Genomic DNA, 47152 nt, shown 5'->3' on the forward strand with positions numbered 1-47152 from the left:
GATCTCCTGTTGGTATAGAGGATAAAATGGAAAGTTCGTAAATAAATGTTAATTTAACGGTTAATAACTTAAAAACTTTCCTTAATAACCAAATATCACCATCAAAATGAAACACAATTTCCTCTTCCTGATTTTACTTTTATGCACAGCGTTTTCACAGGCTCAAAGCTTGTCAAGTCCTGACCAGAAAATTAGAGTTGATGTAGCGATATCTTCCGGCCAACCGGTTTACAGTATCTATTTTAACAAGTTTCTGGTACTTCAAAAATCTGCTCTTGGCCTAGACATCAATGGCATTTCTTTTCACGATCAGCTAAAGACAAGTAGCGTCTCCCCTGTTCAAGCCACAGAGGCTCATTACACTATACTAAATGCAAAGAAAAGCGAAATTACCTATAAAGCCAACAAGCGTACATATATATGGAGTAATGTGCAAGGACAGAAGATCAGCGTCACTTTCCAGGTGTCCAACGATGGCGTTGCCTTTCGTTATGAGTTTACGGGTAAACAAGACCTGCTTAGCACTGTCAATAAGGAATACACCAATTATCATTTCCCGGAAACAGCTAAAGCCTGGCTGCAGCACAAAGCAGAAGCCCAAACAGGTTGGGAACATACCAACCCATCCTACGAAGAAAACTATCAACAAGATATTGCCATTGGCACGTCATCGAAAACCGGTTGGGTTTATCCCGCTCTTTTTAAATCAAATGATATCTGGATGGCCATTACAGAGGCTGGAATGGATGGCAAGTATTGCGGCACTTTTATAAAAAATGAGCCCGGCAGCCCGGTATATCAGATTACTTTTCCAGATACCAGAGAAGTTTTCACTGGCAAAGGATCCTTTCCGGAATCTAAGGGTTCATGGACTTCTCCCTGGAGGGTTATTGCTATTGGTTCTTTAAAGACCATCATGGAGTCTACCCTGGGAACTGATCTCGCCCAGCCTGCGATCCCCTTAAAAGATGCGTCTTTCATCAAACCCGGCCAGGCTTCCTGGAGCTGGATTATGAGCAAAGACGAATTTATTACCTATGAGGAGCAAAAAAAATATATTGATTATGCTGCAGATATGAAATGGGCTTACATTTTAATAGATGTAGATTGGGACACTAAAATAGGTTATGAAAAAATAACTGAACTTGCAGCTTATGCTGCAAAAAAGAATGTGGGTTTATTATTGTGGTACAATTCTGCCGGAAGCTGGAATACGGTACCTTACCATCCCAAAAATAAATTACTGACCCATGAAAGCCGTGTGGAAGAATTTAGCCGCTTGCAAAAAATAGGTATCAAAGGAGTCAAGATCGATTTCTTTAATGGCGATGGCCGCTCTATGATTGCTTATTACACCGAGATACTAAAGGATGCTGCAGATTACCAGTTATTGGTTAATTTCCATGGTGCAACTTTACCAAGGGGTTGGGCAAGAACTTATCCTCACTTAATGACCACCGAAGCAGTAAAAGGTTTTGAAATGATCACTTTTATGCAGGAGGCAGCAGATCTGGAAGCGACGCATGCAGCGATGCTCCCTTTTACGAGAAATCTGTTTGATCCTATGGATTTTACACCTATGAATCTGTACAAAATCCCTACAAATGTGATCCGCAAAACCACAAGTGCTTTCGAATTGGCAACCAGCGTATTATTTCTTTCCGGTATCCAGCATTATGCAGAATCGCCAGAAGGAATGGCCAAGGTTCCTGCAGATGTAAAAACATTTTTGAGTTCATTGCCCACACACTGGGATGAGGTGAAATTTATAGATGGATTGCCTGGGAAACTCGTAATTATCGCTAGAAGAAGTGGTTCTAAATGGTATGTGGCTGGTATAAATGGAGAGGATAAACCAAAGAAAGTTTTGCTCGATTTGTCTGCATTGAAAATGGCTAAAGCTAAGCTATTTAATGATGGTAAAGAGCCACTTAGCTTTGATATTACCGATGTGAATACCGTACAAAAATACGAAGTGGAATTGAAGGCAAATGGTGGCTTTGTGTTGACACAGGAATAGTTTTGTTATTTAATTAAAAAAAAGGGTAAGCTCGAGGGCTTACTCTTTTTTTTGTTTAACGCCTATTGAACAAACCCCCTGATTGCTCTATACTAAACTTCTTATCCACCAGTCATATCTGCACTTACATAGACCCAGGCATTTTTACCCGATTTTAAAGTAACAGCGATTCTTTTATAATCGTCTACCTCATAACCATCAGCCTGAATAAGTTCTTCCACAGTGATAGCAAAAACTGTCCCCTCAATACTGTCGCATTCGTTATTTGTTCTGGTAATGATAGGATGTTCGCTCAGCCCGCTTGCGGCAATAACAGCCTCATCCTCTATCTTCACCATAGAAAGTTTAAAACCAACAAGATCGTCGGCTTCTCCTTCCAGTTTTCTGCCAAAGGTATCTAGCTGAACAGGTTCTAGTTGTAATGTTCCATAAGAGAATAAATTTTCCATTGTTCTTTTTTGAGACAAAAGTAAACATCTGTTTAAATTGTTAGAGATTCAATTTCACCATAGTGGTAGTTGCAATGGTCTGCTCCCTCCCTCTGCAATTTGCCACGAAAAACTAAATAACAACAACCAGACGTTTTCCGTCTGAAACATCCAGATCCCATAGCGTTGATATATCATCTAGCCTATGGGCAACCGTTTGTACTTTCAACTTTCCTTCCGAGGACAATTGAAACATTTCCGGTAAAACCTCAGAAAAAAGTTTTCTTACCTGTTCTTTGGGCCAGCTTCCTAACCCTGAGCCCGTCAGTTGCAAATCTACACTTCTAAGAGTCGCTGCAGATAGCTGGATCAAATCTCCCGCCATGCTACCAACGGAGACGAACCTTGTTTTATGTGTAAACGACCCATTCCCCATTAAACTTGTTAATATCATCTCGGCCGTATGTCCCCACAAATAGTCGATAACCACATCAATGGAGTAAGCCGCATGGATTTCCTTTAAACGTGTAATAAAAGCTTCCTCATCTAGTTTAATGGAAATGACTTCATCTGCCCCTAGTGACAGCAAGTCCTGTAAAGATTGCTCATTCCTTCCAGTTGCAATGACTTTCTTAGCACCATAATATTTTGCAATCTGTACCGCTACACGCCCGGTAAAACCTGTAGCACCATTAATGAGCACCACATCCCCTGGCTGAATTTTTGCTTTAAACTTTAAACCCATCGCTGCGCCGATGACTGCATTTGGCAATGCAGCTGCATCCGCATCACTCAATGCTTCTGGCAGTTTAACTATTCTGTCTTTATGTATAGTGGCCTTTTCTGCCAGCATACCACTCACCCCCATTCCATATACTCTGGTTCCATCTTCGAGTAGGCAAACACCGTCACCACCAATCACCCGGCCATTTTCTTTTAGCACCTCGCTGGAATAGTGTTTGCCAGAGGCGGTACCCTTATCAAAGTGTTTAATGGCGACAGCTTTGACTCTAACTAAAACCTCATCTTCATTATGTACTGTTGGTTCCGGAAAATCTACATATTGAGGCAACTCGCCTCTCTGATACATTACTGCTGCTTTCATATCTTAATTATTTAGAATTCAATATCTGATCTATAACGAAAAGACATCACAAAAGTAAGCAGGGGTAATTTTCAGATCGATAACATATGTTATCAAGTTTAAAAATGGTCTTTGCCCTTAGCCAGTTTACTTTTTATCCGGCTTAAATGAACTGTGCTGACACCAAGATAAGCAGCAATGTAGTGTTGTGGCACCCTCTGTACAATATGCGGCCTGTCTTTTAGCAATTTCTCATAGCGTTGTTCAGGGGTATCCCGGATAAAAGAAACAAATTCATTGATATAATGGGTTTGACGCTGCGCAGCAATTTGCAGGATCATTTTGAGAAAATCGGGCTCAGCACTTAATTCTTCCATCAGTTGCGTAACATATTTCTTAGGCAGTAAATAAACTATGGATGGCTCAATTGTTTCAATGGTAAACTGACTCGGTACATCATTAACAAAACTATCAAAAGAAGCCAACCCTTCGTTTTCAAAAAAGAACTGCACTGTTTTATCCTCACCATTATTATTGAAAAAGCTTCTTACACAACCCCGTTCTATAAATATATAGTTCAGCGATTTTTTCCCTTCTTCGAGCAGTGTTGTTTTTGCCGGAATGTCCAATCGTTTCTGGAATTCCAGATAGCGTTCCCAATAGGCATTTAACTGTGGAAATTTTGTTCTAAAATGAAAAAGCATATTTGAGCAGTTGACCTGCAAGCTAAGTTAAGGATAATTTAGCTCCATTGTTAAGACCGAATTGCCCCTCCATAAGAGAAACCATCATTCGATAAAAAAATAAAAAATAATTCTTTGTATTTCATAAACTTTATGTAAATTTACGTTGAGAGCGTTAATTTAATGAAAAGGGCCCAATCGTAAGATTCGGTCCTTTTTTTATGTGAGTTCATTGGAGAGATCAAGACTTCGTGTAAAGTTGTTTCGTATGTGCCAGTGAATGATCCATGAGCTGTATTAAGACACCTATATTGATATCCTCAAGTTTTTTAATATAGATACAGCTTTTACCTGTTTTATGTTTCCCCAATTGTTGTAGCAGCTTTTCTTTAGTCTCAAAATCTGAAGCCATGTATAAGGATATGGCATTACTCCTGGGTGAAAAGGCAATTAAAGGTGCATCTCCCGCATGTCCACTTTCGTATCTATAATGATAGCTACCAAAGCCAATAATCGCCGTTCCCCACATTTTTGGTTCAAATCCACTCTGTTTCTCCATAAGTGCAGCAATCATATAGCTATCTTTTCGTTTTACCGGGTCATTAATCTTTTCGAGGAAATCCCGAATGCTCTCTGTTGTCTCACTGGTTTTGTTCTTTGCCATGTGTATATTTGGTTTGAACAATCAATTCAAAATTAAATGTTCTTAAAAAATTAAAGAATTTTGTCCCCATATCAAAATTAAGATCGTTATCAGGGCGGACAATAAATATAAAAAAAATGAAAGAATTCGCATTAATTTTCAGATTAAATGACACCTCAGACTTCAAACCATCACCTGAACAAATGCAGGAAAGGATGAACTGGCTTGGCAGTATTGCTGCTCAAAACAAATTGGCAGATAAGGGAAACACGCTTTTACCAATTCCGGGAAGTGCAAAAACCGTAAGGCCAGACAATGTAGTAACAGATGGCCCTTATACTGAAATCAAAGAATTTATAAGTGGTTACATTATAATTAGAGTAGAGAATATTGAAGAGGCCGTTGAATTGGCAAAAAGTAACCCTATTTTTAAGATTGGGGGTAATATTGAAGTGAGAGAGATTTTAAAGCGTGACTAATGCAGCAAAACGCAATTTCGCCTGAAGTAATTCTACCGCACTTGTTTAGACAGGAGTATGCCAAAATAACGGCTGTATTGTGCCGTTATTTTGGCTTGCAACATATTGAAATTGCCGAAGACATTGCCAGTGATACATTTTTGAGAGCATCTGAAAACTGGGCAGTAAATGGCGTACCTATAAACCCCACTGCCTGGCTTTATACAGTAGCAAAAAATAAAGCCAAAGATTATTTCAAGCACTTGGCCATTTTTGAGACCCAGGTCAAAAAAGAACTCCCAACAGAGACCATACAAGATGGTCAAGCTTTTGAATTTGACATTAAAATCATAGCAGACAGCCAACTCGAAATGATATTTGCTGTATGTAACCCAACAAATTCAACAGAGGCACAAATCTGTCTTGCTCTCCAGATTCTCTGTGGTTTTAGCGTAGAAGAGATAGCTAATGCCTTTTTAACAAAAACGGAAACCATAAAAAAGCGCCTGCAAAGAGCAAGGAATAATCTTCGAAATGAAAATTTTCAAATCGGTGACTTAGGTGCAATGGATATCCAGCAACGGCTTGACATCGTTTTAAAAACCTTATACCTGCTATTTAACGAAGGTTATTTTTCAAAAACCAACAACCAATTGATTAGAAAGGAATTGTGTTCAGAAGCTGTCCGGTTAACATTGATTCTTGTAGAAAATCAATTGACCAATACACCTCAAACAAATGCACTGCTAGCCTTAATGTGTTTTCAGAGTTCCCGCCTGGAAGCACGGATAAATGACAACGGGGAAGCCATTCTATTTGAACAGCAGGATAAAAGATTGTGGGACCAAACATTGATTGAAAAGGGCAATTATTATTTGGTAAATGCTTGTGATGGTCAGGAAATCTCCAAGTATCATTTAGAGGCCGGTATTGCCTATTGGCACACAACATTGACAACTGAAAATAAATGGCCACATATTTTGCAATTGTACAATCAACTTATCCTGATGGAGTATTCGCCTGTAACCGCACTGAACAGAACTTTCGCTTTTGCACGCGTATATGGAAATGAAAAAGCAATTCATGAAGCTGAGCAACTAAAACTCACCGAAAACAGTTATTATCATGAATTACTGGGTCACTTATACTCAGATATTGATTTTGAAGCGGCTATTAACCATTACCAAAAAGCAATCGAACTAACAAAATCCAAAACAGAAAGGCAAACCTTAACAAAGGAAATTGAACGGATCAAACAAAAGCAAATAGGGTAAAGCAAAATCACACCCCATTTGCTCTTTTAAGGTTTGATTAATTATGCAGTACTTTATTCAACAGCAAACTCCCGCTGGCTGAATCCGTAAAGTAAAGGGTATAAATTTTACCTACCTGGAGATTTGTGATCTCAAAGTTCCCAATCGTATTTCTGGATGCTGTACCAGAGAACTGAAGTGAAAGTGTACCCGGATCTACATATTTATAACCGCTCGAAATGTCTCTTGACAGGGTTGTCACCAGATCATCTCCAGCTGAATTCTTTATTTTGATCACAGAAGGGGCTCCATCACTTAAATGGATAAATTTAATCTTCACTTTACCATTATTTGGAGCAGCAAGATCATCTTCATAAGCTTTAACCCTTGCAGATGACCCCTTACCTGCGAGATAGACTGTAAAACTCACTCCGTTCGTTGTGTATAGAGAGCCGGTAGCCCATATCGAATTTGTTCCTGCATCTTTAAATTCCATAACCATATTTTTTCCTGATGGTGCATTAATATAGTCAGATGCATCTGAAAAATTTAATCCTCCATTTACCAATACCGAACCTGCAAGTGAAAAACTCTGCGCTCCGGACGTTGATGCGGCATTGACAACTTTAATATTAAATTGCCCCGAAGGATCGATGGTGTTTTTTTTACATGAAGAGAAACCTAAGGCTGTTGCCACAACGGCCAGGCCTGTAAATAATTTGGTATAAGTTTTTATTGTTTTCATAATGGTATTTTGTTTTAACATTGTTTTGCCGAAGGTACTGGCCTCAAACTCAGCCTGTGTATGAAAACGTCGTAAAGCAGGCATATTAATTGCCGAATATTGTAAATTTGACCATGAAGTCCCCGAAGCGCGCCTACCCTTACCTATACTTCCTGTTTTTTATATTTTTCTTATTTCCTGATGAATGCTATAGCCAGACCAAAGAATATCAACAGTTAAAAAGTCAGCTATCAACAGAAAAAGACAGTTTAAAATATGTCGACATTCTAAATCAAATCAGCTTCCTGGCACAAATTAAAAGTCCTGACAGTTGCTTGTTTTACAGTTTAAAAGCAAAAACTATATCCAACAGATTGGAATATGAGAAGGGAAAAGCCGATGCGCTGAATAATATAGCCATTGCTTTTACGCTCAAAAATGTACATAAACAAGCGCTCTTTTTTTACAGCAGAGCATTTATACATTATCAAAAAACAGGGAACATAGAGGCTCAGGCCCAAATGCTACTCAACAGTGCTGCGGCTTGCTCAGCTCTACATGATACTGTACAGAAAAGTAGATATATCCACCAGGCCTTTATGATCAGCCAAAAGGCATCAACAGATGCTCTTCTTGGCAATTTCTTTGCGGATTATGTTGCGATCAATACTGAACTGACTACCGATTCTATAAATTATTTCTTAAACCGGGCAGAGAAGATTGGTATAAAATATAACAACCAGTATTTACTACTGCATCTGAGGGCGATCAGAGCCCAGGAGTTTCTATACTCAGGTAAACCCAATGAGGCTTTGCCATATATTCAGAATTATCTGGATAGAGCCAGGAAAAACCAGTGGGAGTACCATTATCTTGAAGGCTTGAAACTTATGGGACAGTATCAAACTGACGCCCGTAAATTAGATCTGGCCATCCAGACTTATACTCAGGTCCTGAAAACTTCAAAAATGAACGGTTACAAAAGGTTGGAAACAGATGCACTGAGATCCCTACTTACGCTATACCAGGAAAAAAGATCCATTGAAAAAATCATATCTACCCAGAATGAACTGACAATAAGTCTGGAGCAAACGGCCCTAAGAAACAATACTATACTGGGCGATTTTTCTGCTTTTATGATCAGTAGCCAACAGATCAAAAACCGTAAAAACCAGGAGGCCTTATTTCAGCAAAAGATTAATGCCTTGCTTTTAGTCATCACTTTAATCACCTTATCTCTGGTACTTATCATTGTGCTGTATAAAAAAACAAGAAAAAAAGGAAAACGCCTGGCTGAGCTTAACCAGACTGTACACGCACAAAACCTGGCCCTGCTCTCTGCAGATAAATTTAAAGGAAAACTGATTTCCATGCTTGCACATGACTATAGATCTCCAATTGGCTCTATCCTGTCTATTATTGCTATGCTTAAAGAGGGGCAAGAAATCCCGAAGGCACAACTTGAGAAATTTTACACCCGTATTGAACAGGACCTAAGTAATGTATTAACTGCATTTGATCATACCCTGGAATGGATAAAGGCACAATTACCTGGCTATATCTTTAGTCCACAGCCACTCCAGACACAACTTGTTATGGAGCAAACCGTAGCTCTGGTAGCCCCTGCTGCAGATCTGAAAGAACTCCGGATCAACAACCTGATTGCGCCAGACTCTATCATCGGCTCTGATCCCGAGATCCTTCATTTCATTAACCGCAACCTATTGAACAATGCCATCAAATATTCTCCCCAGAAAGGCATAATTACCATTACTTTAGAAAGCACAACAAAAGAAACCATCATTAGTATTCAAGACCAGGGACCTGGTATTGATGCGGATGATCTGGAACGAATATTCACTTTTGATCCCGATAGGAAGTCAATAAATAATGGCGCTGGTCTTGCTTTGAGTATCTGCAATGAAATGATCCAAAAAATAAATGGAAGGATTTGGGCGGAGCATCTAGAAACCCAGGGAACGGTATTTAGATATGCATTACCCATATCTGCGTAGTACAAACACATCATCAACTCGCCTCCATCTCCATCCAATTTGCTAAGGAAAATATTTGTATAAAGCTGGGGCAGATTTATACAAATATTTTCCTCTATCTTCATCCCATTTTAATTTGCTTAAGGTGTATAGGGTCCGCTTGTTGATGTAGGTAAGCCATCTTTTCTCATGGCTTCTATTAAAATACAATTGTAAACATAATCCCAGCTGGAACTTACTTCAGAATTTTGATTTAATCCATAAGGCCACCAATGCTGTGAATCGCCATTTAACTGCACAGATGCTGTATTCTGTATTTTTCCCAAAAGCTCATTTGTATAGATTCCCTGAAATTTACCAGCAACAATTTTACCAGACCACCAGCTTGTGGTCCCTGTACCGAGCGTATGATCCATTTCATGCAGCATTGTTCTTAAATTCTGAAAACCAGAGTTTGCACCAAAGCGCATCCAGCCTTCATTATTGGCATCGGCAGTTGGAACTGCTGGGTCATAATTGAGCCAGACATGTTTACTCGCCGAGGTATAGTTTTCTATATACCAAATCGCGCTGTCTACGGCAATTTGCATACGTCCATAAGCTGCCAGTTGTTCGGCAGTTGGATTGGTGGCCTTATTAAAAGTGTAGGTGATATGCCCTTTTCCAATTGTTTTAAAAGTAATGTCGTTACTGTAACTTACACCACTTGCATGAATAGCATATGCGCGCAAATGGTAAATCGTTCGTTCTGTAAGCCCATTCATTCTGCCCCGGAACTTGCCTATGCCAGCACCATTCTGGGTCTTGGAATCATTAATTGTTGGATTTGCAGCCAATCCCCAGCAAATACCACGTTGAGTAATTGTCTCTCCCCATCCGAATTGACCTCGACATCGCAGCTGGCCAATGTCGATCCTATGATGTACATAGGTGTAACTGTAAAAGCAGCGACAGGCAATAAAGACGTAATACTCGATGGTCCAGATGAAACTAATGAGTCATCTTGATGCAGTACGGAGTTATTCTTTTTACAACTTAATAAAAAGAATGTAAGTAACAAGGAAAGGCTAATTTGAAAAGTCTTTTTCATGAGTGCTTAATTTGATTAAATATTTTATGAATTGTTTAAAGCAAATGGAGCATTAAATCCCATGATTATAAAGGGGTATTTTAATAAAAAACAGGGGACAAATTTGCATTGAACCCTGCAATTTACCAGGGAGATTAAGATTTACAACCCAATTGAACATCACCACTTTTCAAACCTTTTCCTTTTACTTTTAAAACAATAGGTCCGGCACGCTCCGCAGACTGAACGGTGACCACAAGTTTACCTTTAAAAGCTTTCATATGTGTTTTCTGGAATGATTCCAGACTTGTGGGATCTCCGTTGGCTACCGCTTTATACATGCCCGAACCACTAACTTCAAAACTCAGTTCCAGATCCGAATCCGGGCATAAATTTCCTTTTGCATCCACCACACTAACCACGATATAAGCAAGGTCTTTACCATTCGCTTCCAAAACGGAGCGGTCTGTTTCCAGTTTAAGATGATGCGGTTTACCTGCTGTTTCTACAGTTTCTTCTGCAGCTACCTTACCATTTGCATCGTAAGCTACAATCTTTATTGTTCCGGGCACATACTTTACCTCTGTCCACATCAACCTATAACGGCTGGTATTTGAAGAATTATCTTTTCGCTGAACGCCCTGGCTTTTTCCATTTACAAACAGCTCTGCAGAAGGATAACTTGTATAGCAGAATACTGGCGTAACCTGACCTTCCCGACCAGGAAAACTCCAATGGGGTACAATATGCAATGTTGGTTTTTCTGTATTCCATTTGCTTCTATACAAATAGTAACGATCTTTTGGAATACCAGCGAGATCGACAATACCGAAATAAGAACTGTGAGAAGGCCATTTTTCATCATAAGGGGTGGGTTCTCCAAGGTAATCAAAACCAGTCCACACAAATTCGCCGATCACATAAGGCAAATCATCCTGCTTTACAAATTCATCATCTGGGATTTGAGACCAGTTGCAATATTCCAAATCATAGGATGAACTCTGAAGATCAGGATACATTTTCATTTTATAAGGTTCGGCCGGAAATTTATATACTCCTCTTGAACTCACTGTAGATGCCGTTTCAGTTCCTAAGATAAACCCTTGTGGTAAACGTTCATTTGCACGCTCATACCAGGCTGGTTTATAGTTGAATCCAGGAACATCAAGAATCGCAGCGAAATTATTATCGAGGGCATCTTTGATCCGGTCCATACCTACAGTAACCGGACGGGTGGGGTCTTCCCGATGACAAATGTCTTGCAAGAACTTCGCGATCTTATTTCCATTTTTGGTAGACTGATCCGGCACTTCATTTCCAATACTCCACATCACCACACAAGGGCTGTTCCTATTGGCATGGATCATATTCACAATATCTTTTTCTGCCCATGCATCAAACAAATGGCTATATCCGTTACGAACCTTTGGAGCCTTCCATTCGTCAAAGGATTCTACCATCATCATAAAACCCATTTCATCACATAGCTGAACCAATTCTGGAGCAGGCATGTTATGAGAAGTACGTATGGCATCGCAGCCCATATCTTTTAATAAGGTTAGCTGTCTTTTTAATGCCGCAACATTTATGGCAGCCCCAAGAGGGCCAAGATCATGGTGGTTGCATACGCCTTTGAATTTTCTATATTTTCCATTTAAAGAGAAACCTTTTTCAGACTCATATTTTATTGTCCGAATGCCAAAACGGGTGTCATATTCATCTTTCAGTATCTTACCTGCATATAACCTGGAAACAGCATGGTATAGATTAGGTGCTTCTGGCGACCATAAAGCCGGTTTTTTAACCAATAACTCCTGTTCTATTTCCAGCCCATCCGTAGCATTAAATTCATTTACCGCGCTGGCGACGATTTCTCCAGATGTATTCTTTATCTGGGTTTCCAATTTTAAGATTTCTGCATTTCCGATAGGGATTTCTAATTTGGTCCTGATTTTAACTTTCGCAAAATCATTATTCACATCGGGAGTAGTTATATAAGTACCCCAGACAGGTATATTAAAATCTTCAGTGATAAGCACATGGATATTCCTGTACAAACCTGCTCCGGGGTACCAACGGGAAGATTCCGGTTTATTTTCTAAACGTATAGCCAGTGTATTTTGTCCTTCCTGCATGAATGGAGTAATGTCTAAATAAAAGGAGTTGTACCCGTAAGCCCAGTGTCCTGCTGCTTTGCCATTTAAGAAAACCTTAGGATTACTCATGGCACCATCTATAACTAAAATGGCTTTTTTGCCTTTTTTAAAGGCCGATGCAGTAAAAACATTTCTATACCAACCTATGCCAACAAAAGGAAGTCCACCGGTACGGCCGGTTTTCACACTGGCCTCCTTTTCTCCATTCTGCACAATTTGTACCTCTTGCTGGTCATTTTGCCCGTTAAAGGGGCCACTTATTGCCCAATCGTGCGGGATGCGTACTCGCTCCCATTGAGTATCATTAAAATCTGGTGACTGGGCTTCAGTATGTTCACCCCTATTAAATTTCCAGCCCTTTTCTAAAAGATATTCGGTTCGGGGTTGTGCAAGACTAGCCTGGATAAAGAATAGAAGGAAACTAATGGTTAAAGAAATTTTATTGCCATTTCCGGGAAATATAAATCTGATCATATTCTAAATATATTGTTTTATTGATTTGATTTTTGGTAAACCCTTACATAGTCCACTTCAAAACGTTTGGGAAAAACAGTCTGTTCAGGCGAGCCTCCATTGATGCCACCAATGGCCAAATTCAGGATCATATAGTGTGGCTGCTTAAATGGCAAAATCCCGGTATCGTTCCTATTGTATAATTCGGTAAGCGATACCCGATTGATTAACTGATCATCTACATACAATGCAATTTCGCTGTCATCCCAATCCATACGCCAGATGTGTAATTTTGAGGCCCAGTTCTTGCCTCCTAACTGTTCCACAGATTTTGTTTTACTATACCAGAGTGCTTTATATTGCTCCTGTGTACCGACAGCAATATTGGCCAGAATTTTTCCCCGATAATATTCCATAATGTCAATTTCTCCATTAGAGGGCCACTTTCCAGATGTACCAAGTGTCCACCAGGCAGGCCAGAGACCTTCGCTGATGTCAATTTTTGCCCGCATTACGAAACGGCCATATTGCCAGCTGTGCTTTCCCAAAGTATGAATACTGGAAGAAGTGTAATTTGTTTTCTCCCTTCTCGCTTCAATAATTAAGCACCCATTTTCGCAGAAAGCGTTACCCTCCTGATAGTCCTGCAGCTCTTTATTTCGTACATAACCATGCTCATAGCCCCAATTTGCGCTATCCGGACGACCAGGTGTATTGAATTCATCTGCCCAAACCAATTTGTAGCCATCTTGTCCATTTACGTCGGCCGGCTTATTCTCTTTATTCTGTGCATAAGTGCTGGTCAAAAGGAAACAGGACATCAAGAATCCATTGAACAGGTTTAAGATTTTCTTTCTCATATGGAAATGGCTTTTAGGTTAACTACCCAATAAACTAATTCTATAACTGTAACTGTATTTTTTATCCAGTAGCCGGTACTGGCTATGAGGATAAGCGCCCCAACTGTCGTCACCACCTACACCGCGCTGCTTCAAGTCTATGTTCAAAAAGACCCTGTTTCTTAGGGGTAAATCTGTTGGATGTTGCTGCTTCTTTGTCAAACCCGGGTCAAGGTCTTCTGTTGCGTGGTTAATAGCGGTAAAGGCCAGAGGTTGTAACCCTTCAATCTGTAATCCGGTACCTTTTTCGTCTGTTAGGCTCAGCCATCTCACATCGGTCTTGTTTCCACTTTCCTGTGGTCTGATGTAACCGCGATAAAATTGGTTTTCTACCTGATCTACATAGGATCCGATAAATGAGGCACTATTTCTATCTGTATAGTTTTCAAATGGTCCACGGCCATAGTAGCGTAATTGATTAAATTTTAACGGAAGTTCTGTACGCATACCGAATCGGGGCATCTCTGGCAAATCTCTTCCATTAAAGTCTATAGTGGCAGTAACAGCAATAGATCCATCATTACAGATCAGATATTGAATCGTATAAGGAACGGCAATATTACTGAGCTCATAGTTTACACGGATCATTAAGCCCTCCTGAGTTTGTTCCGATACATCCACACTTTTCAGAACTTTATTTTCATGTGCTGAACGCCATACTCCCAATCGTTCTGGCATATGGTTACCAAAATCATTATCTGTAGGCGCGCGCCAGAAGTATGGCTCAGGAAAATTCCTAAGGTTGAAAGATTCGTCTTTGCTATAGCGATTAAACTTACCGGATTTTAAGTCAAATTCCCCTTTTACATCTCCTGAACTAAAACTAATCCTGTCATTAGATTGATTAACTTCAAGTTTTCCGGCAGTTTGAACTGGCCTTTCAAAATAGTCTCCGGCATATTTAAATTGTTCTTTTGCTACTTCAAAATCAGAAGGCAGCATTTCACTTTCCCGGCTTGTATAAGCATAGACATTTAGCAAATACTCCGTACCCACTGTTGGCTTAATCTGAGGTAAATTTAAAACCACCAATTTGCTTTGATGCGGTGCCAGCTGAACGTTAAAATCGCCGGTCTTAATTTTCTCTCCATTCCGAAGGAGCTCCCATTTAAAACGATACTGGTCAAGATTACTGAAATCAAATGTATTTTCAATAGTTAAACGGCCCTTTGAGATTTCTTTTGAACTGAAAAGGATGTTCTGATATACTTTTTTCACCTCCCATGCTCCTGGATCAGGCGTCCGGTCGGCACTAATGATTCCATCGGCCACACCATTTTCATCATTTTGCCAGTAGAAACCACCCAAGTCCCCACCGTAAGCCCAAAAATCTTTACCATTGGCATCTTTGGTTTTAATCCCCTGATCTACCCAGTCCCATATAAATCCACCCTGCATATGCGGGCTACTGCGTATGATATCGAAATATTCCTGAAAATTACCATTGCTGTTTCCCATGGCGTGGGCATATTCACACATGATATATGGTCGTTTTTTAGTGGAGTCGACAGCGTATTTTTTCATATTTCCAATGCTTGGGTACATTGGACAAACAATATCTGTATTCCAGTCTTCGCCAGCTTGTTCAAACTGGACCGGTCTTGTATTATCGCGTTTTTTTATCCAGGTATAATTATCATGGAAAACAGGCCCGTTTCCACATTCATTACCCAAAGACCAAATGATGATTGAAGGATGGTTTTTATCTCTTTCTACCATACGCACTGTACGGTCTGTATGTGCAGCAGCCCATTCCGGTAAATAAGCAGGATGCTTACTTTTATCAAACCAGCTTTGAAACTCGGCCCCCATACCGTGAGACTCTATATTTGCTTCATCTACCAGATACAACCCATACTGATCGCATAGTTTATACCAAAGAGGATCATTTGGATAGTGAGAAAGCCGTACAGCATTAATGTTCAATTCTTTCATCAACCGGATATCTCTTAACATCAGGTCTTTGGTGGTCGTATGTCCGTTTACATCGTCATGCTCATGGCGGTTTACGCCATGTACGTGTGCGGCAACTCCATTAACCAGCAACTGCGCATCTTTGATCTCTATTTTTCTAAAACCAAATTTGGCCGCAGTTGTACCCAAACCCCTTCCTTGCCTGTCTTTAAGAGAAATGATACAGCTATATAGATTTGGATGTTCAGCACTCCATTTCTTCGGGTTTTTAACAACACCGTTAAAGCTTAGTGTCTTAATGGTATCTGAGTTCAGTATAAAATTTTGCTGCTGTTGAAACAGACTATGTCCTGATTCATCCAGGAGCTGAATCGTTAAACTACCCTCATGGCTTAGATTACCTTTAAATTTTCTAAGATCTATATCCGCTGAGAAAAGTCCATTCCTATAATACTGATCCAGATCTCCTTTGAGGAAGAAATCCCAAATGGTCAGTTTAGGCAATGCATACAAATAAACATCTCGTTCAATCCCACTCAAACGCCAAAAATCCTGATCTTCCAAATAACTACCATCATGCCAGCGAAATACCTGCACAGCCAATTGATTCTCTCCTTTTTTAAGGTATTTAGTAATATTGAATTCTGCAGGTGTTTTGGATGCTTTTGTCATCCCTACTTTATTTCCGTTAACATATAGAAAAGCACAGCCGGAAATAGAACCGAAATGCAACAAAACTTCGTGCTCGGTCCAGTTTGATGGAATTGTAAAGTTTTTCCGATAAGTGCCCACAGGATTATTTTCGCCTATAAAGGGCGGTGTTTTAGGATGCGGATAGGTAATATTACTATAAATAGGAATTCCAAAACCTTTAAGCTCCCAATTGGAGGGCACTGTTAGATTGGCCCATTGCGAATCATCAAAATCAGTTTTGTAAAAATCTTTGGTCCGGTTGGCATACTGATCTGCGTACTTGAATTTCCAGCTGCCATTAAGGGATTTGTAATAAGTCGATTGATCCGGACGATCTTGCAGGGCATCAGTCTTTGCGTCGAACAGCATAAAATTGACATGGGCATTTTCTTTGCCCCGATCTACCAGTACTGGATTTTCCCAATCGTTATTTTGCGCTTTTGTAACCAAGAACTGTACAAAGCAGAGCATAGATATAAAAACTTTTTTCATAATTTTATTTGTGTGTAGGTTTATTTTTAAAGATTCAGGCCACCTTTATAGAGATGGCCTGAAAAAGCTCATCTGAGCCTAAAATTAATTTCTAATTTCCAGTTGGACCACTTCCCCCCGTTAGAGGCCAGCCTGGATTTTGATAGATAGGTGAAGTATCAAGACCACCCTGGGCAGTAATCACAAAATGCTGAACTGCTATAGGACTTAAATAATGAGCCATCACCCATCTTGCTCCATTATAGGAATCGGCATTGCTCCTGATTTCTTGTGGACGTAAATACACACTCAGAGCAGGATCTGATACAACGGCTTTTGCATTACCGGCTCCATAAACAATCTGATTATCGTTATACCACTGTTTCATTGAACCCCACAATTTAAATCCCTCAAAATGGTAAGGTATACTGATCATCTGATCCATCGCTCTCCATCTTTTAAGATCCATAAATCGCAATCCTTCGGCCATCAATTCATTTCTACGTTCCCTGCGGATGTTATATAAAGTTGGAGACACCAGAACATTTGCTGAATAAGCTCCCCAGTCTAAAGTCTCTTTTGACATAATAGTTGCTGCAATAGTTTGCTGAAAATCAGGATTCACTTTTGCCCTGGTTCTTAATTGCTGCCAGTATTTGGTAGCCAAAGCATCTACTGATCCAGTTTTTTCATAGCAAGCCTCCATGTAATTGAGATACGCCTCCGAAGCCCTGAAAGTAATACTACCAGTATAGCCCGCTCCATTGCCGCATTGAGCAGCATCATAATTAAGTCCTTTTCTAATGGCATAACCTGATGAATATTTTTTATCATATCCTGACTCCCATACTTGAGGTACGGGTTCTATCTCTGTTGCGTGATCTCCCTGTCCAAAATTCAGCAACACGTTCTTTTGACCAGGTTCTTTCAAAAAGAGGACTAAACGTCCGTCCCGACCATTGCGAACATCTGATAACTGGTCATCACCTTTATAATTACTACCCGCAGCATATATCGGTAAGCCATTACTCATTAGAAAACTTTCTACCATACTTCTGGTCAATCCAACCGCATAATTATTAGCTTGTGCATATACAGGAACGTTATGTGTTACTATCCCCTGTGCATACTGCCTCCATAAAAGAACTTCACTGTAGCTCGCCATATTCACTGCACTGAACATATTAAAGTAAGGATTTTGATTTACCGGAGATTCAATGACCCCTGTATTTTCGACTAGAGGTACCGATTCCGCTACTTCCTTGGCTGCAGCCATGGCTTCGCCCAATAGATAATCAATCTCTGCATCTATACTACCTGAACGAAATTGATAATTTGCGTTATAACTTTTCGATTTTCCAGGCCAGCCTGATCCGTTCGGAACAAAAGCGGTACCTTTGAAATATTTCAGCCAGGTACCTTCAAACAATGCCACTCTGGACTTTAGTAACTGTGCACAGGCTTTGGAAATTCTGTTTTTAGATCCATCTGGACTAATCTTCAATAGCATTGCCGCGGAGTCAAGATCTGACAGTATAAACCGGGCTACTTCCGAGCTTGGTTGTCTTTTACTGGCTTCTATTAGAACTTCCTTGTTATCAGTCAGCACATTGGTCACTATCGGGAAATCTCCCAGAGCCTGGAGCTTTTTGAAATACTCATAGGCGCGCAGAAAATAAATCTCCCCAATGTATTGCTTAATATTGTCACTGTTTCCTACAATGCCTCCACTTTTCCATCTCGGAATAACGGTATTCAGAAAGTAATTAACCTGGAAAATATTACCAAAATCCCAATCTCCACCGGTAGTCCCTACCTTCCAAAGGCCAGGGAGAAACTTGTTGTCCAGGTCTGGGAGTACCATGTTATCAGTATTACCATCAATACCAAAGGTACCAAAGGACCAGTTGCCGTGAGAAGGTAATATGCTAGTATATCTGGCTACCGCATAAGCACCAAGTTGAGATTCTTCCTGCAGATACTTGTCAGGAGTGATATTAGATAGAGGTTCTTGATCCAATGCCTTTTTACAAGACATTAGAAAAACAAGCGCACTGAAGACTGTTAGTACGCCTATATTCATTATATATTTGAAATTCATTTGCTGAGATTAAAAAGTTACACTTAAACCTAGAGATATTACTTTTGAAAGCGGATAAACACTTCCATTGGAACCGCCATCTATTGTTTCCGGATCAAACATTTTTGCCATTTTGGTCCAGGTGATGAGATTTTCTCCAGAAGCATAGAATCTGAATTTTTGTCCACCAAGTTTCCTGGTGAGCATTGGAGGAAGTGTATAACCAATTTGCAGGTTTTTTAACCTGATATAGGACGCATCCTGTAAATAAGCAGTTTGTGTTTGTTGATTCTTTCCACTCCCAAATATTGGTCTCGGATAATAGGCATCCAGATTTAAACCTAGCGGACTGTTTGGGTCATTTCTAAAATAATCTGCATGCTCCACCAAACCTGCAGACCACCATTTGTTGCTGGTGGCCCCCCAGAAAAAATAACTACCCTGCCAGAAATCACGCTTCAATACACCTTGAAAAAAGGCACGGAAGTCAAATCCTTTGTAGTCAAAGCTAAGATCAAGTCCAACCCGGTACCTCGGCGTATTGTTACCGATGATATGAGCATCGCCTGAATTTCCTTCCGTCCAATTGCCCCAATCCAGTTTACCATCGCCATTGTAATCTGCATACATAATATCTCCGGCGGACCATTGCGAGCCAAAAGCTGACTGTCCATTACTTAAAGTTGCCAGGTGGGCATTCATCTCGGCTTGGTTTTTTGCAATACCAATAGTCGTATAGCCCCAAATCTCTCCCAGCTTTTGTCCTGTTCTGTACGTGTCTAGTGATCCCGTTGAATTAGGATATCTGGTTACCGTGGTCTGAAAGTCGGACATCAGGAATTTCACATTATAGCCAAGCCCATTTTTAAGTCGGTCGTTCCAGGCAATTTCAAATTCAAATCCCGTAGATTTCAAATCCGTATTATTTGTTTGCGGAACGGCCGTACCTAAAATTACGGGCAACTCCGGTGCTGGCCCAACCATATTGAGTGTCTTACGGTTGTACCAGTCCAGAGAGCCTGAGAGCTTATTTTTAAAGAATGCAAAATCCAGTCCAATGTTATTACTTTTCACTGTTTCCCATGTCAGTGTTGAGCTTACCAGTCCGGGGGCACTCGCAGTATTTGGACGTGCGCCATTGAGGAGCCAGTCGCCGTTGGCGGTACCAACTGGCATCGTTACATAAGTAGGATACCAAACATTGGTATTCTGATTTCCTAAATTTCCGTACGCATACCTAACCTTCAATGAATTAACAATATCCAAGTTGTTTTTCCAAAAGTCTTCTCTGGCAATATTCCATCCTGCGGATATTGAGGGAAACAAGGACCATCTTTTATCTGACCGAAACCGGGAGGACCCGTCATATCTCAGGTTTCCTTCAATCAGATATTTTCCATCATAATCATAATTTAAACGACCAAAAACGCCTGCTATGGCCCAATTCTGATATTGCCCGGAAACTACGGGCGCAAGCACTTTTCCATCCGCATCCATTCCCGAAGTCGTATTTAAAGTGGCAATATCAGGAACAATTATTCCGTCACGCTGGGCACTCATATCGCGGTACTTGGTGCTTTCGAATTGGTAACCACTCATGATCTTAAAATTGTGCTTGCCGAAGCTTTTACTGTATTCGGAATAGATATTGGTATTGAAATAATTCTCTTTGAATGCATATTCATAGACATTTGAATTGCGTTTGTAGAGATAAGGTGTTCCACTTACATCGTGATTATAGGTCTGCTGAGAGTCCCAATGCCGGAACTGAGTTTGTGTACGATAGTTAAATTCTGCAAATGTTTTCCAGCCTTTTACAGGTTCAAATACCACCTGCATCTGCTGGTACATCCAATCCTTTACTTGTCTATCATTCCCTCCGTCCTGCATTTCCAGTGCGGGTGAAGGCGAACTAAACAAGTACCCGTTGGGATCATACAAAGGCAGTGTAGGCCAGCCTTGTCTTCCAAGTGATTCATAAAAACCATTTCCTAAAGCAGAAGGCCTATGATACCCTTCCCTTAAGAAGCGGTTACTGTAATTTACACCGATCTGATCGCTAATTTTCGTATTGATCTTGGCCGTAATCCCATAACGCTGATACCCATCCTGGTTAAACTTCATCATTCCGTTTTGGTCCATAAAGTTACCCGACAAATAGTAAGAGGTGTTTTCTGTTCCTCCTGTAAGACTCAAATTATGTTCCTGAGAAAAGGCATGATCCATATACATAGCTTTATACCAGTCAATATTATCGTTCCCTTCTGCATATCCGTCTGCCCAAAATTGTTTATTGTTAGGATTAGGTATAATGCTGGCTGTAATTTTTCCAGACTGATAGTCTTTTATCCGTTGCAACTGCGCAGCACCAAAATGGGCACTACTTCCACCGTTGGTGCTGGCATCGTTAAAATAAAGGGCAAAGGTATAAGAGTCCATCATTTTGGGTAACAAAACAGGCTTGGTTTGCCTAAAGCTATTGTTGTAATTGATTTGCACCTTACCCGATTTACCTCTTTTTGTAGTAACCAGTATAACTCCAAATGCCGCACGAGACCCATAAATGGAAGAAGCAGAGGCATCTTTAAGTACCGATATACTCTCCACATCTTGTGGATTTAATGCATTTAAGGAACCCTCCATACCATCTATCAGGATTAAAGGATTAGATGATGATGTTCCTATAGTTCCGGTACCCCTGATATTGATACTAGGCGTGCTTTCCAGTGAACCGTTATTCTGAGAGATGTTAAGACCGGGTACAAGTCCCTGAAGTGCCTGTGATACATTTTGTACAGGTCGGTTTTCTAATGCTTTTGCATCCACCACACTTACAGCACCGGTTAAGTTTACCTTTTTTTGCTTTCCGAAACCAACGACAACCACCTCGTTAAGATCGTTATCATCTGCAGTAAGGGTGATATTTACCGTATAATTTCCATTCGCATTTACTTTCATATCCTTCAAACTAACCTCCTTGGTTTTGTAACCCACGGAAGTAAAGACCAGTACGGAAGAAGGTTGTACAGCAAGCCTAAATGCACCACTACTATTGGTCATTACCCCGTTGGAACCTCCCTTCACTTTGACACTTACGCCAGGTAGTACTCCTGTCTCTTCTTTTACTATGCCCTCGGCCATGGAAGTCTGAGCATAACTTTTGCCAAAACAAAATAGCAGAACCAATATAGTCAGGAAACTTCCCAACTTCTTATTGTATAAAAAGGGTATTTTTCTTTTCATAATTGGAATGGGTTAAAGGGTAAACAAACAGGCCAATAGCCCTCCTTGAATAGGATGTTCTCGGTTTTCTTCATAATTTATAATAGTTTAATTTGGTTGCTGATTAGAAAATTTTGACAATAGAAGACCCTACATTCCCGTTAGGGAAAGTTTTGATGGTCAGTAATTCTGATTTTAACTATTTATATCGGTTAGAGCATTTTCATATCTTTCAGATTCCACGTATCCTTCCAGGAGATCTCGATATCTTCTCCTTTAAACTGAATGGGCAGCCACAAATAACGCCCGTCAATGGCATCTTTAGGTGCCCACTTATCTGCCATAAAGATGAAGCTATCCTTTTTCCCCTGTACCTGAAGAACATGAGTACTTTGCCCACCATAAGTAAGCTTACTTCCTTCGCCTATACATGGATTACCTTTGTATTTCCATTTCCCCATTATAGCATCTGAAATAAACCAACGGGCAGCGTTAGGCGCCCATCCAGTGCAACCGGAGCCGATCATATAGTATTTTCCTTTCCTTTTAAATAAAGCCGGTGCTTCGGTTTGAAAACCTACATATACACGTATAAATTTTCCGGTATGCCCAGTGTAATCCGCATTAAGTTCTGCAATATCAAGTGTATAATTCTCTTCGGAAGAAAAGACATGATAAGCCTTTCCATCGTCATCTACAAAGACGGTCATATCTCTTGCCATCTGGCCTCCGGGAAGATCCCGACAGAAAAATTCATCGCTGAAATTTCCTGGATGCTCACAGTTGACTTTCAAGCTGTCCGGAGTGCCGGATGCATAGTATGGCATCGAGCCGGGATTGGGCCTATAGCTTTTGATAAATGTATAAGGTCCGGTAATATGGTCTGCTACGGCTACACCAGCGCGTGCAGCGGCATATCCTTTATCTTTTAATTCCAGGTGAAACCACATTACAAATTTCTTAGTCTTCTTATTATAGACCACCTTAGGTCTTTCCAGCACACAGCCTTTTGTAATATCGCTTTGCAGATCGTCAGAAACGGCCAAAGCGATGCCCTCATCTTTCCAGTTGTATAAATCTTTTGAGGCGTAACAGTGCACCCCAACTTGGGCTGTATTACCAAGTTCGCCCGCCACTTTATGTTCACCAAACCAATAATAGGTTCCTTTATGAAACAGAATGCCGCCACCATGGGCATTAATATGTATTCCTCTATCATCTTTCCATATCTTTCCAGGATGGAATTCATTATAAAGTGTCTGTGAGAATGCATTATAATTACTGATCATAAGGAATAAAATCAAGAACATCTTGGATAGACAACTCCCGGTCGTAAATAATTCTCTTTTCATATCAATTAAATTATTTGGTTTTGATTTGGTTTAGTTTGGTTCTTAAGAGTGAGCTAATTTAGTAAGCCTGACCAAAGGCTTCCGGGGGTAAATTCGTATTTTATAAGGGGGTAAATTCTATTTAAACACTTACTGAAGTACTGTAATTGAGGTTATGGTGCTTTTGAAATGTTTTCCTGTGTTGTTTCATAAATTCTGATGGTGTAAGTTTAAATTGCTTTTGAAATTGTTCTCTAAAATATTTGAGATCATTGAGTCCTACCCGTATCGATACTTCATTAATATTCAAACTTGTATTAATCAGCAATTCCGCTGCTTTACGCAAGCGTATAAAACGAACAAACCCACTAATCGACATACCGGAAGCCTGTTTTATTTTTTTATACAGGCTGGGATGGCTCATGCTTAGACCATGTGCAAGTATCTTTACGTTAAATTCAGTTCCGGTTAAATTATCTTCAATAATGGTGATACATTTTTGAAGGAATAAACTGTCTTGTTCAGAGATCTTAAGCGAATCAGCCTTTAAGGTAATTTCTTTATAGAAGTAATTTTGCAAGTCTTTTCTATCTTTAATGACTCCATTTACTTTTGCAATAAAAACCTCTTTATCAAACGGCTTACTCACATAGTCGTAGGCTCCCACCTCTATTCCTGCCAATTCACCCGCAAGTTCTGGATTTGCAGTAAGCAGGATTACAGGAATATGATTCAACGTACTGTTGCTCTTGATGCTCCTGCAAAGTTCTATTCCATTTAATCCGTCCATATTCACATCAGAGATAATGATGTCGGGCATGAATTTTTGTGCAATGCAAAGTCCATCATCTCCATTGTTGGCTTCATAAATTTTAAACTTATTTTTAAAAATATGCTTAATGTAATCGATAATCTCCTGGTTATCATCTACAATAAGCATTGTATGAAGATCTGAGATGAGCAAGCCCAGGTCTTCCTTTTTTTCTTTTCGGAAATCCCCTACAGCTACGGAAATTTCTGCGTCTTCCATTAACTCACCGATCAGCGAGGTTTCTGACTTATATTCATCTGTTAAGTCAATGAGTCTCGAGGTGACCTGCGGTATATGTACAACAAACCGAACACCTTTATTGGGTTCACTTTCGTAGCTAATATTACCTTGATGCAATTCAATAAAATTTCGGGAAAGATATAAGCCTATTCCAAATCCTATCTTTGAGGAGTTGACCTGCTGTATCTTGTAGAATTTATCAAATAATTTCTCTCCGGTCGTAGGAGAAATACCAGGGCCATTGTCCCAGCACTCCATAGTGATGGTTCCATTCTTGCAACTAATACTTAATCCTACTTCACCACCCTCAGGCGTAAATTTCAAAGCGTTGGACAGTAAATTAAACAATACAATTTCAATCTTCTCCTTGTCAGCACAGGCCTTTATTGATTCATCGGTACAATCCAAATGATAATGTATATTCTTTTTTACAGCCAAATAAGTAAAACAAAGAAAAACATCCTTCGCGAGTTTTGAAATATTGATTTGACTTAAATTGAGGGTATCATTTTCACTTTCTGTTTTTCTAAACAACAGCAACTGGTCTACCAGACTTAATAGTCTTCTGGAGTTTCGATACACAATATTAAGAGCATCTGTTTCCTCATTATGTTCTCCCTTATGTAAAATGTCTTTTATCGGATTTACGATTAGGGTTAAAGGCGTTCGCAGCTCGTGAGAAATATTCGTAAAAAAACTGATCTTCTTTTCATTGAGTTCTTTTTCCTGCTGTATCTTTAGATTAGCCAGGTCAATTTCATTTTTTAACTTCCTTTGTCGGCTCCTGTACACATAATAAACATAATAGCCCAATGCAACCACAAGTAGGTAAAAAATATAAGCCCAACAGGTCCGGTACCATGGAGGTAAAATCACAATATGGATTACTCTTTCATTACCATTCCATAATCCATCTGTATTTGTCGATCTGATATAAAGTTTATAGCTACCGGGATCCAGCCGGGAATAATAAGCTGATCGTATCTTTCCAACTTCATTCCAGTCTTTATCCCATCCATCCATATAGTACGCGTAATTGATCTGTTCCTGCCCAGAATATTCCAATGCCACAAAATCAACAGATATAGTGGCCTTATGATAGGGAATCACAATCTCATGAAGATTAATGGCCGATTTATCTTTAAAATGAGGTTCCTCTTCAATAGGCACATTATTGATCTTAAACCCGGTAAGTATTAATGGAGGGGTACCGTTGTCCATTTTAATGCTGTCCGGATGAAACATATTAAACCCTTTGATACCACCAAAGAGAAATTCACCGCTGCCTAGTTTCAAGGCTGCATTATAATTGAATTGATTACTCTGAAGTCCATTGGCTACAGAATAATTTTTGAATTTCTTCGTCCTCACATCAAACTTGGAAAGTCCATTATAGGTGCTGCACCATAAATTTCCTTTCCCATCTTTTAAAACATTCAGAATGGCATTGCTGGGTAAACCTTGTTTTTCCGTAAAGCGGATAGATGTGCCATCCCTGGTGTTGAAATGAAGCAAACCACCTCCTTCAGTTCCTACCCATAAAAACCCCTTATCTCCCTCCTGAATAGCACGTACCGATGAATTCACCGAATAATACTTTTTAGTCCGGTGGACCAAATCTACTTGGATCAGATTTTCATAATCTCCCATCCAAAGGACGTGGTCGGTACTTTGAAAAATAGCATGGATATTGGTTAGCTCCGAATCATAGAGTTCAAATCTATCTTTTATTCCATTATACAAATACAGAGCTCCTCCTCGGGTAGTCCCAGCCCAAAGATGATTTTCCCGATCCTCATATAACTTCCAAACATTGATCTCATCAGTTTGTTTCTTTGAATTATAGCAAGAATAATGTTTAAAGATCTTTAATGTCGGATCAAAACGATCTATACCTCCGCTGAAGGTCGCCATCCATATTCTATTCTGATGGTCGCGTAAGATCCCCGTTACAAAATTGCTTACAATGGAGTTTTTATCTTCTGAATGATGGGTATAATTCTCATATTGGTTCGTTACCGGATTCCAATAACTCACGCCGCCTCCGTCGGTTCCGATGTAAATATTCCTTTTTTCATCTTCACAAAAAGAAAGTGCAAAATTATTGACGAGGCTATTTTTATTGAATGGGTCTCGCTTAATGGTATTAAAACTGGAAGCTTTCACTTCCATTACATTTACTCCTCCCCTTAATGTTGCTATCCATACACGGGCTTCTTTATCTTCATATATAGCACCTACAGCCCCGCTGGTAATTCCTCCTCTTTCCTTGCCAGGTAAAAGAAATTCTGTTTGATCTTTTTTCTGATCATAGATCGTCACACCATTACCATTCGTACCTACCCAGAGTTTACCTGTCTTAGACATCATCAGGCTCATGACGTTTTCGCTGCTTAGCTTTCCTGTAAAACGGTTCAATGTTTCATGCCCGATATGATACAGATACAATCCCTTTTCCGTCCCAATCCAAAGGGTATCATGATGAACTAATAAGCATGTGGCAGATTTGAGTTCTGCATTCATGAGTTTGATTTTTGAGGTTTTCAAGTCAAACATGCACAGTCCATAGTCTTTAACAAACAGCCACAAGTAAGTATCCTGTGTCCCTAATGCCTGAACAGTATACCTGGAGTGACGTGTAAGTGGCACCTTTATGGCTATATGACTATTGTGGTTAAGCCTAAACAGGCCCTGCTCATCCGTCGCTATAAAGACCTCATTATTTTTATTTACTGAAATGGTATTAACAGAGGCTGTGATTTTTCTTAACGCCTTTGAAGCTTTAAAATATACAGGGCTGATCTTAGAAGTCGAATAATCAAAGCACGAAAGTCCATTCAATGTACCAATCCAGATTCGGCTACCAGTGTCTCCACTGAGTGCCGTAATGTGGTTATCTGTCAAAGTACAGGTATCACCCCATTTATGGCGGAAGGTCTTAAAAGCATAGCCATCATAACGGTTCAGGCCATCGTAAGTACCCATCCATAAAAAACCATAGCGGTCCTGATACAAGGAATTCACTGTATTATTGGATAAACCGTTCTCCTGCCCGATATATCTAATCTCCGATCTTTCAGAGAAGTTTTGGGCAACAGCTGTGAAAGCCAATAAATGGACAATCCAACTCATTAAAATGTTCTTTCTGCTTAATAAGGTTCCCATTCCAATACCTGTATTTCGGTAGGCAAATGATCTGCCTTTCCTTCGCCATCAACTTGTACAACTTTTTGAACAAAGAGATCCAGCCGCTTTTTCTGCTTCCACAATTCAGTATCAAAACTCGGCTCCCAATCTCCGACAGAACCAGACGTAAGGTCCTTTACTACCCATTTTTGCTGCGCCAGATCATCGGTATAGGCCATAGAGATCCTATTCCCTCTTTCCTTATCTCTAAAAATCAATCCTGCCTGTGTTTTTTTCTCTTGGCTCCAGGTTAGGAGTTGAGGTCTTGAAATTGGGATACGTTTAGTACCGCTTCCGCTTAGTGTAAAGGCTAAATTTCGAAAAGCCAAATTCTGTACTTTCCAACAACCATCTTGTTTAAAAATGATATGGTATTGCGGTATTCCTGTTCCCTTTTCGCGCCAGTAACTGGCAATATAAGGTTGACCTGAATCATCCGTTGCCATGGAAGTCTGATTGATCAACTCACTGTTCTGCGGAATTCTACAAGCATATTCCGCATTGTCTTCCCGAATAGGCAGTTGATAAGGTTCCCCTGTTGATTTCATCCAGCTCTCTCCTCCATCCTCAGACCGCGCATAACACATATCATGATTACTCGCCACATTCGGGCTCTCCCGCCATACCCAGGATAGATGCATTGTTCCTTTGGCGTCAATGACCATTTGCCAGTAGGCATTACGCTTGCCCTCCCCATCAATAAGGTTGTCCTGTACTCTTTCCCAGGATTGTTTTTTAACATTATACAGGTTAATGACCAGATCCCCGTTTCCGGAGCCCCCATCCCTGTATAGAAAAATCAAGTTGCCATTGTGTAGTTTATGAAATTCTGGATAGCTGATCTTGGTTTCTTTTCTGCCTAGCATTTCCTTCTTTGGACCAAGTATTAAAGAGCCTACGGTTAATGACCTGGCATAATTCAAGGGATTATTGTGCTGTCCCCAGGCAACGTGAAGAAACCCTGCCCCGTCTGCCATAATACTGATAGACTTGTGCGCATCAGCAGCATCTCCCTGGTACGAGCTGCGCAAAAGTGTCCACTTACTGCTATTTAGTGTTCTTTTGGCCAGTACAACGTATTGATCCTGATCATAAAAGGCGCAATACTGCTCCCCTTTATAAGTAACCAGTGAATTTTTTCTAAAAATAACAACATTTACAGAGTTATTGGCCCAGCCATTTACAGAAACCTGTTGTACTTTAATATGGTCTTGTGCAGAAGCATAGCCGCCAAGACAGAGGCTAATCCATAGCCATAGCGTCGTTCTATTCATCATCTATCTCAAGTCTACACTGTGATCATTTGGAAAATCTTCACCGGACCATATTTTTTGCGCAGTCCATTTCTCCGCCGGGGCAGACCAGAAAGGATCTGTTTCAGCAAGTCCCAAAGGAAGAAATATATTACTGCTGATGTACATACTGCCTTGATTGTTATAGAAATCCGCAAGATCTGGCTGTTCTCCATACAAGCCAATGCTTAGCCAGCCATTCTTATAGGTGGACGGACTTTCCAGCGTTTTCCGGATCACCGCTGTTAGGGCGCATCGGACCTGAGCAGGTTTCAGCTGCTCAGGCAAAGCCTTTCGCCAGGCCATATCTGCAAGATGGTGGAAAGCTGCTCCCCGGTATACAATAGACCTTCCAGTAGGTGGATAAGAACCATCTGTATTGATCAGCCGCTCCTGAAGAATCGCATAACGTTCATTCCGTTTCTTTATTTTTTCAAACATCGAATCATACGCATTGTTTTTTTTACCAATGATGCCGGCTATTGCCGCCAGGTAAGGATGAATGACATAACTGTTATAGTAATCATAAGCATAATGAACCCCATCCGTGTACATACCATCTCCAACATACCATTGTTCCATTTGCTGCAAAGCATAGTCTACGCGCATAGAATCCCATTCATAACCAAACCGGCACAAGAAAGCTTCATTCATAGCTGAGAAAAGTAGCCAATTGGAAAATACCGGTTTAAACTGGCGTGTAGTTTTTATTGAATTCACCAACCTTTCCTTTTCCCGCTTTTCCAGATGCTCCCATAACCATGGTGCCCGAAGAAAGGCGTAGGCCAAATAAGAAGCATCTACCAACTGTTGTCCTCCTATGTCAAAGCGCATAAAATCTTTTGCATTGGAATCCAATGCATTCTTTATACCCTGAACTGCCCATTGGCGATATTGATTTCTTAAGATAACTTCATTCCTGCTTCCTCCTTCCAGCTGCAGCCAGGGAGCTATACCACTTAAAACCCTGCCCAGCACCTCCAGGTATTCAACTTTAATCCGGTGATCTTTATTATCAATTCTTTTGGAGGTTACCTTGGGCATCTGAATACGCAAGCTGTCATGGGCCAGATTATACATGACCGGCCATACCATTTTATCCATTTCTTGAAGCCAAACCTGGCGGTCTGTAATTGGCCCAACAGGTTTCAGTGCTTTTTTTTTCTGTCCAAAAACGCTACCACCCAGGAGCATGGAAAAACATAAGGTTAAACACCAGCCTTTGTAAAAAGATTTCATAAGGTTCTATTTTGAATGTTCTAAAAAACGGTACATCTCGCAGCCGGCAAGTAGAAACGCGCCTACGCCAAAATTGGCGGTAGAATTTGCATCAACAACCTGCCCCGGTATGGCTTTTTCTCCAATTGGCTGTATATACCCCACCTTCCCAGTGTCCTGCAGGGCAAAGGAAGACAAATACTTCCAGCCCTGCAGAGCAACCGGAAGATAAGTCTTTTTTTCGAGGTAGCCCTGATTGATTCCCCAAAGCAGGCCATAAGTAAAAAAGGCCGTCCCACTAGTTTCTGGTCCTGGGGCATGCTCAGGATCCAGTAAACTCCTGGTCCAGTAGCCTTCTTTTTGCTGGCACTTCACAATAGCTTTAGCAAGGCCAAGGTACTTACGAAGATATTCATCTCTATTGGAGGCATTTTGAGGAAGGTCCTTTAATACTTTGGTTAACCCCGCAAATACCCATCCATCTCCCCTTGCCCAAAAATCTTTTTTGCCATTTGTACTCTTATGCACCGGGTAAACATATTTGGCATCTCTATAATACAAGCCAGTTTCCGCGTCATACATGATGCTGTTCGCATACTCGAAATAAGTTTTGAGCTTCTCCAGATATTGCGTATTTCCGGTTATTTTGTAGAGTTTGGTCATAACGGGCATCACCATGTACAATCCATCTGCCCACCACCAATAGTCCTTGGCCGAAGTACTCATTTCATACTCCATAACCTCCCTGGCCCTAGCTATTTTATGTAGTTTTGGCTGGAGCAGGTACAAGTCTATATAAGTCTGAAAACAAATCTGCCAGTCACCAAATAAGACATGATCATCCGTTTCTCCATAGTTATATTTCCAGTCTGATGTTTTCACTGACTTTGCACCCATCCATTGATTGTACTCTGCCCAGGCCTCAGCATAAGCTCTGTAAGCCTTTTTACCAGTCAGGCCAAATGCTTCCATATTTCCAGTCTGGTAAGCAGCCTCATCCCAAAAAGCGCTGGTTTGTGGCTGATGATTTTTCTGCCAATATGCATTGACCAGATTGATTTTAAAAAGCACTTCTTTTTTACCTTGCTTTTTCACAGCGTTTTGTGCTGTTATATTTGAAATAGAAAGGGCGCTGAATATAATCAGAGTACAAAAAAACTTCAAGTTCATCGGCTCATCAAGATAAGGTTTATAATTGGTCATCAAATAACAATAACTTGTTATTTGATGACCAATATAGCAAAAACAAATAAAAGTCAAAGTGACATTTATTTGTTTTATGATTATAACTTTCTATTTAACTATCCATTCATGAATACCAGAAGAATTTTCCTTTGGAAGTTGTAGCTCTAATTTAATACTTTTGGTTTTAACGGGCTTAAAATTCAAAGTATTAAATTTATCTTTTTCTATTGTATATGTATTCACAGATTCTACTGGAATCCATTGCCCATCCTTTAGGTAAAGGACTTTGTAGTTTTCCGGAATCCTGCATCCACCCCAAGGCCCGTCATCATACCAATACACCTGCGACTGAGATACCTGATACTCCTGGTCAAAATCATATTGCAAATATTCCTTTGAATCCTTTTTTGGCCACCAGTGTAAATATGGATAATTGGTATCTTTTGAGTCAGCTGGTTCATATTGATCTTTAACAGCAACCAGCAATTGTTTATTCCTTAATGAACCAGACACTTTACTTTTAGAGGCAATGGTTGCTGCTGGCCTTGGCCTTGAGGCAGATTCATGGTAAGGAATCCAGACCGTCATTTCACTTGGCCCACGGTTGGCCCAGGCATAATAAGGAATAGCCCTTACTTCCTGATTTACCTTGACCAGTTCATCACTATTGACTTGTCTGCTAATACTAGTTCCTTTAACTGTTAGTAACTCTATACCATTAAGCATATCTGGCCTAAAGGCCATAGAAGGTATTGCATTTTTATCAACCAGAATATCTTGTACTACACTATCCCTATTATCAGGGCCTTCCAGGCAATAAACAATGGGGCCCCGCTGAAAAGCAAACCGCCCCTTATCGTCTTTAACCTGATCATTTGCCAGAACTTTACGGACTTCCATTGGAACATCTAAAGTAAGCTTATCCCCTTTTTTCCAAATACGATCTATAACAGCATAACCTTTAACAAACTTGTATTCAAGCGCTTTACCATTTAACAAAAGTGTTACCGGGTAAACTTTCCCATCGGAAAAACTATATAATGTTCCCGGTACCGGTTCGATTCCTGCCCAGCCAGGAATACGGATATGGAGGGCAAATTTCGCGTCTCGTTCCGGATCTATTTTAATATCTACGTTTCCTTTCCATGGATAATCCGTACTTTGTGAAATGTTCACTTTCGCCACAGGTAATTTGACTTCACTCTTGTTGCTCATGAAGAGATTTACGTATAGATTGTTATCATTCTGCGCATAGACATAACCTGGAACTGAAGGTAAAAAACGGGTCATATTGGAAATACAGCAGGCACAACTAAACCAGGCACTTCGCTGATGCTGGTGCATGGAAGCCAGTGGATTTGGATAAAAGAAACGGTCTCCAGAAAGAGAAACCCCGGAAAGTAATCCGTTGTACAGCGTGCGTTCCAGTACATCTATATACTTGGAATCACCATGAAGCTGAAACATCCGGCTGTTCCAATAGATATTAGCAATAGCTGCGCAGGTTTCTGCATAAGCCGACATATTCGGCAGCTGGTAGGCTGCTCCAAAAGCCTCACCTGCTCCCGTTGCCCCAATTCCACCGGTTATATATAATTTTTTGTTCACCACATCATTCCAGATATCATCAATGGCATGGAGGTATTTCTGGTCGCCGGTAATTGCTGCTACGTCTGCCATACCTGTATACATGTAGGTTGCTCTTACGGCATGCCCAACAGCTTCATGCTGGTCTACAACTTTTGCATGGGCCTGGTTATAAGCATCTCCTTTTGGACCACGCACATCGAGAAAGAACTTAGCCAGTTGCAAGTATTTTTCGTTTCCGGTTATCCGGTATAATTTGACCAGACCAATCTCCACCACCTGGTGCCCGGGGTATTTTTCTTCCTTACCATAACCAAAATCCTTCACCAGCAGATCTGCATTTCTGATGGCAATGTTCAACAGCGTTTTCTTTCCTGTCGCCTGGTAGTGCGCGGCAGCAGACTCAAATAAATGTCCTGAATTGTACAACTCGTGGCTCAATTCTTCTTCCTTTTCCCAGCGTTTAGAACCTACCCAGTCGTGAGCCTTTGATGCATGTACCGTACGAAAAGTATAGAGGTAACCATCTTTTTCTTGTGCTTTTCCTATAATAGTGATCAGTGAATCTACATATTTATCCAAAGCAGGGTCTGCTTTCACTTGCATCGCATAAGAGGCACCTTCTATAACTTTATAAATATCAGTATCATCAAATGGAAAAGCACTTAATTTATCTCCGGGAATCGTCTTCGATGCACGCAGAAAATTATCAATCCTGCCATCCATTTTACATTGCTGCAGCGTATAAGGAATAGTCACTTCCGCATTTATTTCCATTTTCGGTGCCCAGAAAGCATCATTTACATGCACGTGTGTAAAAGCAACGGGCTGTATAGGATAATCTTTTTTTTGAGCATATATAACCATGGGGAACATGGATAATAGAAGTAGCCAGCGATTCGGTTTCATAGTGTGGTTAGGTCTAAGTTTAAGGATATTCAAATGTATTTGAATGAAGAGCTTTCGGCATACCGAATTTTAACCAATAGCAACAACATATTGCCTCATAACGGTCATTAAAAGGATATACCAAATTTACTGGTGCAGATAGCTTTGTTCTTTTATTCTCGGAGAAACAACCAGATAGATCAGGATCAATACCAGCATTAATCCAATAAAAAGCCAATAGTAACTGGCTCCCTGAAAGGAGGAGAAAAAGCCTTGATTGGAAATGCTGCGGTTGACCAGGGCTGTAAAAAAATTTCCAACAGCTATAGTGAGCAGCCATACCGCCCCCATGGTACTCTTCATGGAAGCTGGTGCATGTGTATAAGCATATTCAAGGCAGGTCACAGACACCATAACCTCTGCAGCGGCCAAAATAAAATAAGCCAGAACCTGCCACCAGATGGAAGGGCTAAGTCCTTTATCAACAGCCCCCTGTAAGATGGCTATAACGATAAAAGAAATCACCATCAATATTAGTCCTGCTCCGATTCGCCTTAGGGGACTGGTCTTTATCCCCCTGCGCTCAAAGAAGGGATAAATACCATAGTTAAATACCGGTATCAACAACAGCAGGAAGAACGGGTTAACGGTCTGTACTTGCTGAGGTAACAACTCGTAACCTAAAATATGTCTATCCAGCTTTCCGGCTTGTAAAACCCATTCAGAAAGATTCTGATCCCACATGGCCCAAAACAATGGAATGAAACTAAAAATTCCAATCACCCGATATACAGCTTTGATATCTTCTACTTTCTCCGGATTAAACCTTTCTTTAGCAACATCCAGTAATGAGGCACCAGGTTTCCTCTTATAAAAATGAGCCAGGGCATAAACCGAAATAAAAAGAAAATTGTCTTTTTTTATCCCTGCCGGTGGAACACGAACATAAGTTTTACGACCTGAGTAAAAAATCAATGTAGACACTGCCATTAAAATCCCTGGAATTCCAAATGCCCATTTAGGCCCATAAGCAGCATAGACCAATGGGATCACCAATGTGGAAACAGCAGACCCAGCATTGATACTGAAGTAAAACCATCCGTAAACCTTTGTAAGCAAGTGCTTGTTCTCTGCATTGAATTGGTCTCCTACATTGGCAGATACACAAGATTTTATGCCACCAGCCCCTATTGCAATCAAAACAAGCCCAATTCTGAATACGTCAAAGTCTTTCTCAAACATGGAGAGGATCAAATGTCCAAAACAATACAGGATAGATATCCAAAGAATAACTTTATATTTTCCAAAAAACCAATCGGCTGCAACAGCGCCAAGGAAAGGAACTGCATAAGCCAATGATACAAAAAAATGTGTAGCCTCATTGGCCTGTGCCTCTGCAATTCCCTGTAAAGAAGGGTTTAATGCTGGATTAAAAAACTGCACAACCAGAAATGTGGTTAAAATGGACCGCATACCGTAAAAACTAAATCTTTCGGCAGCTTCATTTGCGATAATATAAGGTAAACTTTTGGGATAGGCCATATCCGTAAATCTGGTGATTAATTTGCCTGTAAAATAATCGGTTATTAATTTAAACCAGTAGGATATTAACCAAAATCTATATTCAGATTTCTGCATTCCTCCTATTATACAACCTATACAATAGCACATTATGTGAAAATATTTGATGGCAACAGCTATTACTATCCATATTTTATTTTACCATAACATCCTTTATCCGAATCAGGTTAAAAAATGGCTGGTATTAGATAAAATCTTCCGAATAGGGGAAAATATACAACACTAATTTTATAAACGTCAACACAACTATTATAAAAACCAACCAAAATTATGAATGTGAAACTTACCCTATCCTTAACTAAGTTATTCGGGATTTTCTTTTTGATGATCCCCTGGCTTGCTTACGGACAAACCAAAGTTACCGGAATGGTAACAGACAAAAGTAACCTCCCTCTACCTGGAGTTACCATTAAGCTGAAAGGAACAGTTACAGGAACAATTACAGATGGCTCCGGTAAATTTTCTTTGATGGTTAAGCCAGATCAAAGCGCAGTCATGAGGTTTAGCCTGGTCGGCTACAAATCCAAAGAAGTTCCTATAGGCAACAACACCAGTTTAAATGTCCAGTTAGTTGAAGATGAAAATATGCTGGAGGATGTGGTATTGGTCGGCTATCAAAATGTACAACGAAAGAAAACTGCCGGAGCAATTGCAACGGTGAAAGGTAAAGATTTTGAAAACACCCCCTACTCTACTTTCGACGCCATGTTACAGGGGCGGGTAGCTGGATTAAATGTATTAAGTACTTCTGGCGAGCCAGGTGGAAACACCATCGTGAATATCAGAGGGGCAAGTAATGTCAACTTTGCACAAAACAGCGCACCACTATATGTGATTGACGGAATTATTTATGATGTAAACGATATTAATTCGGCTTATGGCAGTAGTCCTCTTCAAGCCATTAACCCCAATGATATTGAATCTGTAGACATACTAAAGGATGCCTCTGCATCTGCCGTTTATGGAGCCCGGGCGGCAAATGGCGTGATCATTGTAAAAACGAAACATGCCGCACTGGGAGCGCCACCGCAAATCAGACTCGCTTCCTATTTCGGTATTGCCAATAAACCTGCGTTAAAACCCATACAGACCGGAGCCGCAGAAAGAAGGCTCAAAATGGACCTGCTCTATGGCGGCAATGCCAATTACCAGAGTCTTGGTAATTTGAGCATGATGCTTACGGATAGTTTGAATCCAGTATTTAACAACAACACCGACTGGCAGGGCCTGTTTCTTCAGACAGGTCTGATCAGTAATATTGACGCCAGTATTGCAGCAGCTAAAGAAGACTATTCTTACCGTTTCTCCTTTAACCGTTATTCAGAAGATGGAGTAATGAAAGGCTATGGGATACAACGTGTTACCCCCAGGCTATTTTTACAGGTTAACCCAGCTAAATCCCTTCAAATCCAAACCAATCTGTTTGTAGGTCTGACAACAGCCAAACATGGCCAGGGCGATCAGAACAAATATCCATTTACAACCTGGGGTTTTCCTTCCTCTTTTTGGAAAATCGGAAAAGCTGAAGAAGAATTATATACTGGCCGTTATGACCAGTTGATGGACGATGACAAGACAACCAGCATTAATGGAAATACCTCCGCACAATACACCATTATGCCAGGGTTAAATTTAAAAAGTACTATTTCTTACAACATCAACAACAATACCCGCAGCTATTTTAAACCAAATCTGTTGAGCAGCAGTGGTCTTAATGAAGCTTACGGCTGGATTTATCAGGGCAACCGCTGGGAATTGGAAAACACACTGAATTACAATAAATCTTTAAAAAGTGGGCACAACCTTAATTTGATCCTGCTTCAAGGGATGGAAAAAAACGTAAATAACAACAGCTACAGCAGTAGTGTGGGCAACTCTGACGCGGTCAAAACAGTAAATGGAATTGCATCGGGAGCAAATCTTTTTGCCCGTAGTACAATCGAAAAGCGTTCCCGCTTGTCCTGGATGGGAAGTTTTATATATGATTACAAGAGCCGTTACCTGTTGCAAGCCGTTTATCGCGCTGATGCCTCTTCAAGATACAATGCAGACAGTCAGTGGGGCTCTTTCCCATCCATTTCTGCAGGTTGGAATATTTCAGAAGAAAAATTTTTTGAGCCCCTGAAAAAAGTAATCTCTTACCTCAAATTCAGAGGAAGCTATGGCATCACCGGTAATGACCCAGGTGCATATTACGCTCAATACCAATCCCTCATATCCAATGCAATTTATGATGGATCAGCACTGGGCAACGGTCAAGCTGGTCTAACTTATACCAATACCGGTATCATTTACAATCAAACGACCTACAACGGCACACAAGTCATCTATCCGGATTATACAAGTCCGGCTTCTGCAACAAGCATTACCTGGGAAAGAAGTCCGCAGGTAAACTTTGGAATTGATCTTGGGTTGTTTAACGACCGGATTTCCCTAACCGCAGATTACTATATCCGGGATTCCAAAAATAAAGTATTTGACGTAGGTGTTCCTCTCACTACCGGCTATGCATTAACCTCTAATAACTATGTGAACCTCCGCAACAGTGGGATCGAGTTCAGTGTAAACACGCGTAATCTTCCTGAGAAATCTAAACTGCAATGGAATACAAACTTCAATATTGCCTACAACAAAAACTATATCACTAAACTACCTAATGGCGGTCGGGACTTTACATTTGGCCCTCCATGGATGCAACAAACGTTAAGCGTAGGAGAACCTCTTTTCACATACAAAGTCTGGGATGTAAGGGGTATCTACTCCAGAGACTCTGATGTACCGGTAGATCCCTTAACCGGCAAAAGGATTACACAGTTTGGTGGTTCCCAGTTCAGTGCAGGCGATCCCGCACGTGTAGATCAAAACGGAGACTACAATATTGATTACAATGATCTGGTTTCTTATGGAAACCCAAACCCAGACATTACAGGTGGTTTAACCAATTCATTTTCTTACAAGGGTTTCACTCTCGACGTTCTGGTCACTTTTATTTCTGGAAGAAAATTACGCAATGGCTACCTCTCAGATAAACTTCAGGATGCTGGAACGGCCAACCCCTACCAGATATGGGGAGGATCATCCGGCCCCGCTTCAAACTTTAACGTTTCTGACTTTTGGAGCCAGCCCGGCGATATTGCCAAATATCCCGGATTAATTACCAATAATGTAGATAAATGGCATATAGGGCAAAGTTTGTTCATAGAAGATGCCAGTTTTATCAGGATCAAAAATATCAGATTGGGATACACCATACCCGAAAAATACACCAAGAGAATTGGCATCAGGTCAATCAGGGTGTATGGCATGATGGATAATGTTAAAATATGGTCCAGGTCTACCGTACCTGATCCTGAAGCCGTAGAGATTACCGGCTATTCTAGTGGAAATGACTACCCGATTCCAAAGAAATACACCTTTGGACTGGATTTAACCTTTTAACGAAAATGGATATGAAAAAGTTAATTATATATATAAGCTGTTTATTATTGGGCACAGTCCTACTTTCCTGCAAAAAATTTTTAGACGAAAAGCCCATCAGTGTTTCTACTGATCAGACCTTCTGGCGTAATGAAAGTGACGCCGATAAAGGAGTGGCCTCTGCTTACGCTTTATTAAGGGCTAGCCTGAACACCAATGGAATGGCCTTTTATGCTTATGGGGATTTACCTACGGATGAATATAACACCAATGAATACCGCCTGGGAGATGTAGCTAAGATCAACTGGTCTGTGTCTGTTCCCTTCGCTGAAACTGGAGATCGGATGATGAAACTAAGACGTTATGATCTTTTTTACAGAACTATTGATCAAAGCAACCGCTGCATTCAGTTTATTGGCAAAATGACCGATGATCAGTTTTCTTCTGTTGCAGCAAAGAACAACTTTCTTGGTGAAGCCTATTTTTTAAGGGCATTCAATTATTTCTATATGGCAAGAATTTGGGGCGACGTTCCCCTCGTTGTTCAATCTGTAAATATTACAGAGGCAGTGGATCTTCCAAGAAGCCCGCAAAACGAAATTTTAAAACAATGTATCAAGGATATTAATATGGCTATAAGTCTGTTGAGCTGGGATTATTCAAATGCCAACAATCGGGCAGTAAGGGCAAATAAAGGAGCAGCTTATGCACTTCTCGCCCACCTTTATGCCTGGCAGGGCGATTATGCCAATTGCACTACAGCCGCATCCGCAATTCTTGACAGGAAATTTTATCAATATGAGAACCGGGCTAGTTATTTAAATATTTTCAAAGGCAAATCTGCAGAAGGTATTTTTGAAATTGCGCAAAGTGATGAGAATGAAGGTAACACTACCGGAATCTCATTTTATACATTAAAAAGCCCCTACCTGACTACAAACACAGGAAATGCCCTTTTTATCATCAATCAAAACACATTGAGCAGTTTGTTTAATGACAGTCAGGACCTGAGGTTCCAAAAGGCTTTTGCTTTAACCAGCACCACAGATCCCATATGCATCAAATACAGTAACATCACCTACACGAGCGGGCAAAATGTAACCGTTGGTGTTGCCCACAATAATATTATTATTTTTCGCCTTGCCGATATAACCCTGCTAAAAGCAGAAGCCCTTGCCGCATTAGGCCAATACGATGAGGCAAAAAACTATTTAAATGAAGTAAGAACCAAAGCAGGCCTTAACAGCTGGGAAGGAACAAACGGCAATCTTTTTGAAGGGATTATTGATGAGCGTGGACGTGAGTTGTTTCTGGAAGGCCATCGCTTCTATGATCTGGTTAGACTCGGTCGAAAAACCGGAATTATGAAATTTGGTAACGATAAAATGGGTCAAGGTGATTTCAATGCCGGGAAATATTACTGGCCACTGGATCCCGCTTTGATGAGCATTAACAAAAAACTAACTCAAACTCCTTACTGGCGTTCTAAAATGTAATCTTATGAAAACAAAATCCATATACGTACTGGCCTGTGTTCTTGCACTAACCTGTTTTTTCAGCTGTAAAAAGAGCAGTTATCTTACAGATGGTGGTTTAAGCGACCCCAAAAGTTACCTGAGCACTTATGACTATTTAAAACAACACAAATATCACCTCTTTGATACCCTGATCATGGTTATTGACCATTACAACCTGAAAGAAGAAGTGAATGGTGCAGCAACTTTTTTTGCGCCCACAAACTATTCCATTAACAAATACCTTAAAGTGAAAAAAGATTCCATATTACAAGAAGATGAAAACGGAAAATATACTTTAGACGATATGTATAAGGACATCACTGCCGATTCTCTAAGGATATATATGCTCAAATCTCGGGTAGAGCTGATGACAACGCCAGAACAGGCAGCAATGGTAAACAATGCGGCCAATACTAAAACTGCAATTCAGCGTATATTACAGCCTAAAGCCTCTGGGGCCTGGTCTTCTGCACCAATTTACTATTTATATTACATCAGGGTGCGTGGCACATTAGATCCACAAGGTTCAACTTTACCTGCAGACGATCCGACTTCGGACGTTAAGGCCCAATGCCAGACAACAGGTATTGAACCATCAACTGGCGGTATGCTACATGTGCTGAACAACCAGCATACTTTCATCAGGTTCTAAACGCATTCAGTTTATCAATAGACAACACATCATGAGAAAAAAAAACATTGCATTATGCGTTTACTTGTGCGCCATTACCGCACTACTGGTTTATGGCTGCAAAAAAATAGAAAAGGGATTTATCAGCGATTACATGTATTATACCCCAAATCCTTTAATTGCGACCCAGGGAAATGTAACCACTTCTAATTCATTAGAACTGGATGGAACTACAGGTCCAGTCCATGTGAAGCTTCTGGCAGTAAGAAACCTAACTACTGGAAAAAATGCGCCAGAATTGCTAAAGGAATATATCATCAAACAATTCAACGGGCAGATCACAGCAGCAGATTCTACGATCGAACTGGTCAATAAGAAGATCATACTCAAACCTGCTGTTGCCCTAAGTGTTGGAGAAATTGGCGGCAGGATTGCTTTATCACAAGCCACGGCAAATATTGATACCGGCAGGTATACTATTGATGTGGAGGTGAGTAATATAAATGGCATCAGAACAATCAACAATGCATGCACCATTTTGATTACACCAAAGGCCAATTATGCAATTTCCGACAGCCCATTTTACACCACCTCCGACCTTGGTGCCGAAACTGGTTTCACCAGCAGTGTTTTTTTACCCATTACAGTAGATTATGATAAATCAGGACCAAATAAGATCATCTTCAGATTTACAGACAAAAATGGTGCTTTGTTCAATCCTGCGCAAGGTCAGGTGATAAGCCGAGGGGACCGCGGAAATTTTGCCCAGATGAATCCATACTACCCAACGGTAAAAACTGCAACCGGATTAGAATGGGAATTTATAGAACTACCGAATGGTTTTCCAATTAAAGAGGGAAATAACGGAACTGGAAATTACTATCGTATTCCAGGCAATTTTGTCGTGGAGAACAGAAATGTGAACCCGGTATTCTTTGATTTCAAAGTTTTTGCTGCCGGTACTTTTACTGTAACCATCCGGATTCCTACCGTGACCAAAAAACCTTAAATCTATATTTTGCGCAAAAAAACACCTTACAATTTAACCAAATAAAAAAGCCCGGACTAAATTTTAGTCCGGGCTTTTTTATGATCAAACCTTTCGTTTCTTCTTAAACTTACGTCCGTACCAGATCAGAAAACCAGTTATAGGTAAGGATGCGCCGATCAGTGAGCATAAAAAGGCCAGTACTTTACCTGGAAAACCCAATATACTGCCAACATGGATGTCGTAGTTCATTTTCCTTAATTTCCCACCAAAACCTGCACCGACATAAGGCGTGGAATAAATGTCCTTACGTTTTAGTTCTTTCAGACTATGCTGGTCGTAGGTATATCCCTGGCTATTATAAAACTGACCAGCAGTTGGATAAACAGTAATGCCAATAGTAGATTTTTTCTCAGCAGTATCAAGATACGAATAATAAAATCCTTGAGATTTTGGATGTTTGGCTATCACTTTGCTCCAGGCAATATCCATAGATTGCTCTGGGCTGTACACTTTCTTAACCTGAAGAGTATCTGATTTCAAATCTCTGAATTTGGCCATGTTTTCTCCCCCTGTAGTTACCCAATACAAACCTTCGCTGTACCAGTTGATCCCGTACACCATGCCCGTCAAGGCAATGGCAAGCAAAAAAATCAAGGAATAGAAACCAAGTACATTATGAAGATCCAGGTTTACTCTTTTAAAGGATGCACCCCATTTGATCTTAAAGCTTTTGTCTCTCGTGCTTTTGTTCCACTTCTTTGGGTACCACCAAATCAGCCCTGTAATCAGTAAAACAACAAAAACCATAGTGCCATAGTTTACAATTGGCCTCCCAATGGTATAAGGCATCCACAAAAACCGATGACCGTTTAATACAAATCTAAAGAAATCGGTTTCTCCCTTTTTACGCACCTCCGCTTTAAGAACTTCCCCGGTATATGGATGTATTTTTAAACTTGTCCCGCCACCTCTCCTGCCTTTTTCATTCGGTTGTTTTAAAAATACATTTATAGCACGTCCCTGCTGATATTGAGCGTAGGAAATTACCTTCCCTGGATATAACTTCGTAGCAATAGCGCTAAGTTGCGAAGGCGTGAGTACAGGTTTATCCTGTTTTTCTACTTTTGTTTCAGGCTCCAGTAAACCAGTAATTTCCTCATTAAAGACCCATATACAACCTGTTAAACATACAATCAAAACAATGATACCAGAAACCAGACCGAGCCAAAGATGGAGCCATTTATTAATCCTTGTAAATAAAGAATCCTTACTTTTCTTTTTGGTTGCAATATTTTTATTACCTGGTGTCATCGCTTTATTCTGATAAAATTTGATCCCATTATTTTATGTACTGGATAGCTGTAATTACCCCACCTTCAACTTTTAGTCCTTGAGTGGCAGTCTGTGTGGAAGCATCTATCTTGTAAACATAATTAGCCACCCCCTTCATATTCACTCCGATATAGGCTAACTTTCCGTCTTTAGGTGTATAATTATTGGTCGTAATACTTTCGATATTGGCTTCCAAAGGCAATCCGGTTACTTGTTTAAAGGTTTTATCCACCACATTCACAATCGCTATGGTTTTTCCTGTAGAATAAGCTCCTCTTTGTGCTTTAAGAATCACATTAACCACAAAATTATTATTACCTATATAAAGCCAGTCGGTAACTACATAGCCACCAGAAATTGCTTCAAAATCATAAAAATAGCTCTGATCAAATTCTGTAGTACCTGCAGTAATTCTGGTGATTGCAGAAGGTTTTGTGGAACTTAAAACACCATTGGTTGTTGCCACAGAAGAGGAGAATGCATATACATCTCCATTTTCCACTACTGCTAAACCATTAGTCATATATCTCCCTATAAAACTGGTCCTGTCGTCTTTAATCACTTTTTCTAATTGCATTTGTGGATAAGAGTAAACTGCAATCCACGCATTGTTAGGGTAAGCCGTACCAAATGAATCACCGCAACATCCTTTAATAGAAAAATAAGGCGCATATACTTTATTACCAACCTGTTTAATCCAGCTAAAATGTGCCGTTTCTCCATTATTGGAAAGGGTTTGCGTGTTTACAGTTCCCTCACCAGTAATCAATAGACTATTGGTGCTGATGCGGTACCAGCTAGACAATGGGTTTGTAATATTCCTGGAAATTTTAACCAACAACAGATCGTCATTAACCGGCGCAAATGCCTGAACCGTTTCGGTTTGGAAATTAGAGAGTTTATTGATCCTTCCATCCAGAATGTTATAAGTAGTTACTGCTCCTGGATTACCCTGTCCATACAACATACTGAAGAACTTGTTATTGCTGGTTACATAATAACGGTAGGTTCCATCTTGTTCTACACCATTTCCAGCGGTAGATATTGTTCCTTTTTCTAAATCACCAGCAGTCAGCAGGTAATCTGCAACACCAGTAGAAGCCACAGGAGTTACCGCCAGAATATAGTTCCCAAGATTTTCCGCTGCTTTGTCTTTTTTCATACAAGAGCTTAGCATAGCTGCAAAAGCCAAAACTCCGAATATTTTAGTTATAGTTGCTTTCATATTAGTTGTTGTTATTTTTATTAATGAAATACCTCAGGTTCAGATAGAACCCACGACTTGGTTTCTGTAAACTGAAATTATCGTAAAGAAGTGCATCTGTAATATTTTTTGCTTCAAGCCCGATATTATAACGCCCTTTCTCTAAGCTATAAACCAGATTTATATCGTGCGACAACTGTTTGGGAACGACATATTTACTTCCATTAGAACTGCTGCCCCCACGACTTGGCCAATACAACCAGAAAGCATGCACATATAATAGATTATAGCCTATGTTGAGATTATTGCCCTTTTTACCCATATTTTTAAGGGATACAGACACATCACTATTACCAAACAGATATGGGATGTTAGGCATTTGATCTAAATATACCACGCTCTCCGTTGTGTATTTTTCTCCTGTATTTGGGTTGATTTCATACTTTTGAAGATTTTGCAAGTATTGGTAGGTTACAGTTGTCCCAGCGGTAAACCAGTCTTTGTAAGAATACCTTATTTCCCCATCTAATCCCCAGGTACGAACACCATCTCTGTTGTCAGCAATCAGTTTAGATTGATTACTGTTCAATCGGTTGTAAATAAAATTGTCAGACTTTCTATAAATAGCATTGGCAGTGACAGAAAAGTTATTGATCTTATTTATAGAAAAGCTGTAGCTCATTCCAAGGTTAACATTATCACTCTTTTCTGGTTTCAATGCAGGATTTCCTTCCTGGTTTTCTACATCACCAAATATCTCCTGCGCTTCGGGCATACGATTGGTCAATTCATAAGATGTTTTAAGCTGTAAGTTTGGGGTAAAGAAATAGGTTAAGGCAGTACCATATCCGAGTTTTTTTATAGTGGCTTGATCTGCATTTCCAGTCCCATCAATATTGTTTTGATGGATATACTTACCAAATACTGTGGCACCAAGTTTATTTTTTATTTCGAAATTATATCCGAGTCCTAAAATATTCTTGTTTGTCTTTTTAGTTTTTTCATACTCCGCATTCGCCGGGTTCAGTTCATCACTTCCCTTTCTATTGAAAGTTGTAAACACATTACTTAGGGCCAGAGACTGATTCTCAGCCAATTTATAGTTGAACATGGCAGTCGCAAGACCGTTATTGTTTTTGTATTTGTATAAGCTTCTGGAGCGTTCTCCGTTAGAACCATTTGGTTTGCTGTTGCCATACCAATCGTAACGCACATTCATAGTGTCAATATTTTGCTCCTGTCCAAGGTTGTAATTGGCATTAACAGTTACATCCAGGCCTTCAATTAAATTGGTCTTTTTGTATTTCAAAGAAGGCATTATAATATTTCCTTTTCTATGCCATCCCCCAAATACAGATACCATACGCGCACCTGTCTGTATTTCTTTGTAGTTCTGGCCCATGGTTATACCCAGCAACAATTTATCCGCATAACTTTTGTCCACTACTCCAACATTTGCAATCACCGTTTCATTGTGATAGGTATCATGAAACCTTCTTAAGGTTGCTTTAGGTGCGTATGCACCTGTATAAATGTCTGAGGCCTCAACTTTTACTTTATAATTGTTGTCCGAATAATTCTGAAATGCATTCAGTTGAAAGGTCAACCCACCTTTTGTTGTTGCTGCCGCATTTATTACACTTCTGTGCGTGTTAAAAGATCCAAAGGAATAAGAGGCATCAACATAGTTACGGTAGCGATCACCAGTAACGATATTAATAGCACCGCCTAAAGCATCAGACCCCAACCACATAGGTACCACACCTTTATAAACTTCTACGCGGTCTGCAATATTAATAGGGATATTGTTAATTTGAAATGAAGAACCAAAATTATCCATCGGAATACCGTCAATAAAGTATTTGATGTGATTGCCGGAAAAACCATTTAACGAAAGGTTAAAGTTGGAACCTACTCCACCAGATTCTCTAACACGTATACCCGCTACACGATCTAACGCACCGGAAATATCAAGTGTCGTATTGTACAGTTTTTTAGCATCTATAGCCGTAACATTATAGGCCTGCTGACTGGTTTCCTGCACCGCCGTACGTCCTAATACAGTAACCTCAGATAAATCATTTTTATCTTCTTCAAGAGAAAACACCAGTAAATTGTCGTTTTTCAAAGGAAGTTCAATATTTTGTGTCTTGTCTCTAAAACCAATAAAAGTAATCCTGATTTTATAAGTCCCTTCCGGTATATCTGAAAGCTGAAATTTACCATTCTCATCAGTCACTGCATTTTTTTTACCTGGCGATAAAAATACACCGGCCCCATGTAATGGCGTCCCACTATTACTTTTTACCAATCCGGTTATTGTTATTTTTTGCTGCGCTTTTACAGGTACCACACTAAAAAGAAAAGCTAGTGTAATGAGCAATGCATAAAACTGATGAGATAAATATTGCATATTTAAATTGTTCTTATTTAGACTAATTATTAATTTGTGGCAAAAATAGAGGAATCCATGTACAGAATGTGCAGGGATTTATAC

General features: G+C 40.1%; 30 protein-coding genes. 8 read left to right on the forward strand and 22 right to left on the reverse strand.

Annotated features, from left to right (window positions below; all coding sequences use genetic code 11):
• The first annotated feature begins 106 nt into the window (after positions 1-106).
• Positions 107-2020 (forward strand): glycoside hydrolase family 97 protein, encoded by a 1914-nt coding sequence (locus tag DBR11_RS15910; RefSeq protein WP_108553643.1) that lies wholly within the window; start codon positions 107-109, stop codon positions 2018-2020.
• A gap of 101 nt (positions 2021-2121) precedes the next feature.
• On the opposite strand, the gene DBR11_RS15915 is transcribed toward DBR11_RS15910, so the two are convergent.
• The 4 genes from DBR11_RS15915 to DBR11_RS15930 form a co-directional block, all read right to left on the reverse strand.
• Positions 2122-2469 carry a gamma-glutamylcyclotransferase family protein gene (locus DBR11_RS15915; RefSeq protein WP_108553644.1) on the reverse strand — a complete coding sequence of 116 codons (348 nt, stop codon included), beginning with the start codon at positions 2467-2469 and terminating at the stop codon, positions 2122-2124.
• Between the two features lie 112 nt (positions 2470-2581).
• Complete coding sequence (locus DBR11_RS15920; protein ID WP_108553645.1) at positions 2582-3553, reverse strand: zinc-binding alcohol dehydrogenase family protein; 972 nt, start codon at positions 3551-3553, stop codon at positions 2582-2584.
• A gap of 98 nt (positions 3554-3651) precedes the next feature.
• A complete protein-coding gene (locus tag DBR11_RS15925; protein ID WP_108553646.1) occupies positions 3652-4236 on the reverse strand; it encodes a Crp/Fnr family transcriptional regulator in 585 nt (194 codons plus the stop codon).
• Positions 4237-4456: 220 nt separating this feature from the next.
• Positions 4457-4879 (reverse strand): DUF1801 domain-containing protein, encoded by a 423-nt coding sequence (locus DBR11_RS15930; RefSeq protein ID WP_108553647.1) that lies wholly within the window; start codon positions 4877-4879, stop codon positions 4457-4459.
• 116 nt (positions 4880-4995) lie between these two features.
• Between DBR11_RS15930 and DBR11_RS15935 the strand changes: the two genes are divergently transcribed.
• Positions 4996-5337, forward strand: coding sequence for a YciI family protein (locus DBR11_RS15935; RefSeq protein WP_108553648.1), 342 nt, complete (start codon positions 4996-4998; stop codon positions 5335-5337).
• On the forward strand, positions 5337-6590 hold the full coding sequence (locus DBR11_RS15940; protein ID WP_108553649.1) for an RNA polymerase sigma factor: 1254 nt from the start codon (positions 5337-5339) through the stop codon (positions 6588-6590). Before DBR11_RS15935 ends, DBR11_RS15940 begins: the two co-directional genes overlap by 1 nt.
• 37 nt (positions 6591-6627) lie before the next feature.
• Here the strand turns inward: DBR11_RS15940 and DBR11_RS15945 are convergent, their stop codons facing one another.
• Positions 6628-7314 (reverse strand): DUF4397 domain-containing protein, encoded by a 687-nt coding sequence (locus DBR11_RS15945; RefSeq protein WP_108553666.1) that lies wholly within the window; start codon positions 7312-7314, stop codon positions 6628-6630.
• Positions 7315-7427: 113 nt separating this feature from the next.
• On the opposite strand from DBR11_RS15945, the gene DBR11_RS15950 reads away from it, so the two are divergent.
• Entirely contained in the window at positions 7428-9308 is a 1881-nt protein-coding gene (locus DBR11_RS15950; RefSeq protein ID WP_108553650.1) for a HAMP domain-containing sensor histidine kinase, read from the forward strand.
• A 119-nt stretch (positions 9309-9427) separates the two neighbouring features.
• Here the strand turns inward: DBR11_RS15950 and DBR11_RS15955 are convergent, their stop codons facing one another.
• The 14 genes from DBR11_RS15955 to DBR11_RS16015 all read right to left on the reverse strand — a co-directional run bounded on the left by DBR11_RS15955 (position 9428) and on the right by DBR11_RS16015 (position 35620).
• Positions 9428-10051, reverse strand: a complete 624-nt coding sequence (locus tag DBR11_RS15955; protein ID WP_146186553.1) for a hypothetical protein — start codon at positions 10049-10051, stop codon at positions 9428-9430.
• A 17-nt stretch (positions 10052-10068) separates the two neighbouring features.
• The gene (locus DBR11_RS29400; protein WP_146186554.1) at positions 10069-10377 is read right to left on the reverse strand and encodes a hypothetical protein; all 309 of its coding nucleotides are present in this window, start codon (positions 10375-10377) and stop codon (positions 10069-10071) included.
• Between the two features lie 134 nt (positions 10378-10511).
• Positions 10512-12986, reverse strand: coding sequence for a beta-galactosidase GalB (gene galB, locus DBR11_RS15960; protein ID WP_108553652.1), 2475 nt, complete (start codon positions 12984-12986; stop codon positions 10512-10514).
• 17 nt (positions 12987-13003) lie between these two features.
• Positions 13004-13825, reverse strand: a complete 822-nt coding sequence (locus tag DBR11_RS15965; RefSeq protein WP_233260781.1) for a family 16 glycosylhydrolase — start codon at positions 13823-13825, stop codon at positions 13004-13006.
• Positions 13826-13843: 18 nt separating this feature from the next.
• Entirely contained in the window at positions 13844-16963 is a 3120-nt protein-coding gene (locus DBR11_RS15970; RefSeq protein WP_108553653.1) for a glycoside hydrolase family 2 TIM barrel-domain containing protein, read from the reverse strand.
• Positions 16964-17054: 91 nt separating this feature from the next.
• Positions 17055-19043, reverse strand: a complete 1989-nt coding sequence (locus tag DBR11_RS15975; RefSeq protein WP_199233857.1) for a RagB/SusD family nutrient uptake outer membrane protein — start codon at positions 19041-19043, stop codon at positions 17055-17057.
• Positions 19044-19052: 9 nt separating this feature from the next.
• Positions 19053-22265 (reverse strand): TonB-dependent receptor, encoded by a 3213-nt coding sequence (locus DBR11_RS15980; protein ID WP_108553655.1) that lies wholly within the window; start codon positions 22263-22265, stop codon positions 19053-19055.
• Between the two features lie 191 nt (positions 22266-22456).
• Entirely contained in the window at positions 22457-23596 is a 1140-nt protein-coding gene (locus DBR11_RS15985; RefSeq protein WP_233260782.1) for a glycoside hydrolase family 43 protein, read from the reverse strand.
• Positions 23597-23717: 121 nt separating this feature from the next.
• Entirely contained in the window at positions 23718-27791 is a 4074-nt protein-coding gene (locus DBR11_RS15990; RefSeq protein WP_108553657.1) for a hybrid sensor histidine kinase/response regulator, read from the reverse strand.
• Positions 27776-29089: a BNR repeat-containing protein gene (locus DBR11_RS15995; protein WP_233260783.1), complete on the reverse strand. Its 1314-nt coding sequence runs from the start codon at positions 29087-29089 to the stop codon at positions 27776-27778. The genes DBR11_RS15990 and DBR11_RS15995 overlap by 16 nt, the downstream gene beginning before the upstream one ends.
• Entirely contained in the window at positions 29090-30343 is a 1254-nt protein-coding gene (locus tag DBR11_RS16000; RefSeq protein WP_199233858.1) for a DUF2264 domain-containing protein, read from the reverse strand.
• 6 nt (positions 30344-30349) lie between these two features.
• Complete coding sequence (locus tag DBR11_RS16005) at positions 30350-31417, reverse strand: glycoside hydrolase family 88 protein (RefSeq protein WP_233260784.1); 1068 nt, start codon at positions 31415-31417, stop codon at positions 30350-30352.
• A 198-nt stretch (positions 31418-31615) separates the two neighbouring features.
• Entirely contained in the window at positions 31616-34003 is a 2388-nt protein-coding gene (locus tag DBR11_RS16010; protein WP_108553658.1) for a glycoside hydrolase family 127 protein, read from the reverse strand.
• Between the two features lie 126 nt (positions 34004-34129).
• Positions 34130-35620 carry a POT family MFS transporter gene (locus DBR11_RS16015; protein WP_233260785.1) on the reverse strand — a complete coding sequence of 497 codons (1491 nt, stop codon included), beginning with the start codon at positions 35618-35620 and terminating at the stop codon, positions 34130-34132.
• Positions 35621-35833: 213 nt separating this feature from the next.
• Between DBR11_RS16015 and DBR11_RS16020 the strand changes: the two genes are divergently transcribed.
• The 4 genes from DBR11_RS16020 to DBR11_RS16035 are packed head-to-tail and all read left to right on the forward strand — an operon-like array spanning position 35834 to position 42137.
• On the forward strand, positions 35834-39001 hold the full coding sequence (locus tag DBR11_RS16020; protein WP_108553659.1) for a SusC/RagA family TonB-linked outer membrane protein: 3168 nt from the start codon (positions 35834-35836) through the stop codon (positions 38999-39001).
• A 47-nt stretch (positions 39002-39048) separates the two neighbouring features.
• Positions 39049-40476, forward strand: a complete 1428-nt coding sequence (locus DBR11_RS16025) for a RagB/SusD family nutrient uptake outer membrane protein (RefSeq protein ID WP_158275300.1) — start codon at positions 39049-39051, stop codon at positions 40474-40476.
• A gap of 4 nt (positions 40477-40480) precedes the next feature.
• Positions 40481-41149, forward strand: coding sequence for a hypothetical protein (locus tag DBR11_RS16030; RefSeq protein WP_108553661.1), 669 nt, complete (start codon positions 40481-40483; stop codon positions 41147-41149).
• 31 nt (positions 41150-41180) lie between these two features.
• Entirely contained in the window at positions 41181-42137 is a 957-nt protein-coding gene (locus DBR11_RS16035; protein ID WP_108553662.1) for a hypothetical protein, read from the forward strand.
• Positions 42138-42221: 84 nt separating this feature from the next.
• Here the strand turns inward: DBR11_RS16035 and DBR11_RS16040 are convergent, their stop codons facing one another.
• The 3 genes from DBR11_RS16040 to DBR11_RS16050 are packed head-to-tail and all read right to left on the reverse strand — an operon-like array spanning position 42222 to position 47068.
• A complete protein-coding gene (locus DBR11_RS16040) occupies positions 42222-43430 on the reverse strand; it encodes a PepSY domain-containing protein (protein ID WP_108553663.1) in 1209 nt (402 codons plus the stop codon).
• Positions 43431-43458: 28 nt separating this feature from the next.
• Positions 43459-44676, reverse strand: a complete 1218-nt coding sequence (locus DBR11_RS16045; protein WP_108553664.1) for a DUF4374 domain-containing protein — start codon at positions 44674-44676, stop codon at positions 43459-43461.
• Position 44677: 1 nt separating this feature from the next.
• Positions 44678-47068 (reverse strand): TonB-dependent receptor domain-containing protein, encoded by a 2391-nt coding sequence (locus DBR11_RS16050; RefSeq protein WP_108553665.1) that lies wholly within the window; start codon positions 47066-47068, stop codon positions 44678-44680.
• Positions 47069-47152 lie beyond the last annotated feature (84 nt).

The sequence above is a fragment of the Pedobacter sp. HMWF019 genome, from assembly GCF_003061025.1.
Lineage (GTDB): Bacteria > Bacteroidota > Bacteroidia > Sphingobacteriales > Sphingobacteriaceae > Pedobacter.

What these genes read in the sequence shown, in the direction of transcription:
- DBR11_RS15935 (WP_108553648.1), top strand. Translation starts at nt 4,996, where the DNA reads ATGAAAGAATTCGCATTAATTTTCAGATTAAATGACACCTCAGACTTC.
- DBR11_RS15940 (WP_108553649.1), top strand. Translation starts at nt 5,337, where the DNA reads ATGCAGCAAAACGCAATTTCGCCTGAAGTAATTCTACCGCACTTGTTT.
- galB (WP_108553652.1), bottom strand. Translation starts at nt 12,986, where the DNA reads ATGATCAGATTTATATTTCCCGGAAATGGCAATAAAATTTCTTTAACC.
- DBR11_RS16035 (WP_108553662.1), top strand. Translation starts at nt 41,181, where the DNA reads ATGAGAAAAAAAAACATTGCATTATGCGTTTACTTGTGCGCCATTACC.
- DBR11_RS29400 (WP_146186554.1), bottom strand. Translation starts at nt 10,377, where the DNA reads ATGAAAAAGACTTTTCAAATTAGCCTTTCCTTGTTACTTACATTCTTT.
- DBR11_RS15925 (WP_108553646.1), bottom strand. Translation starts at nt 4,236, where the DNA reads ATGCTTTTTCATTTTAGAACAAAATTTCCACAGTTAAATGCCTATTGG.
- DBR11_RS15950 (WP_108553650.1), top strand. Translation starts at nt 7,428, where the DNA reads ATGAAGTCCCCGAAGCGCGCCTACCCTTACCTATACTTCCTGTTTTTT.
- DBR11_RS15910 (WP_108553643.1), top strand. Translation starts at nt 107, where the DNA reads ATGAAACACAATTTCCTCTTCCTGATTTTACTTTTATGCACAGCGTTT.
- DBR11_RS16050 (WP_108553665.1), bottom strand. Translation starts at nt 47,068, where the DNA reads ATGCAATATTTATCTCATCAGTTTTATGCATTGCTCATTACACTAGCT.
- DBR11_RS16045 (WP_108553664.1), bottom strand. Translation starts at nt 44,676, where the DNA reads ATGAAAGCAACTATAACTAAAATATTCGGAGTTTTGGCTTTTGCAGCT.
- DBR11_RS15965 (WP_233260781.1), bottom strand. Translation starts at nt 13,825, where the DNA reads ATGAGAAAGAAAATCTTAAACCTGTTCAATGGATTCTTGATGTCCTGT.
- DBR11_RS16030 (WP_108553661.1), top strand. Translation starts at nt 40,481, where the DNA reads ATGAAAACAAAATCCATATACGTACTGGCCTGTGTTCTTGCACTAACC.
- DBR11_RS15975 (WP_199233857.1), bottom strand. Translation starts at nt 19,043, where the DNA reads ATGAATTTCAAATATATAATGAATATAGGCGTACTAACAGTCTTCAGT.
- DBR11_RS16000 (WP_199233858.1), bottom strand. Translation starts at nt 30,343, where the DNA reads ATGAAATCTTTTTACAAAGGCTGGTGTTTAACCTTATGTTTTTCCATG.
- DBR11_RS15995 (WP_233260783.1), bottom strand. Translation starts at nt 29,089, where the DNA reads ATGATGAATAGAACGACGCTATGGCTATGGATTAGCCTCTGTCTTGGC.
- DBR11_RS16015 (WP_233260785.1), bottom strand. Translation starts at nt 35,620, where the DNA reads ATGCAGAAATCTGAATATAGATTTTGGTTAATATCCTACTGGTTTAAA.
- DBR11_RS15990 (WP_108553657.1), bottom strand. Translation starts at nt 27,791, where the DNA reads ATGGGAACCTTATTAAGCAGAAAGAACATTTTAATGAGTTGGATTGTC.
- DBR11_RS15980 (WP_108553655.1), bottom strand. Translation starts at nt 22,265, where the DNA reads ATGAAAAGAAAAATACCCTTTTTATACAATAAGAAGTTGGGAAGTTTC.
- DBR11_RS16010 (WP_108553658.1), bottom strand. Translation starts at nt 34,003, where the DNA reads ATGAAACCGAATCGCTGGCTACTTCTATTATCCATGTTCCCCATGGTT.
- DBR11_RS15920 (WP_108553645.1), bottom strand. Translation starts at nt 3,553, where the DNA reads ATGAAAGCAGCAGTAATGTATCAGAGAGGCGAGTTGCCTCAATATGTA.
- DBR11_RS15985 (WP_233260782.1), bottom strand. Translation starts at nt 23,596, where the DNA reads ATGAAAAGAGAATTATTTACGACCGGGAGTTGTCTATCCAAGATGTTC.
- DBR11_RS15955 (WP_146186553.1), bottom strand. Translation starts at nt 10,051, where the DNA reads ATGAATGGGCTTACAGAACGAACGATTTACCATTTGCGCGCATATGCT.
- DBR11_RS15970 (WP_108553653.1), bottom strand. Translation starts at nt 16,963, where the DNA reads ATGAAAAAAGTTTTTATATCTATGCTCTGCTTTGTACAGTTCTTGGTT.
- DBR11_RS16020 (WP_108553659.1), top strand. Translation starts at nt 35,834, where the DNA reads ATGAATGTGAAACTTACCCTATCCTTAACTAAGTTATTCGGGATTTTC.
- DBR11_RS15930 (WP_108553647.1), bottom strand. Translation starts at nt 4,879, where the DNA reads ATGGCAAAGAACAAAACCAGTGAGACAACAGAGAGCATTCGGGATTTC.
- DBR11_RS15945 (WP_108553666.1), bottom strand. Translation starts at nt 7,314, where the DNA reads ATGAAAACAATAAAAACTTATACCAAATTATTTACAGGCCTGGCCGTT.
- DBR11_RS15915 (WP_108553644.1), bottom strand. Translation starts at nt 2,469, where the DNA reads ATGGAAAATTTATTCTCTTATGGAACATTACAACTAGAACCTGTTCAG.
- DBR11_RS16040 (WP_108553663.1), bottom strand. Translation starts at nt 43,430, where the DNA reads ATGACACCAGGTAATAAAAATATTGCAACCAAAAAGAAAAGTAAGGAT.